The 57,671-nt window shown below is 39.7% G+C and carries 63 protein-coding genes and 2 pseudogenes (1 of these 65 running past the window's edge); 12 read left to right on the top strand and 53 right to left on the bottom strand.

From position 1 onward, the window contains the following. From sufB to LZD48_RS08790, 9 genes are all read right to left on the bottom strand, one after another. Positions 1-465, bottom strand: partial view of a Fe-S cluster assembly protein SufB gene (sufB, locus tag LZD48_RS08830; RefSeq protein ID WP_235762367.1) — the beginning only. The gene continues 933 nt to the left of window position 1, outside the view; only the first 465 of its 1,398 coding nucleotides appear in the window; the start codon lies at positions 463-465; its stop codon lies beyond the left edge, outside the window. A gap of 35 nt (positions 466-500) precedes the next feature. Further along, a complete protein-coding gene (gene sufU, locus LZD48_RS08825) occupies positions 501-935 on the bottom strand; it encodes a Fe-S cluster assembly sulfur transfer protein SufU (protein ID WP_235762366.1) in 435 nt (144 codons plus the stop codon). Beyond that, positions 925-2,145 (bottom strand): cysteine desulfurase, encoded by a 1,221-nt coding sequence (locus LZD48_RS08820; protein ID WP_235762365.1) that lies wholly within the window; start codon positions 2,143-2,145, stop codon positions 925-927. Before LZD48_RS08820 ends, sufU begins: the two co-directional genes overlap by 11 nt. Further along, entirely contained in the window at positions 2,145-3,458 is a 1,314-nt protein-coding gene (sufD, locus tag LZD48_RS08815; protein ID WP_235762364.1) for a Fe-S cluster assembly protein SufD, read from the bottom strand. Before sufD ends, LZD48_RS08820 begins: the two co-directional genes overlap by 1 nt. A gap of 17 nt (positions 3,459-3,475) precedes the next feature. Then, positions 3,476-4,261 carry a Fe-S cluster assembly ATPase SufC gene (sufC, locus tag LZD48_RS08810; RefSeq protein WP_235762363.1) on the bottom strand — a complete coding sequence of 262 codons (786 nt, stop codon included), beginning with the start codon at positions 4,259-4,261 and terminating at the stop codon, positions 3,476-3,478. Between the two features lie 231 nt (positions 4,262-4,492). After that, positions 4,493-5,830 carry an RNA-guided endonuclease InsQ/TnpB family protein gene (locus tag LZD48_RS08805; RefSeq protein ID WP_235762362.1) on the bottom strand — a complete coding sequence of 446 codons (1,338 nt, stop codon included), beginning with the start codon at positions 5,828-5,830 and terminating at the stop codon, positions 4,493-4,495. A 758-nt stretch (positions 5,831-6,588) separates the two neighbouring features. Beyond that, a complete protein-coding gene (locus LZD48_RS08800; RefSeq protein ID WP_235762361.1) occupies positions 6,589-6,990 on the bottom strand; it encodes a KGG domain-containing protein in 402 nt (133 codons plus the stop codon). Positions 6,991-7,141: 151 nt separating this feature from the next. Then, positions 7,142-7,291, bottom strand: coding sequence for a hypothetical protein (locus tag LZD48_RS08795; RefSeq protein ID WP_235762360.1), 150 nt, complete (start codon positions 7,289-7,291; stop codon positions 7,142-7,144). Between the two features lie 21 nt (positions 7,292-7,312). Beyond that, a complete protein-coding gene (locus LZD48_RS08790; protein ID WP_235762359.1) occupies positions 7,313-8,575 on the bottom strand; it encodes a hypothetical protein in 1,263 nt (420 codons plus the stop codon). A 149-nt stretch (positions 8,576-8,724) separates the two neighbouring features. Here LZD48_RS08790 and LZD48_RS08785 point away from each other — a divergent pair, with 149 nt between their 5' ends. Beyond that, the gene (locus LZD48_RS08785) at positions 8,725-9,420 is read left to right on the top strand and encodes a DUF421 domain-containing protein (RefSeq protein ID WP_235762358.1); all 696 of its coding nucleotides are present in this window, start codon (positions 8,725-8,727) and stop codon (positions 9,418-9,420) included. A gap of 46 nt (positions 9,421-9,466) precedes the next feature. Here LZD48_RS08785 and LZD48_RS08780 read toward each other — a convergent pair whose 3' ends face one another. From LZD48_RS08780 to LZD48_RS08745, 8 genes are all read right to left on the bottom strand, one after another. Further along, positions 9,467-9,604, bottom strand: a complete 138-nt coding sequence (locus LZD48_RS08780; RefSeq protein ID WP_235762492.1) for a YuzK family famiily protein — start codon at positions 9,602-9,604, stop codon at positions 9,467-9,469. A 255-nt stretch (positions 9,605-9,859) separates the two neighbouring features. Continuing rightward, entirely contained in the window at positions 9,860-10,171 is a 312-nt protein-coding gene (locus LZD48_RS08775; RefSeq protein WP_235762357.1) for a thioredoxin family protein, read from the bottom strand. Between the two features lie 15 nt (positions 10,172-10,186). Beyond that, positions 10,187-10,540 carry a toprim domain-containing protein gene (locus LZD48_RS08770; RefSeq protein ID WP_235762356.1) on the bottom strand — a complete coding sequence of 118 codons (354 nt, stop codon included), beginning with the start codon at positions 10,538-10,540 and terminating at the stop codon, positions 10,187-10,189. Between the two features lie 398 nt (positions 10,541-10,938). Further along, entirely contained in the window at positions 10,939-11,325 is a 387-nt protein-coding gene (gene gcvH / locus LZD48_RS08765; RefSeq protein WP_235762355.1) for a glycine cleavage system protein GcvH, read from the bottom strand. A gap of 93 nt (positions 11,326-11,418) precedes the next feature. Next, positions 11,419-11,775, bottom strand: a complete 357-nt coding sequence (locus tag LZD48_RS08760) for an arsenate reductase family protein (RefSeq protein WP_235762354.1) — start codon at positions 11,773-11,775, stop codon at positions 11,419-11,421. A gap of 135 nt (positions 11,776-11,910) precedes the next feature. Then, positions 11,911-13,695: an acyl-CoA dehydrogenase FadE gene (locus LZD48_RS08755; RefSeq protein WP_235762353.1), complete on the bottom strand. Its 1,785-nt coding sequence runs from the start codon at positions 13,693-13,695 to the stop codon at positions 11,911-11,913. Between the two features lie 39 nt (positions 13,696-13,734). Beyond that, positions 13,735-14,910 (bottom strand): acetyl-CoA C-acetyltransferase, encoded by a 1,176-nt coding sequence (locus LZD48_RS08750; protein WP_235762352.1) that lies wholly within the window; start codon positions 14,908-14,910, stop codon positions 13,735-13,737. A gap of 18 nt (positions 14,911-14,928) precedes the next feature. After that, a complete protein-coding gene (locus LZD48_RS08745; protein ID WP_235762351.1) occupies positions 14,929-17,316 on the bottom strand; it encodes a 3-hydroxyacyl-CoA dehydrogenase/enoyl-CoA hydratase family protein in 2,388 nt (795 codons plus the stop codon). Positions 17,317-17,966: 650 nt separating this feature from the next. Here LZD48_RS08745 and LZD48_RS08740 point away from each other — a divergent pair. The 5 genes from LZD48_RS08740 (at position 17,967) to LZD48_RS08720 (ending at position 22,055) form a co-directional block, all read left to right on the top strand. After that, complete coding sequence (locus tag LZD48_RS08740; protein ID WP_235762350.1) at positions 17,967-18,899, top strand: metal ABC transporter solute-binding protein, Zn/Mn family; 933 nt, start codon at positions 17,967-17,969, stop codon at positions 18,897-18,899. A 15-nt stretch (positions 18,900-18,914) separates the two neighbouring features. Beyond that, positions 18,915-19,670 carry a metal ABC transporter ATP-binding protein gene (locus LZD48_RS08735; RefSeq protein ID WP_235762349.1) on the top strand — a complete coding sequence of 252 codons (756 nt, stop codon included), beginning with the start codon at positions 18,915-18,917 and terminating at the stop codon, positions 19,668-19,670. 12 nt (positions 19,671-19,682) lie between these two features. Beyond that, on the top strand, positions 19,683-20,531 hold the full coding sequence (locus tag LZD48_RS08730; protein WP_235762348.1) for a metal ABC transporter permease: 849 nt from the start codon (positions 19,683-19,685) through the stop codon (positions 20,529-20,531). Further along, the gene (locus tag LZD48_RS08725; RefSeq protein WP_235762347.1) at positions 20,531-20,944 is read left to right on the top strand and encodes a Fur family transcriptional regulator; all 414 of its coding nucleotides are present in this window, start codon (positions 20,531-20,533) and stop codon (positions 20,942-20,944) included. The genes LZD48_RS08730 and LZD48_RS08725 overlap by 1 nt, the downstream gene beginning before the upstream one ends. 652 nt (positions 20,945-21,596) lie before the next feature. Beyond that, entirely contained in the window at positions 21,597-22,055 is a 459-nt protein-coding gene (locus LZD48_RS08720) for an SH3 domain-containing protein (protein WP_235762346.1), read from the top strand. A 47-nt stretch (positions 22,056-22,102) separates the two neighbouring features. Here the strand turns inward: LZD48_RS08720 and LZD48_RS08715 are convergent, their stop codons facing one another. From LZD48_RS08715 to LZD48_RS08660, 12 genes are all read right to left on the bottom strand, one after another. Beyond that, positions 22,103-22,909, bottom strand: a complete 807-nt coding sequence (locus LZD48_RS08715) for a VLRF1 family aeRF1-type release factor (protein ID WP_235762345.1) — start codon at positions 22,907-22,909, stop codon at positions 22,103-22,105. 132 nt (positions 22,910-23,041) lie between these two features. Then, positions 23,042-24,334 carry a hemolysin family protein gene (locus LZD48_RS08710; RefSeq protein WP_235762344.1) on the bottom strand — a complete coding sequence of 431 codons (1,293 nt, stop codon included), beginning with the start codon at positions 24,332-24,334 and terminating at the stop codon, positions 23,042-23,044. Positions 24,335-24,542: 208 nt separating this feature from the next. Continuing rightward, positions 24,543-25,838: a C40 family peptidase gene (locus LZD48_RS08705; RefSeq protein WP_235762343.1), complete on the bottom strand. Its 1,296-nt coding sequence runs from the start codon at positions 25,836-25,838 to the stop codon at positions 24,543-24,545. Between the two features lie 399 nt (positions 25,839-26,237). Further along, positions 26,238-26,867: a response regulator gene (locus LZD48_RS08700; RefSeq protein WP_235762342.1), complete on the bottom strand. Its 630-nt coding sequence runs from the start codon at positions 26,865-26,867 to the stop codon at positions 26,238-26,240. Continuing rightward, positions 26,864-27,940 carry a sensor histidine kinase gene (locus LZD48_RS08695; RefSeq protein WP_235762341.1) on the bottom strand — a complete coding sequence of 359 codons (1,077 nt, stop codon included), beginning with the start codon at positions 27,938-27,940 and terminating at the stop codon, positions 26,864-26,866. The genes LZD48_RS08700 and LZD48_RS08695 overlap by 4 nt, the downstream gene beginning before the upstream one ends. Next, a complete protein-coding gene (gene liaF / locus LZD48_RS08690) occupies positions 27,937-28,665 on the bottom strand; it encodes a cell wall-active antibiotics response protein LiaF (RefSeq protein ID WP_235762340.1) in 729 nt (242 codons plus the stop codon). The genes LZD48_RS08695 and liaF overlap by 4 nt, the downstream gene beginning before the upstream one ends. Positions 28,666-28,756: 91 nt before the next feature. Further along, complete coding sequence (locus LZD48_RS08685) at positions 28,757-29,395, bottom strand: PspA/IM30 family protein (protein ID WP_235762339.1); 639 nt, start codon at positions 29,393-29,395, stop codon at positions 28,757-28,759. Positions 29,396-29,420: 25 nt separating this feature from the next. Continuing rightward, positions 29,421-29,765, bottom strand: coding sequence for a lmo0954 family membrane protein (locus tag LZD48_RS08680; RefSeq protein WP_235762338.1), 345 nt, complete (start codon positions 29,763-29,765; stop codon positions 29,421-29,423). 235 nt (positions 29,766-30,000) lie between these two features. Continuing rightward, complete coding sequence (locus tag LZD48_RS08675) at positions 30,001-30,606, bottom strand: DedA family protein (protein WP_235762337.1); 606 nt, start codon at positions 30,604-30,606, stop codon at positions 30,001-30,003. Positions 30,607-30,702: 96 nt separating this feature from the next. After that, positions 30,703-31,689, bottom strand: coding sequence for an LLM class flavin-dependent oxidoreductase (locus tag LZD48_RS08670; protein WP_235762336.1), 987 nt, complete (start codon positions 31,687-31,689; stop codon positions 30,703-30,705). 96 nt (positions 31,690-31,785) lie between these two features. Continuing rightward, positions 31,786-32,841, bottom strand: coding sequence for a M42 family metallopeptidase (locus LZD48_RS08665; protein ID WP_235762335.1), 1,056 nt, complete (start codon positions 32,839-32,841; stop codon positions 31,786-31,788). Between the two features lie 49 nt (positions 32,842-32,890). Then, positions 32,891-33,463 carry a DUF1836 domain-containing protein gene (locus LZD48_RS08660; protein WP_235762334.1) on the bottom strand — a complete coding sequence of 191 codons (573 nt, stop codon included), beginning with the start codon at positions 33,461-33,463 and terminating at the stop codon, positions 32,891-32,893. 125 nt (positions 33,464-33,588) lie between these two features. Between LZD48_RS08660 and trhA the strand changes: the two genes are divergently transcribed. Next, positions 33,589-34,236, top strand: coding sequence for a PAQR family membrane homeostasis protein TrhA (gene trhA, locus LZD48_RS08655; protein ID WP_235762333.1), 648 nt, complete (start codon positions 33,589-33,591; stop codon positions 34,234-34,236). Positions 34,237-34,277: 41 nt separating this feature from the next. Here trhA and LZD48_RS08650 read toward each other — a convergent pair whose 3' ends face one another. The 7 genes from LZD48_RS08650 to LZD48_RS08620 form a co-directional block, all read right to left on the bottom strand. Beyond that, entirely contained in the window at positions 34,278-36,530 is a 2,253-nt protein-coding gene (locus LZD48_RS08650) for a carboxypeptidase-like regulatory domain-containing protein (RefSeq protein ID WP_235762332.1), read from the bottom strand. Next, the gene (locus LZD48_RS08645; RefSeq protein WP_235762331.1) at positions 36,520-36,834 is read right to left on the bottom strand and encodes a hypothetical protein; all 315 of its coding nucleotides are present in this window, start codon (positions 36,832-36,834) and stop codon (positions 36,520-36,522) included. Before LZD48_RS08645 ends, LZD48_RS08650 begins: the two co-directional genes overlap by 11 nt. Further along, positions 36,797-37,378 (bottom strand): RNA polymerase sigma factor, encoded by a 582-nt coding sequence (locus tag LZD48_RS08640; RefSeq protein WP_235762330.1) that lies wholly within the window; start codon positions 37,376-37,378, stop codon positions 36,797-36,799. The genes LZD48_RS08645 and LZD48_RS08640 overlap by 38 nt, the downstream gene beginning before the upstream one ends. Positions 37,379-37,529: 151 nt before the next feature. Next, complete coding sequence (gene spxA, locus LZD48_RS08635) at positions 37,530-37,925, bottom strand: transcriptional regulator SpxA (RefSeq protein ID WP_235762329.1); 396 nt, start codon at positions 37,923-37,925, stop codon at positions 37,530-37,532. Positions 37,926-38,117: 192 nt separating this feature from the next. Next, on the bottom strand, positions 38,118-39,395 hold the full coding sequence (gene aceA, locus LZD48_RS08630; protein ID WP_235762328.1) for an isocitrate lyase: 1,278 nt from the start codon (positions 39,393-39,395) through the stop codon (positions 38,118-38,120). Then, complete coding sequence (gene aceB / locus LZD48_RS08625) at positions 39,395-40,999, bottom strand: malate synthase A (RefSeq protein ID WP_235762327.1); 1,605 nt, start codon at positions 40,997-40,999, stop codon at positions 39,395-39,397. Before aceB ends, aceA begins: the two co-directional genes overlap by 1 nt. Before the next feature lie 377 nt (positions 41,000-41,376). Further along, a complete protein-coding gene (locus LZD48_RS08620; protein ID WP_235762326.1) occupies positions 41,377-41,913 on the bottom strand; it encodes a ribonuclease H-like YkuK family protein in 537 nt (178 codons plus the stop codon). A 196-nt stretch (positions 41,914-42,109) separates the two neighbouring features. Here LZD48_RS08620 and yidA point away from each other — a divergent pair, with 196 nt between their 5' ends. From yidA to LZD48_RS08605, 3 genes are all read left to right on the top strand, one after another. Then, entirely contained in the window at positions 42,110-42,925 is an 816-nt protein-coding gene (yidA, locus tag LZD48_RS08615) for a sugar-phosphatase (protein ID WP_235762325.1), read from the top strand. 260 nt (positions 42,926-43,185) lie between these two features. Beyond that, the gene (gene cypC, locus LZD48_RS08610) at positions 43,186-44,427 is read left to right on the top strand and encodes a CYP152 family fatty-acid peroxygenase CypC (protein WP_235762324.1); all 1,242 of its coding nucleotides are present in this window, start codon (positions 43,186-43,188) and stop codon (positions 44,425-44,427) included. 633 nt (positions 44,428-45,060) lie between these two features. Beyond that, positions 45,061-45,306, top strand: coding sequence for a hypothetical protein (locus LZD48_RS08605; RefSeq protein WP_235762323.1), 246 nt, complete (start codon positions 45,061-45,063; stop codon positions 45,304-45,306). On the opposite strand, the gene LZD48_RS08600 is transcribed toward LZD48_RS08605, so the two are convergent. Together LZD48_RS08600 and LZD48_RS08595 are read right to left on the bottom strand one after the other, a co-directional pair. After that, entirely contained in the window at positions 45,242-45,496 is a 255-nt protein-coding gene (locus tag LZD48_RS08600) for an LLM class flavin-dependent oxidoreductase (protein ID WP_235762486.1), read from the bottom strand. The two genes, LZD48_RS08605 and LZD48_RS08600, sit on opposite strands and share 65 nt — an antisense overlap. Further along, positions 45,460-45,765, bottom strand: coding sequence for an LLM class oxidoreductase (locus LZD48_RS08595; RefSeq protein WP_235762322.1), 306 nt, complete (start codon positions 45,763-45,765; stop codon positions 45,460-45,462). The genes LZD48_RS08600 and LZD48_RS08595 overlap by 37 nt, the downstream gene beginning before the upstream one ends. Before the next feature lie 201 nt (positions 45,766-45,966). On the opposite strand from LZD48_RS08595, the gene LZD48_RS08590 reads away from it, so the two are divergent. Next, on the top strand, positions 45,967-46,272 hold the full coding sequence (locus tag LZD48_RS08590) for an iron-sulfur cluster assembly accessory protein (RefSeq protein ID WP_235762321.1): 306 nt from the start codon (positions 45,967-45,969) through the stop codon (positions 46,270-46,272). A 96-nt stretch (positions 46,273-46,368) separates the two neighbouring features. Here LZD48_RS08590 and LZD48_RS08585 read toward each other — a convergent pair. The 14 genes and pseudogenes from LZD48_RS08585 to LZD48_RS08520 all read right to left on the bottom strand — a co-directional run. Beyond that, positions 46,369-46,614: pseudogene (locus tag LZD48_RS08585) on the bottom strand (glutaredoxin family protein); the annotation flags it as partial. Between the two features lie 202 nt (positions 46,615-46,816). Next, positions 46,817-47,053, bottom strand: coding sequence for a glutaredoxin family protein (locus tag LZD48_RS08580; protein ID WP_235762320.1), 237 nt, complete (start codon positions 47,051-47,053; stop codon positions 46,817-46,819). Between the two features lie 54 nt (positions 47,054-47,107). Next, positions 47,108-47,494, bottom strand: a complete 387-nt coding sequence (locus tag LZD48_RS08575; RefSeq protein ID WP_235762319.1) for a DUF302 domain-containing protein — start codon at positions 47,492-47,494, stop codon at positions 47,108-47,110. Between the two features lie 45 nt (positions 47,495-47,539). Then, positions 47,540-47,839, bottom strand: coding sequence for a rhodanese-like domain-containing protein (locus LZD48_RS08570; RefSeq protein WP_235762318.1), 300 nt, complete (start codon positions 47,837-47,839; stop codon positions 47,540-47,542). Between the two features lie 15 nt (positions 47,840-47,854). Further along, a complete protein-coding gene (locus tag LZD48_RS08565) occupies positions 47,855-48,214 on the bottom strand; it encodes a rhodanese-like domain-containing protein (RefSeq protein WP_235762317.1) in 360 nt (119 codons plus the stop codon). Between the two features lie 4 nt (positions 48,215-48,218). Continuing rightward, positions 48,219-48,515 (bottom strand): rhodanese-like domain-containing protein, encoded by a 297-nt coding sequence (locus LZD48_RS08560; RefSeq protein WP_235762316.1) that lies wholly within the window; start codon positions 48,513-48,515, stop codon positions 48,219-48,221. A 102-nt stretch (positions 48,516-48,617) separates the two neighbouring features. After that, on the bottom strand, positions 48,618-48,878 hold the full coding sequence (locus tag LZD48_RS08555) for a metal-sensitive transcriptional regulator (protein WP_235762315.1): 261 nt from the start codon (positions 48,876-48,878) through the stop codon (positions 48,618-48,620). A gap of 199 nt (positions 48,879-49,077) precedes the next feature. Continuing rightward, positions 49,078-49,857, bottom strand: a complete 780-nt coding sequence (locus LZD48_RS08550) for a sulfite exporter TauE/SafE family protein (protein ID WP_235762314.1) — start codon at positions 49,855-49,857, stop codon at positions 49,078-49,080. A gap of 397 nt (positions 49,858-50,254) precedes the next feature. Continuing rightward, positions 50,255-50,482 carry a sulfurtransferase TusA family protein gene (locus LZD48_RS08545; RefSeq protein ID WP_235762313.1) on the bottom strand — a complete coding sequence of 76 codons (228 nt, stop codon included), beginning with the start codon at positions 50,480-50,482 and terminating at the stop codon, positions 50,255-50,257. Between the two features lie 50 nt (positions 50,483-50,532). Continuing rightward, on the bottom strand, positions 50,533-51,660 hold the full coding sequence (locus LZD48_RS08540) for an MBL fold metallo-hydrolase (protein WP_235762312.1): 1,128 nt from the start codon (positions 51,658-51,660) through the stop codon (positions 50,533-50,535). 83 nt (positions 51,661-51,743) lie between these two features. Next, entirely contained in the window at positions 51,744-52,139 is a 396-nt protein-coding gene (locus LZD48_RS08535; RefSeq protein WP_235762311.1) for a DsrE/DsrF/DrsH-like family protein, read from the bottom strand. A 12-nt stretch (positions 52,140-52,151) separates the two neighbouring features. Further along, a complete protein-coding gene (locus tag LZD48_RS08530) occupies positions 52,152-52,655 on the bottom strand; it encodes a sulfurtransferase TusA family protein (protein WP_438822754.1) in 504 nt (167 codons plus the stop codon). Between the two features lie 314 nt (positions 52,656-52,969). Then, complete coding sequence (locus LZD48_RS08525; protein ID WP_235762309.1) at positions 52,970-53,215, bottom strand: hypothetical protein; 246 nt, start codon at positions 53,213-53,215, stop codon at positions 52,970-52,972. A gap of 302 nt (positions 53,216-53,517) precedes the next feature. Then, positions 53,518-55,086, bottom strand: a complete 1,569-nt coding sequence (locus tag LZD48_RS08520; RefSeq protein WP_235762308.1) for a BCCT family transporter — start codon at positions 55,084-55,086, stop codon at positions 53,518-53,520. Between the two features lie 312 nt (positions 55,087-55,398). On the opposite strand from LZD48_RS08520, the gene LZD48_RS08515 reads away from it, so the two are divergent. Continuing rightward, a complete protein-coding gene (locus tag LZD48_RS08515) occupies positions 55,399-55,647 on the top strand; it encodes an LAGLIDADG family homing endonuclease (RefSeq protein ID WP_235762307.1) in 249 nt (82 codons plus the stop codon). 518 nt (positions 55,648-56,165) lie between these two features. Here the strand turns inward: LZD48_RS08515 and LZD48_RS08510 are convergent. After that, positions 56,166-57,542: pseudogene (locus tag LZD48_RS08510) on the bottom strand (TniQ family protein); the annotation flags it as partial. Between the last annotated feature and the right edge of the window lie 129 nt (positions 57,543-57,671).

Genomic DNA, 57,671 nt, shown 5'->3' with positions numbered 1-57,671 from the left:
TTCTTCATGCTCCTGTAAAGCCGTATCTGTATCTGTGAAAATGATTCCTAATTCTTGAAGATCCTCTTTCAGACTCTGGTAAACTACTTCAGACTCATACTGAGCAGATACACCAGCAAGGTACTTCTGTTCTGCTTCAGGAATTCCAAGTCTGTCGAATGTCTGTTTAATTTCTGCTGGAACCTCATCCCACGTTCTACCTTGTTTTTCGGATGGTTTTACATAATAGATGATCTCATCAAAATCAAGTCCTGATAAGTCACCGCCCCATTGCGGCATTGGACGCGCATAGAAATGCTCCAACGCTTTCAAGCGGTAATCTAACATCCATTGCGGTTCTTCTTTCATTTTGGAGATTTCCTCAACGACTTTTCGGGTTAATCCTCTTTCAGTTCGGAAAACCGATACGTCTTTGTCACGGAAACCATATCTATAATCTCCTATTTCAGGCATATTCCTAGCCATAGTTGTAGCCTCCTTCAGATATTTCAAAACTCACCTTAATCTTGTTCGTGGACACCTTTTTCGAGTGCTTTCCAGGCCATCGTTGCACATTTAATCCGGGCTGGGAACTTGGATACGCCTTGAAGAGCTTGAATATCTCCTAAATCAAAGCCATCTGTATCAATTTCTTTACCAAGCATCATATCGGAGAAAAGATGAGACATTGCAAGTGCATCGTCAACCTTTTTCCCTTTGATTGCCTGGGTCATCATCGAAGCAGATGACATACTGATGGAGCAGCCTTCTCCTTCAAAACGGGCATCTTTTACAATGCCATCTTCCAGTTTCAACTGCAACTGAATCCGGTCGCCACAAGTAGGGTTGTTCATATCAACGGTAAGAGAATCACCTTCAATTAATCCTCGGTTCTTCGGATTTTTATAGTGATCCATGATTACTTGTCTGTAAAGCGTATCTAAATTATAAGACATCACCAAAATACTCCTTCGCTTTTAACAGTCCTAAGACGAGTCGGTCAACATCTTCTTCTGTGTTGTACAAATAGAAGCTAGCTCTTGCTGTTGCCGTAACGTCCAACCATTTCATCAGCGGCTGTGCGCAGTGGTGACCTGCACGAACTGCAATTCCTTCCGCATCAAGCACCGTTGCCGTATCGTGCGGATGGACCTCTCCTAAATTAAAGGTTACGAGGGCAGCACGCTCTTTTGGACCATAAATGGCAATCCCATCCACTTCACGCAGCTTGGCAATCGCATATGCCGCCAATTTCTTCTCGTGTTCTAAAATATTATCTAAGCCGACTTCGTTTAGAAAGTCAATCGCTGCTCCAAGACCAATCGCACCAGCAATGATCGGAGTACCAGCTTCGAATTTCCATGGAAGCTCTTTCCAGGTAGAATCATATAGGTTAACGAAATCAATCATTTCCCCGCCGAATTCTACTGGTTCCATGTTCTCCAGAAGTTCGCGTTTCCCATATAATACACCAATTCCCGTTGGTGCGCACATTTTATGCCCGGAAAATGCATAGAAATCCACATCGAGATCTTGTACATCCACTTCCATATGCGGGGCACCTTGCGCTCCGTCGACAACAATAACTGCATCATTTTCATGGGCAATTTTTGTAATCTCTTTAATCGGGTTAATTGTTCCGAGAACATTTGAAACATGAGTGATAGCGACAATTTTAGTGTTTGGGGTAACTGTTGTTCGAACAGCTTCCAGTGACACAGTGCCGTCTTCTTGTAACGGAATATATTTTAATGTTGCACCAGTAGCTTTAGCCGCCTGCTGCCAAGGAATGATGTTGCTATGATGCTCCATCTGCGTGATAACAATCTCATCGCCTTCCTTTAAATTGGCACGTGCATAACTCCAAGCCACTGTATTAATAGCTGTAGTTGTTCCACGGGTAAAAATGATTTCGGCAGTACTTTTAGCATGAATGAAAGCTCTAACCTTCTCACGTGCACCTTCATATAGGTCGGTCGCACGCGTTCCTAACGTATGCACGCCACGGTGAACATTCGAGTTCGTCTCCCGGTAGTACCTGTCCACAGCTTCTATCACAGAAACAGGCTTCTGTGAAGTAGCTGAGGAATCCAAGTACACAAGTGGGTGCCCATTCACCTCTTGATTCAGAATCGGAAACTGGTCTTTAATGGCTCTTACGTCCATTAGTTAATTTTCCTTTCAATCACTTGTCTTAATTGTTGTTTTACAGACTCAATTGGCAACTGTGAAACAACTGGATCAAGGAATCCATGAATCAATAGACGTTGCGCTTCCTCTTCTGAAAGCCCACGACTCTTCAAGTAGTATACTTGCAGTGGATCAACACGACCTACTGAAGCAGCATGCCCTGCTGTAACGTCATCCTCATCGATAAGCAGAATAGGGTTAGCGTCGCCTCGAGCTTTTTCACTCAGCATAAGTACACGGGATTCTTGTTCAGAGTTTGCTTTCGTTCCGCCATGTTCAATTTTACCAATCGCATTAAAGATTGCCGCTGAACCTTCTGTCATTACACCTCGCTGTAAAATGAAACCATCGGAAGCTTTTCCGTCATGATGCATAACAGATGTAAAGTTTTGCGTTTGTTTTCCACGCCCTACGGAAACAGCTTTCGCTTGAGAAGTGGAGTTATCACCGACTAAGCGAGTTACGTTTTCTGAAACTGTATTTCCATCGTTCATTTGCCCTAATGCCCAATCAATCGTCGCATCACGGCTTGCGATACCTCGACGGTTAACATACGTTGTTGTAGCTGCAGCAAAGTTATCAACTGCTCCGTATGCAACTTTAGCTCCGTCAAGTGCATATACCTCTGTTATAATATTCGCTACCGTTTCATGTTCTTCGTTATGGGAAATATAGTTTTCCACATATGTGATAGAACTGTTTTTATCCACGACAACGAGCACATGGTTCACAAGTGTAATTTCCGGATCTTCTTGCCAGAAAATGGACTGGATTGGTGTTTCAATTTCCAAGTTTTCAGGTACATAAAGGAAAACACCACCATTAACAAGTGCAGCATGAAGTGCAGTCAGCTTATGTTCGCTAACAGAAACACCGTCTTCTGTCATAAAATACTTCTGGACAAGATCCGCATGTTCATGGATTGCTGTATGGATGTCAGTAAAGACGACCCCTTTTTCTTTTAAATCATCACGTAATGTAGCGTAAGCAACAGAATGGTTACGCTGAATAATCAAGTTCTCTGGTGCCTTATCTTCGTCAAAGAAATCACGCAATTCTTCCGGAAGATCTTTGATGGAAGATACTGCTTCACCAGTTTTGAAATCATGATTGAACGCTGTAAAGTTCCAGTTTCTAATTTTTGTTTTATCAGGCTTTGGCATTTCCAAGCTTTCAGCCTGTTCTATTGCATCCAAGCGGAATTTTTGCATCCACTCTGGCTCATTCCTATCTTTTGAAAACTGTTCAACATAAGCCTTATCAAATGACAGTTTTGTTTCCACAGTCATGATACTCCTCCTAACGTTTATGCATTTTGTTCGATTGTTTCGTCTTCGATTCCTAACTCTTCTTTAATCCACTCGTAGCCTTCCGCTTCTAGACGCTTAGCTAACTCTGGACCACCAGATTTCACGACACGGCCTTGCATCATGACATGCACATAATCCGGTGTGATGTAGTTTAATAAACGTTGGTAGTGAGTAATGATTAATGTTCCAAAGTTCTCGTCACGCAGTTTGTTAATACCTTTAGAAACTACTTTTAACGCGTCGATGTCAAGTCCTGAGTCAATTTCGTCCAAAATACCGATTGCAGGTTTCAGTAACATTAACTGAAGGATTTCGTTACGCTTCTTCTCTCCACCGGAGAATCCTTCGTTCAAGTAACGCGTAGCCATGCTCTTATCAATTTCTAAGAAATCAAGTGTTTCATCAAGCTCTTTAATGAACTCCATTAATGGAATTTCATCGCCTTCTTCACGTTTTGCGTTAATTGCACTGCGCAGGAAGTCAGATGTTGTTACACCGCTGATTTCACTTGGATATTGCATTGCTAGGAAAAGACCTGCTTTTGCACGCTCATCTACTTCCATTTCTAATACGTCTTCACCGTCTAACGTAATGCTGCCTTCTGTTATTTCATAAAGGGGATGTCCCATAATTGCCGATGCTAATGTAGATTTACCAGTACCATTCGGTCCCATGATTGCATGAAATTCTCCACCTTTGATGGTAAGGTCTACACCTTTTAATATTTGTTTATCCTCAATGGAAACATGAAGATTTTTGATTTCTAAAACTGATCCTGACATAATCAATACCTCCAAATGCTTATTCTAGTTTTCCGAGATGAACTTGATATTCATTCTCAATCTATTCTCATTCCAATCTTAAAGCATTTCAAATTAATTATCAACCCATTCGGTCTATTTGCAATAAGATTGTGCATAAGCGCGTCAACAACCCATATCTAAAGCCACAGGCTTGTAAGGTCTTACAACCTTTGGAGTTTACAGCGGACAACAGGACTAGTGTCCTGCCCTTCAAACCAGGCTAGAGGTACTGTTTGGGCTCCAAGCAACCCGTTTGTATGCGTTAAACCCCAACGATCTGTGGTAAAATTTTTTTTTCGTATAACACTCTCCATAGTGTTTCAGGTTAAACGCCGAATTAACATCCCGGTCATGATGGGTGCCACAAGATGGGCAATTCCATTTTCGTATACTTACATTTCCTTTTAGTGCTGTATGCTTATGACCGCAAACTGAACATAGTTGGGTAGATGCAAATTTTTTCGGTGCTTTGATAAAGTATTTCCCCCGTTGCTCCAATTTGTATTTTAAATAGAGGCGAAAATTACCGAAACCATTATCTTGCTGATTTTTGGCATAATACTTGTTTTGTCCAATCGCACGAAGATCTAGGTTCTCTACTACAATCATGTCATAACGATTCGCAAGGGCATAGGCTTTCTTGTGAAGCCAGTCTTTTCGTTGGTTTGCGACTTTGGTTTCCAATCTCGAAACAACAAGCCGTTGTTTTTCCCAACGATTGGAACCTTTTACTCGGCGCGATAGCACTCGCCGTTCCTTTGCTAGACGCTCTTCCATTTCCAGGTAATAGTAAGGATAATTGGCTTTCTTACCCTCATTGTCAACGAAAAAATGTGATTGAGAATAATCCAGTCCCAGAATACGATTAGGCATCCCGACCCTTGTAATTTCCATTGGAATTTCAACACAAATAGACACGTCATATTGTCCTTTGGTGTTCATGGTAACCGTAACATGTTTAATTTTACTGTCCTGGGGCAATGGCCGATGGGTGTTCAGCTTTAACCCGACTACTTTCACAGGAGACTTTTGTGCAGACGGAAGATATAATATGTCGTCTTTGATGTAGATAGTTCCGTTTTGGTTGAACGTCGTATAGCTGGCTTTGCTGCCTTTACGGGATTTGAACTTCGGCATTCCTTTTAAATCATGGAATGTCGGTTCTATTCCGAGTGTTTTCTGCCGTTTTAAAGCGGATTTTTTGTATTGTCTCTTATGTGCAGTCTTGTTGAAGGCAGTTATTGCCTTGTTGAAGTGTTGTTTTGCTTCGTTGGCGGCGAATGCGTCTACAAGATATAGGTAAGCCATATTATCTTCATTTAAACATTGTTTTTTGAATTGAGAAACAGTCGGCATCCCCATCTTTTTTAAGGAAGGTAAGGCATCCTCTGGTTGATAGTTACTTTTTTCCAAATAATCATAGAGGTGGGCAACATGGAGGTTGTACATCTTTCTCTTTGCACCGAAGCATTGTCGGAAATACGTTTCCGCTTCTTGAGAAATGGAGGACGCGCGATACACATAACCACGGTTCACTAATTCCAGCATTGGTTTCACCACCTGTCATTGAAATTTAATGATTTTTCAATTTCAATCATAAAAACTTTTCTTCTGTACTTTGTATACCACACTAGGGTGGTATTGAAGGGAGTAAACATAACCCTCTACTGTGAATAACTTTTGGCAAATTTATCGCCTCATCTCATTTATACTACGAATTATATCAAATGTATAGAGACAAGTGACAGGTGTTAAATTACCGACGATTTTTGCTCCTCTTTAAATATCATATGTCGCTATTGTTTATTATTTTATAAATACGACCTTCACGCTGATGTACTGATGGAATAATTTCTATTCATCATAATCATCTTCACCAGTTCAGTTGCTCGGAGGACGGTGACTCCTGCGGGAAAAGCACGAATCTGGACCTGGGCAGGAAGCGGTTTTCTTCCGAGGCAGACAGAGTTCGCTCTCGTATGTGGCAACGTCTGCATTAGAACGTCTTGTGCGTCGAGGTTGAGGCCGCCCTGTCTGAAAGCATCCGGCAACCGGGCAACTGAACGACAATTAGAGAGGCATTCAGAAGTACGTGCAAAGCATTTACGCTGAATGAAAGTGATTTGTGACTGTTGTATAAAGGGTTAGGGTGATGCTTATTTTCTTTAGGATATGTCTGATTGTTTGAAGACTTTGCAGGTTGAGTTTTAGTAAAATATATATTAGTAGTTAGAGACATCTGAAAAGCACAACAATCCCGGCTGGGACTGCTGTGCTTTTTGACGAATGTGAAGTGTATGCTAATTTTATTTGTTGTTATTGTTCCTCCGCTGGCGGGCTCTTGCTTTTCCGCCTTTTTCACCGATCTCTTCATAGAAATCTTGGTCATGGTTACGTGCAGTGGCCTCGCCACCCTTTTGGCCGATTTCCTCATAAAATTCCTGATCGTGGCTTCGTGAAGTGGCTTCTCCACCTTTTTGACCGATTTCTTCATAGAATTCCCGGTCGTGGCTTCGCTTTGTGGCTTCTCCGCCTTTTTGACCAATCTCTTCATAGAATTCCTGATCATGGTTACGCGAAGTAGCTTCTCCACCCTTTTGACCAATTTCTTCATAGAATTCTTGATCGTGGTTTCTTGAAGTCACTTTACCACCTTTTTTCCCTGCTTGCTCACGAGACATCTTACCATTATTGTTGTTTTTAACCATTTGTAAAAACTCCTTTCATGATAGTAATTCTTGCTCGTACATTACTCTAGATTCCACGTTTTATTAAATCTAAACATTTAGAGCGACATTTAATAGAGTTGTGTTTCAACTGTAATATTAGTAACAATTAGTAAATGCCATCTTAAAACTTCTACTTATTCTTATTCAATTTATCGTAGACCTTTTCAACGGCAATCTCTTTTTCTTTTTTCTCTCTATCCTCCAACTCGAATTCCATCCGGTCTTCCGGTGGCAGCTGAAAATAACCATTCTTTTTTGATTTATTATCCTTAGGCAGCATGTCACTCTCCCCTTTCCAACGTTATAATCGAGCATTTATTTCCTGATTAACGTAATGCTTGCGCTTCATCCAAATGAAACCGTCTCCCTTTGTAATAATCGCAACGTCAATCGGTGGTCCCGCTGATTCGGTCGCTCTCGTTACACGGCGCTTGAATGTCGTCAAAGAGACGAGGGCTTCCGCCATATCTGCCAACTCTTCCTTTGGCAACGATCGGACGACACCAAGCAGAGGTTCGATATAATTCCTTTCCTGGTATTCAGTTATAGCACTTTCTATAGACTCATAAATTTCTCTACCCATTACTTCCAAGTCCCTAACTTGTTCTTTTGTAAATTCGATGGCTAAATGCTTTTGTATTTCTGCAGGATAGTTCCTTAGTACACCTGAAATGATATTAAACACGAGATCCTCCATATTCGGTTCGATGCCGCTGATGAAGGAGTCGACCATATCTCTTTGAGCAAATGCCGTAATTGTAGCCGTGCCATCATCTTTATCTGTCGTATAGCTGATTTTTTTATCTTTCAATTTTTTGAATTTCAGCTGGCCAAAAACAAACCCTTCCAGTCTGTAATTCAACAACCGCGGGAAAATTTCTTTATCTCCGTAACCGCCAATCACAAATCCAGTACTCCCTACACTGAAATAATCTTTCTGTACCGCTTCAAAAGACAGCTTGTAAAACTTCTCTGTTAGCTCTTCCGGTATTTCATATTTAATTAATTCATCTATTATTTCAATTACCACAGAACCAAACCGCTCTTTAAATATATTTTCATCCATCTCTATGAACTCATGCTCTTCCTTCTGATAGGACTGAATCTGCTGATCTGCAGCTTCTCCAAGCCAATGAGTGACCCGCTTAGAAGAGACACCTTCCTCCATATGCTCCTTCCTCGCCATTCGCTCTTCCACTTCTTTTACTAAGCGCTTCAAATTATCGGAAAAAATACGATATACAATAATTTCTTCTACACCTTTATCTCTAAACCGCTCATCTTTATTCAAAAATCGCAAGAAATCATCCAGATAATCCTTTATTTGCGGGAAAGTCTTCGTGCCGAGATTTTCACGGTAAGACTTGATGATAACTTCCCAAGGCACCTCCATAAAAGACGCAGCCCCGTATACCATGATCCCAATCGGATGTTCCTTCGATAATGAAAATAATTTATTGGCTGAATTATATACTTTCTGTACTCCTTCTCTACCACTTGTTATTGCACTGTCAGCAGCCATGGCAATTCCTTGCTTGTTCAATACTGCCACTTCAGCTGTCATGGCGAAACCTCCTTCAATCTTTATATGTATCTCATACCCGTCTCACACAGGTAAAAAACGAAAGTGCAGTGAATTCTACCAGCCTGATTATTTAGTTAAATAAAGGGTATTACAGAATTACTAGAATAAAATAGAGGTGAATATCCGGTATGGCAACATCAATGACAATAAAAATAATCTGTGGTTTGCTAGCATTACTGATTGTAGTTCGTTTATTAGGAAAGAAGGAACTCTCTCAAATTACTCCATTTGATTTTGTTTATATTCTTGTACTGGGAGGTTTACTCGAAGAATCCGTATATGACGATAAAGTCACGATTTGGCAAGTATTGTTCGCTATTGCGTTATGGGCAATACTTATCTTCACGATTGAAAAAATTGTCCAGAAATTCGATAAAATAAGACCAGCAGTAAAAGGAGAGCCCACTGTTATTGTTCATAACGGAGAACTCGATCTAAATGCGCTGAAAAAGAATAAGCTTGAATCAGAACAGCTGCGTACGATGCTGAGGCAACAGGGAATTTTCTCCATAAATGAAGTAAAATATGCAGTTCTTGAACCTAGTGGACAACTGAGTGTGCTAAAGCATGAATTAACTGCACCAGTCACAGCAGAAATGCTTTCCGTCCATCCAAAAGAAACAGCACTAAGTTATCTCGTGATTGATGAAGGCAAGATGGAGAAAAAAGCGCTGAAAAAAATTGGAAAAGACGCAACCTGGTTACAAACAGAACTTGCAAAATCAGGATACACGGATATCAGTAAAATCTATTACGCAGAATGGTCCAGCACGGATGGGTTTACAGTCCGCGGAACAATAGATGATACTGAAAATAAGGAATAAAAAGAACAGAACATGGACTCCTTACAACCATGTTCTGTTCTTTTTATCATCCTATCTGATTGTCAATTTCAGCGATCATTTGTTTTGATTTTTGATATTCCTGTTCGCGTTTTCGCTCTACTTTCATTCGGTTTGCTAAATTGGATTCATATTCGGCAACACTCATTTTATGATATTTGTTCATTGCCTTTTCCATTTCTTGCGTGTAATACTTACTATTAACCGAATTAATAATAAACCACTCCTTTGTTTTCTACATTAAAAGGTTAACACAATGATGCTACCCTTCTCAATCGCGATATAAACGTATAGACGGGAGTATTTAATGATAAATTAACAATACAGTAATATGAAAAAAGGAAGCATAAACATCTACGCTTATGCTCCCCTTTCCTCCTGTTTTCAAAATGTTTAATTCTTTAATCGTTTGCTAACGGTCTTACCCTGTGAATAGCCCCGGCTTATACTCGAACAGATAACGATAAATATTACCCGTCGAATAGAACGTATAGATTTTTTCTTTTATTACACCATTCTCTTTAATCAATAAACATGGTACACTTTCTATTTTATGTTTGTGTAAGAAGTCTTCTTCAAAATTAGCATTCATTTCATAAAATATTTCTTCGCCGTGAACAGACTCAATTTTTTCTAAAATAGACCGAGCAATATGACATGTACCACATAGCGGGGTATGAATATATAATAAGTAAGAATCTTCCTCCAATTGCTTTGATACTATCTTTTCCATAAACTCACCTAACTACTATAAAAATGTTGGTCTTACTGCGAAATGTTTTGCTACGAGTAAGGATGCAAGGATTTTATATGGGGTTGTTGCAACTTCACGATAATCCCTGCTTATATAAATATGGTCTGCATGGGGGAGTTCCCTTGCCAATTGTTTTCTTAATTTCAAACCTGATTTGTCTTCATCGACAAAGATATAGACATCATTCTCGTCTAAGTTATATGTTTCCAATAGCTCATCAAACCAATGGATACTTAAAGAGCCGTTTGTACAAATAATCGTGACCTCTTCGCTAAGAATTTCTTCTATTTTACGTTTATCTGTCAACCCCTCCACAATAATAACCTTTTCGGTTTCGTGTGCTATCATTCCTTGCCACTCCTTATCCGATCAAATCATCTGCTTTAAGTGAGTGTTCAAAAAGGAGGATAAAAAGGACCGAGGTCGGCTAAATAAGCAACGTCCTGTTGCAACGCCGACACTAGCACATCCTGTGCGTCGAAATTCGAGGCGGCGAAGCTCCCGGCACCGGAATGTTCGTTAGTAGGTACATGAGGAGCGGAAAAGCGAGCCAACGAGCTTCCACAGGAAGTGGTGAGTTCTACGTTGTCCACAGGACGTGGACGGTCTTAGTAGAACCTCTCATTCACGAAGTGTCATTTTCACCGGACTTTTTGAACATCCCTTAAAATAGTATATGAAAGAAGGGAGGCTGACTATACTGTTTATTGCATAGTTAGTCCCCTCCCTTTTTTTGTCAAGATGGATTAATCTTCTTCTATAATTGCTTTGTATTCTTCAGCTGTCAGCAGGTTCTCCCACTCACCTTCATCATCTAACTCAACGACGAGCATCCATGCTTCTTCATATGGAGATTCATTGACAAGTTCTGGACTGTCTTCCAATTCTTCATTAATCTCAACGATTGTCCCATTAACTGGTGCATATAATTCGGAAACTGTTTTGACCGATTCTACACTTCCGAATGAATCGTCGGCTTCGACTGTGTCACCCGCTTCCGGAAGTTCGACAAACACGATATCTCCGAGTTCATCTTGAGCGAAATCCGTAATTCCAATGCGTACTTTATTGCCGTCTTCTTTTTTTATCCATTCGTGCTCTTTCGTATAACGTAAGTCCTCTGGTAAATTCATCGGTTATCATCCTTTCCGTCTCATCTCACTCTAACTATACAATGGATAGAATAGAAAATCTACTGTACAACACATTTTCATCTGACTTCTGTACTATCCCCAAGTTGCTTCGTATTCATCTTCTTTGAAACCGACCGTGACTTTATCTCCGTTTGTCGCAATTGGCCGTTTAATTAGCATCCCGTCTGATGCGAGGTATTCTGCCATCTCTTCAACTGTGGCATCCTTGAGTTTCTCTTTCATATTCAGCTCACGATATTTTTTACCACTCGTATTAAAGAACTTCTTCGGTTCGAGACCGCTTTTCTCAATTAATTTTAAAATTTCTTCTTTAGATGGTGTATCCTCTACAATATGAACCGCTTCAAAGTCTATATTGTTCGCTTCCAGCCATTTCTTCGCATTTCGGCAGGTGCCGCATTTTGGATACCAGTAAATCGTTATACTCATGTTAAAAACCAGCTCCTTTATGTAATTACCACCATTTTAACATAGAAGGATTATTGACACATTTATTTGCTATGTTACCCGAGGGCTGGTAAAAAAATAATCCGAGGCAAGCGACTCGCCCCGGAAAAACTGAAATTATACGATATACTTTTCACTTTCGATAAGCGATTTGGCAATTGCCCGTTTTTTCGTAATCGTGTTTGTTGGTTCGTGACGAGTCAATTTACGTAAGGAGGAAAGCATCATTCGTAAATTATCACCTTCCTCAACTGCAATGAGAATTTCTTTTGCTGCTGCCTCGATCCGGCTGAATGCCTCTTGAACATATACTTGTGTATAAAGGAGTTTTAATTCATTTTTCTCTGCTCCTGTCTGTTGAAGCGCTTTTTCTGTACGGAGAACAGCGGACTCCATATTGAATACTTCACCTGCCATATCAGCAAGAGCAACAAGAATTTCTTGCTCATGCTCAAGCTTCTGCATATATTTCTGTGCTGCCAAACCGGCACCTAATAATACAATTTTCTTAGCATGACGTACTAAATGCTTTTCCTGATCGAGTGGTTCTGTACCAACTTCTTCAGGCATCATCATCATAAGTTCTTCCTGTAGTCCTTGGGCTTTCTGTAATAATGGCAGTTCCCCTTTCATCGCCTTCTTCAGGAGTGTCCCTGGAACAAGAAGTCGGTTGATTTCATTCGTACCTTCGAAAATCCGGTTGATTCGGGAGTCACGATAAATTCTTTCCACCTCATATTCCTGCATGAACCCATATCCGCCATGCAGTTGAACTGCTTCGTCAGCTGTCCGGTCGAGTAATTCTGTCGCCATATATTTCGTAATCGAGCACTCAATCTGATATTCAGCAATAGCCCGAGCGATTTCACGACCATCCTCCAATTCCTCTTCGGATAGGGAGCCCATCCTTTGCTCAAACAATCCAACCGTACGATAAACTGCACTTTCATTTGCATAAATTTCACTTGCCATTGTAGCTAACTTCGACTGCGTAAGCGAGAAGCTAGAGATTGGTACATTGAATTGTTTCCGTTCATTTACATATTTCGCTGCCAGTTCAAAAGCCCGTTTCGAACCACCGACGCCACCAATAGCCAGCTTATAACGACCAACGTTTAAAATGTTAAAGGCAATAATATGCCCTCTGCCTTTTTCACCTAGAACATTTTCTGCCGGTACTTCCGCATCTTCTAAAATCAGCGTCCGGGTCGATGAGCTTTTGATTCCCATCTTCTTCTCTTCTACACCGGTAGATACACCTGGATAACCGCGTTCAACAATGAATGCAGAGAAATGTTCGCCATCAATTTTTGCATAGACGATAAATACGTCTGCGAATGCGGAGTTCGTGATCCATTGCTTTTCCCCGTTCAAAATATAGTGGGTCCCTGCTTCGTTCAGTTTGGCAGTCGCTTTTGCCCCAAGAGCGTCTGAACCGGAACCCGGCTCTGTCAATGCATAGGCAGCAATTAGCTCTCCCGTCGCAAGCTTTGGCAAATACTTCTCCTTCTGTTCTTTATTCCCGAAAAACACAATTGGCAGCGAGCCGATACCAACATGAGCCCCATGGGTAATGGAAAATCCACCAGCAGGTGCCATTCTTTCCGTAATTAACGAGGAACTAATCTTATCCAGGCCAAGTCCGCCATAAGCTTCCGGAACATCTGCACCAAGTAGACCAAGATCTCCTGCTTTTTTTAGTAAATCCACGGAATGATCGAATTCATGGTTTTCTAACTTGTCGATAAGCGGGACTACTTCACTATTAACAAATTCCTCTGTTGTTTTTGCAATCATCTTATGCTCATCCGTCAAATCCTCAGGAGTGATTATATCCTCACCCGTTAATTCTTCAATAAGGAAGGCCCCACCTTTAAAGAGTCTATCTTTTGTTTCACTCATAATTGATCTTCTCCTTTTATTTAAAGTTAATTGTAGAGATTAAATAAGCTCAAACACTCCTGCAGCTCCCATTCCACCGCCAACACACATCGTCACAACTCCAAACTGAACATTTCTGCGGCGCATCTCATGGGCTAAAGTCAGGGTCAGTTTCGTTCCCGTCATTCCAAGCGGGTGTCCAAGAGCAATTGCTCCTCCATTTACATTTACAATGGAAGTATCTAGATCGAGTGCTTCAATCACCCGTAATGATTGGGAAGCAAATGCTTCATTAAGTTCAATTAATCCAATATCCGATAATTCAAGTCCCGCAATTTGAAGCGCTTTTGGGATTGCTTTTACAGGGCCTACTCCCATAATTTCCGGCTCCACTCCAGCTACAGCATAGGAACGGAATTTTAATAAAGGAGTTAACCCTTCTGCTTGGGCTTTCTCACGCTCCATTAATAAAACGCTACCTGCCCCATCACTCATTTGCGAGGAGTTTCCAGCTGTTACAGATCCCTTTATATGAAATGCTGGTCTCAGTTTAGCAAGGACTTCTGGATTTGTGTCTGCGCGTACCCCCTCATCCATTGCAAATTGTTTTGTCTGTTCTACGACCTTATGATTCTGGCCGATAACCCGTTCAGTGATTTCCACCGAAACAATTTCGTCCGTGAATTTACCTTCCTGTATTGCCTTTGCTGCCCGCTCGTGGCTTTGTGCTGCAAAAGCATCTTGGTCCGCCCGGGATATATTGAAACGATTCGCCACTTCTTCTGCCGTATGTCCCATCCCCATATAATAGCCAACTGCATCTTCTACGAGTTTCGGGTTTGGTTTAATGACGTGTCCTCCCATCGGAATCAAGCTCATCGATTCTGCTCCTCCCGCTATAATCGTATCTACCGCGCCGATCATAATCCGTTCAGCACCATAGGCAATTGCTTGCAGTCCAGAGGAACAATAGCGATTAATCGTTATTCCCGGAACTTCTTTCGGAAGACCGGCAAGCCCTGCAATGTTTCTTGCCATATTCATTCCTTGCTCTGCTTCCGGCATTGCACAGCCGATGATGACGTCATCAATATTTCCAGTATAATCTCCGGCCCTTTTCAATGTTTCTTTGATTGTCAGTGCAGCTAAATCATCCGGCCTGGTATCTCTTAAACTACCTTTATTCGCTTTACCGACCGGAGTTCTTGCTCCGGCAACAATAACTGCTTCCTTCACATTTTCTCCCCCTAATCTTTAGTTGCGTAATGGTTTGCCTTTCATCAGCATGTGTTGCATACGAGCTTGTGTTTTCGGTTCACCAATTAGACTTAAGAATGCTTCTCGCTCGAAATCGAGCATTGTCTGCTCATCAATAAGCGAACCTTCTTTAATTCTTCCGCCGGATAAGACATAGGCTAGCTTTTCGGCAATCTTTACATCATGTTCAGATGCATAACCGCTCATCTGGAGATTTTTTGCGCCGAGCAGCATTGCCGCATAGCCTGCATTTCCAACGACCGGAATTTTTTCTTTTGCAGGTGCCCGGTAACCTGCATGAGCCAATGCAAGCACTTTTTGTTTGGCATCGTAAATTAAATGATCTGGATTCGCACTGATTGCATCTTTTTGGTCTAGAAATCCTAGCTCTTGTGCTTCTTTTGCAGAAGTCGATACTTTTGCTGTTGCTACTTTTTCAAAGACATCATTCGCGACTTTCGATAAGTCAAAATCGATCCCCTTTGGCATATTGCGAAGTTGTTTTAGATAAAGTTCTTTCGTGCCGCCCCCACCAGGTATAAGACCGACACCAACTTCGACAAGTCCCATATATGTTTCCGGTGACGCTTGAATTGCTGCTGCAGGTAGCGACACTTCTGCCCCACCTCCAAGCGCCATATTAAATGGAGCGACGACTACTGGTTTATTTGCATATTTAATGTTTGTCGTCATATTTTGAAACATACGGATGACCATATCAAGTTCATAGAAATTATCATCCTGTGCTTCCATTAACATTAATGCGAGATTAGCACCAACACAGAAGTTTTTACCCTGGTTTCCGATAACAAGCCCTTCATAGTTAGCTTCGGCTTCCTCAATTGCTGTGTTCACCATTTGCATAATATCAAGGCCAATCGCATTATTTGGTGAATGGAATTCAAGTAACAGGACACCGTCATCTAAATCTATTAAACTTGCACCAGTATTTTTTTTGATTACATTTGATTCATTTTTAAAGAGTCTTAGATTCACTTCTTTCGAATTTGTCTTAAGCTTCTCAAGTTCATTGCCATTATAATAAGTTATTTCTCCATCTGCTTGTTTATAAAAAGATTCATATCCTTTTTCAATTAACTCTAGCACCCAGCTTGGCACTGTTTCCCCTTCACGTTGCATCCGCTCGGTTGCTTGTTTTAAACCAATTGCATCCCATGTCTCAAATGGTCCGATGTCCCAACCGAATCCCCATTTCATCGCTTGGTCAATAGCCGTAATATCATCGGCAATTTCACCGACCAGTTCGGCGGAATAAATAAGGACCGGCTTTAATAAAGACCAAACGAGCTTAGCTGCCGGATCATCAGGCATTGATAGAAGCGCTTTCATTTTGGCACGAGAGCCTTTTGCCTGCTTTGCCATTTCGATTGCTGGTGTTTGTAATTTCTTTCGTTCACCAAATTCAAGTGTATCCGGATTAATTTCATAAATGACTCCAGCTTTTTTCTCGTAAAATCCCTTTCCTGCTTTAGAACCGAGCCAACCATTCTCAACCATTTTCTGCATAAATGCCGGTGGATCAAATACTTCCTTTTCTTTTCCTTCCACTTTGTCATAGACGTTTCGTGCGACATGCAAGAATGTATCAAGGCCGACTACATCCAATGTACGGAACGTGGCACTCTTCGGTCTTCCGATAAGTGGACCAGTAACCGAATCAACTTCCCCAATACTAAATCCTTGTTCAAGCATTTCCCTTAGTGTGATAAGAAGCCCATATGTTCCAATTCGGTTTGCTATAAAGTTGGGCGTGTCCTTTGCTTCCACAACCCCTTTACCAAGAACATTTTCACCGAATACTTTCATGAACTCAAGTACATCTGGATCGGTATGTGAGGTTGGAATTACTTCCAACAATTTTAAATAACGCGGTGGATTAAAGAAATGGGTTCCTAGGAAATGTTTCTTCATATCCTCACTACAATCTTCAATCATCGCTTCTACAGATATTCCTGATGTGTTGGAACTAACAATACTGCCCTTCTTCCGGTGTTTATTCACATTTGCAAATACTTGCTTCTTGATTTCGAGATTCTCCGTTACTACTTCAATAATCCAATCTGCTTCCTCTAAGCGTTCCATATCATCTTCAAAGTTTCCAATTTCAATCAAATCAAGACTTGCCCTGGATGTAATGGGTGATGGCTTTTGCTTTAATAATGCCTGTTTACTTTTCTCGGTTATCCGATTTCGTACTCTTTTGTCTTCTAGCGACAACCCTTGTTTTTCCTCTTGCACCGTTAATTCAGATGGTACAATGTCGAGCATTTGTACAGGAATGCCGTTATTTGCTAAGTGGGCGGCAATCCCAGACCCCATTACACCAGAGCCTAAAACCGCAGCTCGCTTAATTGACTGTTTCATGTTTTATCCCCCAATCTCCTCTTTTGAATGAACGCTCATTCATTATTCTTCAAAAAAATAAAAGAGCTATCTCTTAACCTATTTTTAGTATAAAATACTTTCTGATATTTCGCAACAAGGTTGTTGCATTTATTTTCCCAAATCGGAATGATTATTATTTACAAACCGGAATGGTTACGATATGATAGTAAATGAATTCAATAAAACAGTCGCTCTCAACCAGCGTAAGTGTGCCAAACTCGGAAACTTTCTACTGGACTGCTACCAGGAAAGGCCATCTTGGAATCACTGTTTAATGTACCGGAAAAGTATAATCCTTATGGTGGCGGAATAATTTATCTTTAAAATAATCATCTCTCCCAGTTCAGTTGCCCGGTGGACGGTGACTCCTGCGGGAACAGCACGAGTCTGGAGACCCCGCAGGGCGGCAGCTCGAGGAGGGTCCAGCCGTGCCCAAGGATGCGCATCCGTCCACCGGGCAACTGAACGGCGACTAGAGAGCATTTCAAGTGAACGAGCCGGATCACTTACGCTGGTTGAGAGCGTACGAGTTTAATTTTTCAAAGATTATTTGGTTGTTCAGGAAACGAATGGTGATTTTATAGATAAGAAGTATATATGAAGGAAGTCAATGGATAGGAGGATGTTGATTGAAAGTTTTAAAACGTATTTTTAGCTTTTTATTATTATTATTCATTTTAGCAAGTTGTGGCACAAAAAATGATACAGATCATTCTAACGGCACCATCTATACAACAATTTATCCTTTACAGTTTATCGTGGAAGAAATTGCTGGGGATGCGGTCGAAGTTCATTCTGTTTATCCGCCAGGTGTGGATGAGCATACGTACGAACCTACCGCTAAAGATCTGACAGAGATTGCGGAAGGAGATGCATTCTTTTATATCGGTGCTGGGCTGGAAGCATTAGCAAGTACTGCTGCCGGCGCCTTGGAAGATGAAAGGGTAAACTTATTTGAAATTGGCAAACATGAATCATTATTCTTAGCTGATGAAAAAGAAAATCATGACGACCATGAAGATCATGACCATCATCACGGAGATAAAGATCCACATATTTGGCTTGATCCGATACGAATGACTCAAATTGCTGAGATCATTTATGATGAATTAAGTGAACTATATCCAGATGAGCAAGAACGCTTTAATGAAAATTTAACAGATCTTAAAGCAGAACTAGAAAAAGTGGACAAGGAGTTCACCGAATTACTTGATACGAAGACAAATAAAAAGATACTCGTCACCCACGCTGCATTCGGTTATTGGGAAGAACGATACGGGATTGAACAAGTTTCGATTCACGGCCTTTCCACTGAAAACGAACCTTCCCAGAAAGACTTAATTGCAATTGTAGATACAGCTAAAGAAAATAATATCAACCATATTATATTCGAACAAAATGTTACAACCCGCGTGTCTGAAGTGATACAAAATGAAGTTGGTGCAGAAGCATTGATGATTCATAATCTGGCGGTGCTAACAGATGAAGACATTACAGAAAATCGGAACTACTTCTCCATTATGAGGGATAATTTGGAAGTTCTCAATGAAGCAATGAACTAAAAAGGATGTGTTTCCATGAAAGAACCAATCATAACGATGCAGAATGTCAGTTTTGCCTATCAAAATAAACTAATCCTTGATGGAATTGATTTTGAATTACCAAAAGGCAAATTTATGGGGCTCGTTGGCCCGAATGGTGGCGGAAAAACAACACTTATTAAATTGATTCTCGGATTACTTAAACCCGATGAAGGCAATGTAACTTTATTTGGTGAATCGCTCGAGACTTTCCGGAAAAGAGATAAAATTGGTTTCGTCTCGCAGAAAGCGAATAGTTTCAATACAGGTTTTCCAGCCACCGTATTTGAAGTCGTTTCAACCGGTCTTACGGCAAAGCTTGGCTACTTTAAGTTTTTAAGCAAGAAAGATAAACAAACTATTTTACGGGCAATCGAGTTGGTCGATATGAGCGATTTCTCCTCTGAAAATATCGGCAACCTTTCCGGTGGTCAGCAGCAGCGAGTGTTTATCGCAAGAGCACTTGTTAGCGATCCTGAATTATTGATTCTGGATGAGCCAACAGTTGGAGTCGACCAAGAAAACGTAAAACGATTCTATGAATTACTGCACAAATTGAATAAGGAACAGCAAATAACGATTCTATTAGTTACCCACGATACCGGAATTATGACGGACTATGCGACAGATGTTGTCTGTTTAAATAAAACATTGCATTTCCACGGTAATCCAGAGGAATATTGCTCCCTTTCTGATAAAGATTTGTCATTATTTTACGGACATCCCGTCTCGACGATTGCCCATCATTCGTAATGGAGGAATATTATGCTAGCAGATTTTTTTAACTATGAATTTTTACGATATACATTTCTAACCGGACTATTAATCGGAATAATAGCCCCATTACTCGGAACCTTTATAGTCGTCCGCCGTCTTTCCTTAATTGCAGATGCTTTATCACATGTTACGCTTGCGGGGATTGCGTTTGGATTAATGATGGAAAAATTATTTCTTATCACCTTCTCTCCCCTATACAGTGGGATGTTCTTTTCTGTAGTCGGCTCCATCTTTATTGAAAAGCTGCGTACAGTCTATAAAACGTATCAAGAGTTGGCGATTCCGATTATCTTATCTGCAGGTGTCGGCTTAAGTGTGATTTTCATATCGATAGCAAATGGATTTAATACAGATTTATTCGGATATTTATTTGGTTCGGTTTCAGCTGTTAGTCAAAGTGACTTTTTACTGATTTTTATTATATTTATTATTGTTGTTGCGGTCGTCACCTTTTTCTATAAGGAACTGCTTACTCTTTCCTTTGATGAGGAACATGCAACAATATCAGGCATTCATACAAAACATATCCACTTGCTATTTATTGTATTAACTTCCCTTGTTATTGCGGCTTCCATGCGCATTGTCGGAGTATTACTCGTATCTGCCCTCATGACGCTTCCAGTTGCTGCTGCAATGCGAATTGCGAAAGGGTTTAAACAAATGTTGTTTTTATCTATTTTGTTTGGCGAAATATCTGTTATTATTGGTATTATAAGCGGATATTATTTAAGTATCCCGCCAGGTGGAACAATTGTCATGATTGCCGTCACCATTTTATTGCTTGCAATCGGGTTTAAACGGAGTCGGAAATCACAACAAGAAATGAGGGAAGCCTAATGAATTTAAAAAAAGCAATGGAAATGCTAAGGAAAAGCGGATATAAATCAACTGGGCGCAGGAAAGATATTTTAACCTTTTTTGAAGAAGCGGATGGGTATCGGACTGCAAAAGAGCTGCATCAGTTTATGGAAGAGAAATATGGAGGTATCAGTTTTGACACTGTGTACCGGAATTTACATCTATACGACGAGATGAAAATTTTGGAAAGTACGGAGTTAAATGGAGAAAAACACTTTCGGATGAAATGTGCGACTCACCACCATCATCATTTCATCTGCAGTAATTGCGGTAGGACAAAAGAAATTAATATTTGCCCGATGGATGAAGTAGAAAATAAACTAAAAGATTACATGATTGAAGATCATAAATTCGAAATCTACGGTCTCTGCCCCGGGTGCCAAGTCGCTTAAATAACTAACTCAACAAAAGTTTTTTGCATGAACTGCTGATTACTTTCATTCAGCGTAAGTGTTTTGCTTGTTCACTAATTTAGAGCACTAATCGCCGTTCAGTTACCCGGAGGACGGGTGCGCATCCTTGGGCACGGCCTCAGCCTCGACGCAAAGGACGTGCTAATGCAGACGTTGCCATAGGACGTGGCGTTCTTAGTCTGCCTCGGAAGAAAACCGCTTCCTGCTCAGGTCTGGACACGTGGTTTTCCCGTAGGAGTCACCGTCCTCCGGGCAACTGAACTGGTATAGATGATTATTTTAAATAGAAATTATTTCGTCACGATAAAGATTATACCTCTGGAATATTAAACAGTAATCCAAATTTGGCCTTTCCGGGGAGCAGGCCAGACACCTCGAGACTCCTGCCGAGGATAGGCTTGGTGAGACCCCGCAGGACGTTAGCCCGAGGAGGCTCAGCAGGTGCGAGAGGTGTCTGGACTGCGGACCCTCATGAGAAAGTTGCACCTACGCTGAATGAAAGCAATCCGTCACTTCTCTCGATTACAAAAGTATATACAGCTGTTCATGCTGCGAAGAGTAAGTAATAAAAGACTTTTTCGTTTAATTCGTGTATACTACTACTAGATATTATAATTTAGGAGTTTATGAGATGAAAAGAACGAAAGCTTTTATTGCAGTTATTCTTACAATCGTTGCACTTGCCTTCATCGTTTTCGTCGGCATCATGCAACAGAAATTTACAAATCCTGACTTTGCTTCTATGCCAACTCCGCAAACAGATACTGAGAGCGTCACATCAGATGAAGAGAGCGAATCGGATGATGAAACGGATGCAGTAGCTGGAGCTGTTGGTTCAGTTGTAACTGAAGACGAGTCCGATGAAGACAGCACAGAAGATGCCGAGGACGTGGAAGTATCGACCTCAACAAGAACCGTACAAGTCGAAACGTTAAACGCAAGAAGTGGACCTGGGATTGATTATGATTTGGTCGGTGTGCTTATAATGGACCAACAAGTTGAAGTGGAAGACCGTGGTGATGAATGGGTCAAAGTAACGACTGATGAATTCACCGGTTATGTAAATGCAAAATACTTATCTGAAGAATAAGTTCTAAAAAATAAGAAGAGGCGGGATAGATCCGCCTCTTCTTATTTTTATGCCAACACCTCATCCAGCACTTTTGTTTCTTCATGGTCAAGCATATTTTTTTGTAAAACAGCGTCGATTGGACGATGCATGAGTTTCTCGAGATCTTTCGTACTATCCCCTTCTCCAACCATGTAAAGCCGTTCCCATTGGTTATCTTTCGCTATTTTATCTAATTTCGGAGCAATCTTTTTATACCAGCGATGCTGATTGGCTGAAAATCTTGACTCCAAACTATCTTTTTGAACATTAGGACCACCGGCCCCTGCAGTAGACGGACGTCTTGGCCCCTGCTTTATTCTCCAATCTTCTGTAGCTACATCAAGTTCGAAATATGTCGTGTCCATAATTCGATTCGTCTCTGAATCAATCACTTTAATTTGATTCTGTTGTACAAGAATGATACCAAGCTTCGGATATCTTTCCTTCAATTCAATAAGCTGATTAATTTCCGGTGTTTCTTGCCAATAAAATTTATCCTCCAACCGCATTTGCACACACTTCGCAAACCAAATATCATCATCTGCTGTAGCATAAATAATAATACCACGCTGGAAATGTAGTTCATTTTCCTTTATAAAATCCATCGCTTTCTTTTTCACTTTTTTAAAGTTAGCTAGTTCTTCTTTATTGTCATCTTGTTGTAAGTATGTTTCAAAGTTCCTCATTCCGTTCTTCAAATGGATCTTCCATTCTCCACCTTGCTGATTCGGGTCTGATCTGTCCGTGTTCAAATACATCGTGAATACTTTATTCGATCCTTCTTTCCGCACATCCTTAAGCCAATTGATTGTTTCCGTAATCGTAAGACTCACTCAGGTCGCCTCCTAATAGAAAAGATAAATTCTTCTGCTAGTATTTATCCTTAACAGGAGGTAGTTAAACATATAACAGCTACAAAAGAGAACAAAAAAAGCGGGCAAAATGCCCACTTTCTATATGAACCCTTATGGTTTGATAATCTTTACTTTTTTAATCTGATAACCATCCATTTCCTCTATTACGAAACGATGGTCTTTATATTCAATAATAACACCTTCCTGTGCGTCAAGATTGGTTGTAAACATCCACCCACCGATCGTATCGACCTCATCATCATCCAGTTCGATGCCAAGAATTTGCTTCACATCTTCCAAATGAAGCTTTCCCGAAACGATGACGGTTTTATCATTTACTTCCTGCACGTCAGGTATCTCATCTTCATCAAATTCATCACGGATATCGCCGACAATCTCTTCTAAAATATCTTCAACCGTTATTAAACCTGCTGTTCCTCCATATTCATCATTCACGATAGCCATATGGATGCGTTCTTTCTGCATTTTGAGCAGGACTTGTTTGATTGGTGTTGCTTCCGATACGTGGAGAATCGGTCGGATAAACTGATTCGTTGTAACATTTTTATCCTGATGATACCCGCTAAGGATTTCTTTTAAGTTGACTAAGCCAATAATATTATCTTTGTCCTCATCTGCAACTGGGTATCTCGTATACTGTCCATCAAGGATGACATCTAAATTCGACTCTAAACTATCTTTTCTTAAGAAATATACCATTTCTGTCCGAGGTACCATGATTTCCCTTGCTACTCGCTCATCAAATTCAAAAATGTTGTTAACATACATCATTTCTGCTTGATTAATTTCACCACTTTTATAACTGTCAGCAAGAATTAAACGAAGCTCTTCTTCCGTATGTGTCTCCTCATGGCTGCTGATTGGCTTGAAGCCCATCGCGCGGATAATCAAGCGAGCTGTACCGTTTAAAAGCCAAATGAACGGGTAAAGTAAACGATAGAACCAAACGAGAGGCCTTGCAATAAATAAAGTAACCTGCTCCGCCTTTTGAATAGCAATCGTCTTTGGTGCAAGTTCTCCAATTACAACATGAAGAAAAGTTGCAATTAAAAAGGAAATCACAATTGCTATCGTTGTAACCATTCCAGTACTAATATTAAAATATGAAATGACTGGATGGAGCATTTTCTCAAATGTCGGTTCTGCCAGTCGTCCAATCCCTAATGCGGTGATTGTTATTCCAAGCTGACACGCTGATAAATATTCATCCAAGTGGGTAATTACTCTCTTCGCAGCAATTGCGGATTTTTTCCCCACTTCGATGTGTGGTTCAAGTTGTGTACTTCTTATTTTTACAATTGCAAATTCCGCCATTACAAAAAATGCGGTTAAAGCAATTAGTACAGCAACTGCAAGTAAGTTGATTATGGGCAATACGTCCAATTAGTGTTCCTATGCATAAGCAATAGGAACTTCACCTCCTAAGTACAAATAGATTTCATTTAATTTCGAGATTGTTAAGTATTATTGGCTCCATTTTATTATAATATATACAGCCATACCCGTCTATATGGATGATTTTATTTTTTAAAATTTAATAAAAACACGAAAAAATCCACCCTGTAGGATGGATTTTATGAATTGTTTATTATTATCTTACGCTGCGCACATGGCCGTTAAACTTGTCTGCCCAGTACCCGCTAGACATGTCTGCTACTGCAAGACCTGTAGAGTTCTGTGCACCGATAAACTTACCGCCACCAAGGTATATACCTACGTGACCGTTTGTTTTATAAGTATTGAAGAACACGATGTCTCCTGGTTGCATGTTACTTGCAGAAACTTTCGTACCAACTCCTGCTAGTCCTCCAGTGCTTGACGGTACGGAAATCCCGCCTTGGCCGAATGCCCAAGATACGAATCCAGAACAGTCAAACCCGCCTGGTCCTTTACCTCCCCATACATATGGAGTGCCGAGGTGAGCGAATCCAGCGTTCATTGCAGTCTGAATACCACCGGATGCTGCTGGTCGAGAAGAAGATGAATTGTTTGACTTCGACTCTTCTTTTGAAACTGTTGATAAGTTATTGTTAGTTGATTTATTGCTGGTAGAATTATTATTTTTTGAGCTGCCTGCATTTGTGTCATTACTTGCAACGCGCACTTCAGGTGCAGGTTGTGTTAATTCATCAATGTTTTGTCTTACATCTCTTTCAAGAGAAGCTAGCTCACTGTCTTTTACTTCAAGATCTTCTACTTTTGCAACGAGTGCAGCTTCTTTATCTTTAATTTTTGCTTTTTTATCTTTATTTTGCGCTTGTTGAGACTTGATTGTTTTCTCCATTCCTTCAAGCTCTACACGCATTTCTTTTAATTCATCAAGCTTTGCAATTACCTCTTCTTGTTTCTCTTCGACTTGAACTTTATCCGCGTCGATTTGTTCCATTAATTCGGCATCAGAATCGGTAATTTTGTTAATTGCACTTACACGGCTGATGAAATCCATGAAGTTTTGCGAGCCGAATAACACTTCCAGATAAGAAATGTTACCACCATTCTTTTGGTAAGCTACTGCACGTTCTTTTAAAATGTCGAAGCGTTTTTCAATCGCTTCTTCAAGTTCTTTGATTTCTGCTTCGAGCTCGTCCACTCGTTCTTCTGTTTCCGTAATGGATTTTTCATTTTTCACCATTGTTGCTTTGTTTTCGTCAAGCGCTTTATTCACGCGGTCAATTTCATCGTTCAATTTATCTAGGTCTATTAATAAATCAGCAATCTCCGCTTCTGCGTCAGATAGGTTAGCTTTAATCGTTTCTCTTTCATCTTGAATTTGCGTTTGTTTGTCCTTCAAGTCATCAATTGATTCTGCTGATGCATGATCAGTAAAAAACACACTGCTTAAACCGACCACTGTTACAGTAGCCATCGTCACTAAGGTCTTCTTCAATTTCTCGCTCCCCACTTCCTCACTACTATTGCATCTTTTTATGTATGTTCGTGAAAGCCGCCTGCAAATTCGTGTCATAAATTTATATTATGTATTATTTTCAATTCCAATGGTATTGTAACACCGAAAAATTGCAGTCGTGTTATCGTTATATTACAATTATGTTTCAATTAATGACAAAATATTTCCTAAAAAGCAAAAAACACGCAATACTCCTTGGGAATACTACATGTTTAGACTTATTTTTACTAGAACAGAAATGAATGAATTTCATAATTACCAAAGTCGGCTTTTCCATCACCATATGTAGTTGGGAACGAACTAACTCAACTACATATGGTGATGGTGAAGCATTAAATACGTATTATGAAATTCATTAAAATAAGTATTATTTAAAAATTAAACAAGATTGTGCTGGAATGCATAAATCACTGCCTGAGTTCGATCTTGTACTTCCAATTTCGCCAAAATATTACTGACGTGAACTTTCACGGTCTTCGTTGCAATAAATAATTCTTCAGCAATTTCTTGATTCGTTTTTCCGGCTGCAAGAAGAAGTAATACTTCTCTTTCTCGTTCTGTCAATTGCTCATGCAGTGCTTCTTCTTGTGGACTGCGCATCTTGTTCATTAATTTCCCTGTTACTTCTGGTTCCAGAATCGATTGGCCCGCGTGAGTCGAACGGATTGCGTCAGCTATTTTGTCCGCTTTTGAAGTTTTCAGCAAGTAGCTTTTTGCACCTGCTTCGAGAGCGGGGTATACTTTTTCATCATCGAGGAAGCTTGTAACGATGATAATCTTCGCTTCTGGCCACTCGGCAAGGATTTGCTTTGTTGCTTCAATTCCATCCATCCGCTTCATCACCAAGTCCATTAAAATGATATCAGGTTTCAGCTCCAGTGCTAGCTTGACAGCCGGTTCCCCGTCGTCCGCTTCTGCTACCACTTCAATATCCGGTTGCGCAGACAGGTAAGATGCTACACCAATTCGCACCATTTCGTGATCATCGGCAAATAATACTGTTATCATCGTTCTTCCTCACTTTCTTTCCTAACGGATACTCTTTCTTCTTGACTCGCCACTGCAGGCAGTGGAACTTTTACTTCAAGCTTCGTACCTTGATTTGGTAAACTGACAATTTTGAACGTACCACCAATTTCATATGCTCGTTCCCGCATATTATGGAGTCCATAAGAACCAGTATGCACCTGTTCCATATCGAAACCTATCCCATCATCTGAAATACGCAAAATTACCGTTTCATCTCGTTTAATCAGGAGTACATGAAAACTTGTAGCTCTCGCATGGCGCAGCGTATTCGACATTGCTTCTTGAATAATTCGAAAGAGCTGATCTTCAATTCCTTTATCAACGGCAAGTTCTTCTGCTGTCCATGTTATATCCATAGAAACTTTCTGCTGCATTTCGACAAGTAATTCTTCCACCCCTTGAACAAGGGTTTTCCCTTTTAATGCAACCGGGCGCAGATGTAGTAGAAGTGCCCGCATTTCAAGCTGAGATTGCTGCAGCATTTTCTCCACGAGTTGCAATTTCCTTTTCATTTCGTCGTTTTCAGGGAAGTTTTGCAAGTTTATTGCTGAGATCATCATTGACGCGGCAAAAAGCTGTTGACTGACAGAATCATGTAACTCCCGGGCAAGCCGGTTTCTTTCTTGGACAACGATCTCTTGTAAACTCTTTTCTCGTTCTTCTGCCCGCTCCGTTGCAATTTTTTGCGCATTTTCCGTCTGTTGGTCGATACGGGATTGAATGAGTTCTAAGCGTTTTTCAATTGCTTTCAATTCATGATATGGTTCTTTTTCCTCATCAAGTCGTTGGCCTTTACTTAACCGATCAAGCTTCCGTTCAATCCGATGCAGCCGTTGTCTCCAATACCAACCGGTCGATATCCCAAAAATCGTCCCTCCTACCAATACGAAACCGGCTAGCCAGATTAAAAATGAAACATTGCCAATCTCCGTTTCCCATAAAACTGTATAACTACCCAGCGAGAATACAGTGAATAAAAGCGTAATTATGGCCACTGTCAGTAAAATACTAAATAGGATTCCGGTAAGAATATGGCGGATAATCGTACTCATATGCGCTTCACCTCAATATCTCCAGAAAATAACGAGGTGACGACTTTAACTCTTGTTGTTGCCGTATCATAACCCGCTGTTTGATAAAAAATCGATTTATTAAACAGTTTTTCATGACTTTCGTGGAATATAAGAGCATTGCCGAAAACAGCACTATGATGGATGCTCACTTCCACTTCATAAGGTACATATATTTCAATATTTCCTAACCCGTGGCGAATCGAAATTATCGCCGTATCGTCAGGAATAACCGTGTTACTTAAATCGATCACCTTGTCACCAAACAGTCCGTGTATATTCACGTCCTTCCACTGATAAGCGGTTTCTTCTGTGAATTGATCATCAAATGCTGTGTGATTAAATAATGGTTCCACACGACTAAGCGGTTCCTTCAGTGCATCTGCATCCGGCAGTTTCGGATAGACCCGATCCGTTCTTTTCGTGGAATCATAGTATCTCATCGCAAAAATAACAATTGCTGCGATAATAAGGAATCTTACTGCCATCAGACTAAGTATCGAAAAGATTAAACCAATGAGACTAAGCCAAAAAACAATTTTTCCCCAGAGGGTGTCAAAGCTCTTCCAGCTGACGTAAACAAAAAATCCGCAAATAATGGCAGGTATAATTGTCCCTCCAAAGGAAAATACAAATTCAGCCACAAGAAGGAGGATACCAATAATCAGAATCCAGTTATATGATTTTGTCGGTATTTGCTTGAACATGAAAGTCCCCCTCCTTTAATTTCAATAGTTTAAGGCGCAGAGATCATCTACGCCTACTTAGTATATCATTTTCCTTGATCGTTATCGCATCTTATTGTGCATTTTCTTTTCCTTGTAATTCTTTTTCCAGTTTAGCAATCTTACTGTCGAATGTGCTCTTATAATAGGAACTATTCACCTTGTACTCCAAATTCTCGATGTATTGCTCGAGTTCAGCGAATTTCGCAAATGGTTTATCGGATACATCATCAATAACTTGGTTCATTTGTTGATTTGCTCTTGCAATATTTTCTCTTCCCATTAATTCCATCCGGCGCATATGCATATCTTTCAAGCGGTGTTTCATTTCTTCATATTTATTCTCAAGTGCAATAAGCTGTTCAATTGTTTCTTCCCTGCTTTGTTTTAAGCGGGCAGCTCGCTTTTCATATTCTTCATACTCTTTCACCGCAAATTCATATAAATCGGTTTCGCCGGCTTTCTCCGCAATTTCGGCTTGTTTCTTCCGTTTGTCTGCCAAGTCTTGAGCTTTTAAATATTCGCGGGAAAACTCATCCTTTAACTTATACTGACGTTCAATCATTTTTCGAACCTTTTCTTTTTCCTGCTCGCTTTGACGTAAATATTGATTTAAAGCAGCAACTGGGTTCTTTTCCTCTTTCTTATCCATTAAATGATGCAAGTCTGCAGAAATATTATCCATGATACGTGTAAAAATATTTGTTGTCATAACACATTCTCTCCTTTTATTAGATTTAGCGGTTTAAGTCTGCCCATTCACGTTCAAAATTCGTAAATGGATCGTCATCCTCCATGGTGTGGACAACCGGTTCTTCCTTCCAGCTTTTATAAATCAGATACAATACATAAACAGCTGCGACACCGATAATTGCGTAGATGTTCGACAAGCTGATGCTTAACACGAGCAATCCAACAACAATCCAGCCGATCTTAGCTGCTACCCTGTCACTTGTAACAAACTTTTTAAACACAATATACAACAACCAGAGACTCAACCCTAAAATAATCATTGGTCCAATATTGGCAAGCAACACGAAAAATGCAATTAAACCTCCAATAAAGAGTAAAAATTTCTTCATGTGACAGCCTCCTTTCTTGATCTTGATTCCATCTTACCGTGAAAACCAAAACCTGATAATCGGCCCCAGACATAAATTCAACTAAGCCCCCAGACGTATTTTGACTAAGACCAAGTGGAGCGTAGGGTCAGAGTGTTTGTCCCACTGCGTCCGAAACATGGGGTCAGTGTAAATGTCCCAGCTATACGAACCTAAAAAAGTGCATAAAAAAAGAACGGCATAGCGCCATTCCTTTTTATTTTCTTCTTTTCTTTATATATAAATATGCCACCAAGATGAGCCCAACTCCAAGAAGCAAATAAACAATTATCGAATACACGTCCATAAATACTAAAATGGATTCCCAGTTCTCACCTAGGAGGACACCAACTGATACAAGGATTGCATTCCAAATCAATGTTCCTAGCATCGTTAAGAGGAGAAATACAGAGAATTTCATATTTGACATCCCGGCCGGAATAGAGATAAGACTGCGAATGAGCGGTACCATCCGACAGAAAAACACCGTCCAATATCCAAATTTATCGAACCAAGCGTCTGCTTTATGGATATCTGCTTTTTCAATCCGAAGAATATGGCCGTAGCGTTCGACAATCCTCTCCAAGCGTTCCACGTCAATCAGGAGGCCGATGCTATATAATATCATCGCACCGATAACCGAACCTAATGTCGCTGCTATCATGACCCCAATTACCGTCAAGCTCGTATATGTAGTCATGAACCCTCCAAATGGAAGAACAATCTCAGAAGGGATGGGCGGAAATAAATTTTCTAACGTCATCATGAGAAATATGCCTAGATAGCCGAATTTCTCCATTATATATGTGACCCAGCTTTGCATGCCTACCTCCTGGTTTTTAAATGGATTTAGAGTACCCCTGCTTGTCCAAGCATTCTATATACTATAGAAATATGCAAACTATCTTGAACTTAGAAGTTATAATCCAAATTCGCGTGCAATCAATTCATATGATTTTTTACGGGCGGCAAAATCATGGGTGATTGTAAGAATCATAAACTCGTCCGTCCCATATTCTTCACGTAGTGACTCAAGCGATTTCCGGATTGTATCCGGCGTTCCGTTGATTTGACGGTAATCCGATTGATGTAAAGATTCGAGGTCTTCATCTGTAAATGTATATTCATTTACATCAAGGATGGAAGGTACTTTTCCATTCCCCTCTCCTTTAGCCTGCATCAATTTCCAAACTTGATTGCTTTTCGCAAGCCTTTCCGCCTCCTCTGTCGTCTCCGCACAAATAACATTCACCGTAACAATTGCTTGTGGCTCTCCTTCTTGAAAATTTTCAAAATAACCCCGCACAATTGATGCGCCATCTGCTTCACTCATAAAATCACCAAACACATAGGGCAAACCTTTCTCGAGCGCCAACACGGCACTTTTCTTACTCGTGCCAAGTAGCCATGGAACTGGTTGCTCTTTCGGAACGGGTCGGGCGGAAACCTTGGAAAAAAGATGTTCTTCAGGAAAATCACGGTTCAAGAAATGGAGTAATTCATCCAGTTTTTCTGGATAGTTTTTCACCTGCTCAAGAAAATTATCTACAAGCGCGATTGATGCTTCCGCTGACCCACCCGGCGCACGTCCAAGTCCAAGGTCAACTCTTCCCGGATATAGCGTGGCGAGCAAATTATACCTCTCCGCAATCTGGTATGGTTTATAGTTTGGTAAAAGAACTGCGCCGGAACCGATGCGAATGCGCTGCGTTTTTGAACCGATAATACCAAGGATGATATCTGGTGCAGGGCTTGCTAATCCTGTGAAGTCATGGTGCTCGGCAATCCAATAGCGGTGAAACCCTAACTTGTCCGCCGCAACAGCGAGATCGATGGTCGCTTCCAGTGCTTCTTTTGCAGTTTTGCCATTCGGAATAGGGACTTGATCAAGAATACTTAATTTCATCTTTTATACCTACTTTCCTTATTCGAACATGAAATGGGACAATGCCTCCGTCCCCAATGTCCCACTGGGACAAATGCTCTGACCCTCGTGTCCCGGTTATATGTCCACTTGTTTGGTTTGGATATAGTGGTAGAGTAATTGTTCGGTATTTTTCAGGGAGTCTTCATGGGTGCGTTCGTATGCGTGGGAGGCGTCGATCCCCGGGCCGATGAGGCCATGGATGATATCGTGTCCGCTCCGGATTGCTGCCGATGCATCAGATCCATAATAGGGATAAATATCGAGCTTATAGCCGATATGATTTTCTTCAGCTAATGCAGTTAAATTCTTGCGCAGCCCATAATGGTACGGGCCGCTGGCATCTTTCACACAGATAGAAACCGTGTACTCATCCGTTGATTGACCGTCTCCCATTGCCCCCATATCAACTGCTAAATATTCGACCGTCTCCGGTGGAATATTGGAATTTCCTCCATAACCGATTTCTTCATTATTGGAAATCAGAAAATGAGTTGTATAAGGAAGACTAAGTTTTTCATCTTTGATTCGTTTCATTAACTGAATAAGCATCGCAACACTTGCTTTATCGTCCAAGTGACGTGACTTAATGAAACCATTCTCCGTTATTTCAACCCGAGGATCAAATGAAACAAAATCTCCTACCTCAATGCCAAGCGCCCGCACGTCTTCTGCGTTTTCTACCTTGGCATCAATCCGCACTTCCATATTTTCTTGATTACGTTTAGCGTCCCGCGCATTTTTATAGACGTGTACAGATGTCTCATGATGTAAAATCGTCCCAGTGAAGATTGTCCCAGCAGACGTTTCAATTTCACAATACTCTCCATCAATCGAGTGATACGTAAAACCGCCAATTAAATCTAAACGGAGCCGACCGTCACGCTTAATTTCTTTCACCATCGCACCTAACGTGTCAACATGGGCAGTAAGCATACGATGCTCCTTTTCATTTTCGCCCGGAATTGTCGCTATTAATCCACCTTTTTTATTTCGCTTATGTTCAATCTGTAAGTCATTCAAAACATCTTCAATAAAGGAAATTACGTTATCAGTATTCCCAGATGGACTTGGAATCGAAACAAGTTGCTTAATTAAGTTTTTCGTCTCAGAAATGTTTGGATAAGTAGCCAATGTCATTCTCCTCACTCTTTTTCCTTCATTTTATCATAAGCGATTAAGCTTAGTCCTTTTTCAATTCCTTACCTACAATCTCATCAACTAATGCTTCAGCGGATCGGCGATAATAATTGCTCATATTAACAAAGGATAGAATGAGCAACACCTTATTCAAATAGCTGTCACTAAGCTGCTCGGCATCCACGTCTTCCACTATTTCCCTGCTATCCTCATGAAAACGTTCGAGATTATTTCTCGAAAGCTTTAAAAAGGATTCATATAATGATTCGAGATTAAAAGTCTCTTCCATCATTTGTTCATTCAATGATTCAAGTGTTGTCTTAATATCCCGGATTGCAAGAATCGTCTTCATCTCATAAATCAAATCAATGAGCATAACATGTTCCGGGGAGTATTTTTTATTTTTTATCGGGAAAAATAATTTCCCCTTGGAATAATTATTAATCATTGTTTTCGTTAAAATCTTTTCATCTGTTGTCCGTTTCGTTTTTTCATACTTTTTTTCAAATAATTGGATGACCTGGTCCATATACAAATCCAGGTTAGGTATATCATGGCTGGATAGTCTTGTATCCAGCTGTAACTGTCGCAGCAAGTTTTCTAAATTGTTTTCCATATCTAAATTCCTCCACATTTTCAGCATCAGCGGTTGACTGAACACTATAAACTATGTTATAAAATTATTATAACACTAACACATAGTTTTAAAAACTACTTGTAATATCGAAAGGGGTTTTCCAGTTGAATCAGTACATTAGAGAACCGATTAACAGCCTGACACATTGGGCAGGTGCAGTTCTTGCTATATTTGGACTAGTAGCAATGATTATAAAGGCCGTCACTGAAGGGTATTCTATAATCGGCTTGACAGCTGTCATTATCTTTGGAGTCAGCATGATTTTACTTTATTCGGCATCTGCAACGTATCACATGGTCATTGCAAAAGATAAGGTGATAGCTTGGCTGCAGCGGATTGATCATTCGATGATTTTCGTCTTAATTGCTGGAACCTACACCCCTTTATGTATCATTGCATTGAATAACACATTAGGCTGGACTCTATTTGCTGTCACCAATGGCCTGGCGATTCTTGGTGTCATCTTCAAACTGACATGGTTCACTTCACCAAGATGGCTTTCCACCATGATTTATCTTTTAATGGGCTGGCTCGTTATCTTTTTCACTGGAGAATTAGCACCGGCACTTGGTACAGGTGGAATGGTCTATCTCATCCTTGGCGGTATCGCCTATACAATCGGCGGAATCATTTATGGTTTCAAACCAGAATTTCTCCGCTTTAAAAATTGGGGCTTCCACGAGATTTTCCATATTTTCATCCTATTCGGCAGCTTGTTCCATTTCATTTGTATTTATTGGTATGTTATATAGTAAAAAAAAGCGTGAGGCGGGATAACTGCCTCACGCTTTATTTAATTCACTTCTTCTAAAGCATGGATAAATTTAGTAAGAGGAGCTTGTTCTGTTTGTTCCTTCCATTCCTCAAGCTTTGCACCCTGCTCTTTAAAAAAGAATCTCAGACCTTCATGCAAAATATCGATAACCCGAGTATGCTCATTCACCGCTTTTTTTATATCAGAAATTAGAACACTCCAATCCACTACACCGACATTACCAGTCGTATATTCCATATAAGGATATTGCCTCGCTAAATCGTATACTTCATCTAAATCAGTACCAAGATAAATTTCCAGTGCCAAAAGATTTCCGATATTATGGTGGCCGCTTCCTTCCTGCAGTGCTTCCATGTGGAGATCCGCAGCTGCCTCGTATTCCCCTTGAAATAAAAGGGCATTAGCATGGATACTTTTTGTATGCGGGTCGATCGTTTCTTTTAAAGACCGCTTATACTTCTGATACCATTTCTCAAATTGCTCCCAATCGCTTTCCTCGTAATAGAAACGTAATATCTGGTCGATATAAATTGGATCTGCCGTAAGCCCTGCTAGTTGTTCATAATAAGGTTGCTGTAGTTTCTGCGTGGTACTGAAGCTCCCGTCCGCTTCAATCCCGATCAACCGCGCAACCATCCGAAGACTATGCAAGTCCTCTGGATTGGATGTTAAAACGCTGTGGTAACCGTCAAGTGCCTGTTCCAATTCACCCGCAAGCAGCAATTCATCTTCCGCTGTTAGCTCACGTTGTTTTAAATACATGGTCGGCAGATTTCCGATTGTTTCTTCCGCTAACCGGTATCCATTACTCTGTGTGATTAGATTTCCATTTTTATCAAAAGCTTTCACATTCCAGGAATAATGTCCCTCTGGATTTTCAAAGCCCAGCATCGTTGCCGGGTTGAAATAATCATTTTTCGTTTCCGCGATATCCAAAAGAACGTTTAAATAGATATTATAAAGACTCTCTACAGGTAATGAAAGTTGGTTTCCTTCCACTTTTCTATCCCAGCTCATTCCATAAGAAACTTCACTTTCTTCTATATGAAAATCAAGCATGTAATAAGCCGCCCCTTCAACCGCTTCCCAGCTAAAATCAATCGTTTCCTCTTCCAATATTGCTTCGTTTGCAGGAGCGTTCACTTCCAGCAGCGGGGCAAGCGTGATATCGTATTGGACATTTTCTGTACCATCAATTCGCACCCAGTCATTCATCTCAACCGGCCAAAAATAGCCATCAATCTGCTCCACTTGGAAACCGGCAAACACTTGATAATCTCCCGGTATGACTCCCGCGAATTCATAATTTCCAGCAGCATCTGTCGTTGTCTGATACCATTCATCGGGACGAATTGAGCTATTAACATCGGCTGCATCCCTAAGAAATACACCAGCTTCCTTAATCGGGGTCCCGTCCTGTCTGCTCATATTTCCTGAAACCTTCCGAACCTCTGCCACACCATGTGCAGGAATCCCACTTAGCAAGTGGTTTTCCAATTTCTTCATCTCTTCATAAACACCGGTCTGTTCTACCGGATCCTCCTGTCCTTCTCTTTCCCATGCAGCTATATATTCTTCCAAACCTTGTTGAACCGTTTCTAAAGCTTCTTCCAACTGCCCATTCCCCAATAAAAGGAGTGCTTCATATTGCTCCTTTTGCGCCTTGGCATACGCGTGATCCGGAACTTCAAAATGCTCTAATAGAGTTTTCGCTTCAGCTAGATTCCCAGCTTGCAGGTGGAGTTTTATAAACGAAAACTTTAGCTCGGGGATTATATAGGAGTGCTCCGACTTTTCCAAACGTTCGACTGCGCGATGATAGATTTCTTGAAGTCTAGCGTCATCTTCTTCCCGTACTGCTTCATAAGCAAGTTCGACCACTGCTGTTTCCAAATACCCGTTAAGAGGCCCATTTTCTAGATAGTCCTCAATATATGGTTGCTTTTCTTCCCAGCTGATGAGCGGCCAATCGCGATCCGCAGCCACGCTTGTCGTCATGGAGGGTCCGACATAGATTGCATAGTCATCCATCCATTCCCCAGTTAAGAAATACTCTTCAATCAGATGATATTTTTGACTCGGCAGAATCTTGTCTTCCAATAGTTCGAGAATTTTATCTTTTCCAAGCCCACTTCCATTCGCATGTTTATACTTTACTAGTCCGAGTTCGAGTTGCGGCATCAGATAAATACTGGCGAGGGGAAGAAGGATAAAAACACCTGTAATAATCATAATCAAATGTTTTACTTTTAACGTTATGTTATTCCTCATTCGCAAGCCTTCTCTCTATTTCTGCTTTCCAATACGTACTACCGCCGATTTCAATTGTTTCATGCGGGTATTCTTCCTGGTTATTGAACTCGGAAATGGTGAAAAATCCATACCCGAACAAAAGGATGACGATGGCTGAACTCACCGGAAGAATTGGGATGCTGATCTCTTTATTCCATAGTAGAAGAAGCTTATCTTTCCACGTTGGCCGGTAAACTTTTTTCAACACATCTGCTTGTTTTGTAAACCGAATATTTTCAAGTTCCTCATCTAATCGATTCTTCATCTGATTTTTTTCCTCCATTATGTGCATCCTCCTCCTCTAGTAAATAGTTCCTTAACAATTTTTTTGCTCGCTTCAATCGTGACTTGATGGTATTTTCCTTTATATTGGTCAAGGCAGTAATTTCTGCAAGCTTCAATTCGTTAAAATAAAATAATGTGATAACTTCCCTATATTTATAATCCAATGAATGAATGGCAGCCGTCAGATTCTTGTTCTGCTCAATTGCCAATATATCCGTTTCCGGACTATCCGCCATATCCGCTTGTTTGATGTATTCGACTGTTTTTATATCTGGGAAAATATGCTTAAAACTCCATTTGCGCATTTGCTGGCGGCAACGATTAATCGTTATTGTTGTCAGCCAGCTCTTCAGATACTCTTCCTTTTCCAGCTGATTTATTTTTTCAAATGCAGAAATAAAGGCATCCTGCACTGCCTCCTCTGCACGCTGATAATCGTTGATTAATAGATAAGCCATTCGGAGCAAATAGTCCCCATATTGATTCATGAGTTCGAGTAAAGCAGCTTCCTCTTTTCTTTTTAACCTGTCGACTAGGTTCAACTTGCTCCCTCCCCCTTATTACTAAGATGCAGGCAGATGATGAAAAGTTGCATGTATTAAAAATTCTTTCAGATTGATTGTATAAAACAAATCAAAAAAGTGCTATCCCTCGGTTGTTCGAGAAATAGCACTTCATTTATATTGAATATGTTTAGTTAATCATCTTTTGCATTTCCTGCAAGTTGAATTCTCTTACCGAACGTGGTAAGAAACTACGGATTTCGTCCCCGTTATATCCGACCTGGAGACGTTTATCATCAAACATGATTGGGCGTTTTAAGATTCCTGGATTTTCTTCAATTAATGTCAATAAATCCTGTAATGTTAATTTTTCCAAATCAGGTTTTAATTGTTGGAAAGCTTTTGAACGGGTAGAAATAATTTCCTCCGTACCATTATCCGTCAAGCGTAAAATTTCTTTGATTTCATCCCTTGTTACCGGGTCAGACATAATATTTCTTTCAATAAAAGGAATATTATTCTCCTGAAACCATTTTCTTGCTTTTCTACAGGAAGTACAGCTAGGTGTGACGTAAAGTGTGACCATTCATTTACCCCCATATATTATTTAATTAATCATCTATTTCAACAAATTCAAATATGTTTAATTAAATATATTATAACCTAAAAACCCGGTTACGTCAAGCTGTAACAGGAAGGTAAATGAAGTCGGAACAGCAGGGTCAGAGGAAATGTCCCACTGGGACGGTTCCTCTGACCCTGCTGTCCCGCTCTCCAATCAACTTGTAAATTGTTCTGCTTCTGTTGATCCTGCAAGTGCGGTTGTTGAAGAGTCTCCTCTTGAAATGACTTGTGCTACTTCATCAAAGTAACCTGTTCCAACTTCACGCTGATGTCTTGTTGCGCTGTAACCATGGATTTCGCTAGCAAATTCTGCTTGCTGCAATTCAGAATAAGCCGCCATACCTTCATCTTTGTATTTTCTTGCCAGTTCAAACATGCTGTGATTCAATGCATGGAAACCTGCTAGTGTCACAAACTGGAACTTATAACCCATCTTCCCAAGTTCCCGCTGGAAATTAGCAATTTCCTCATCTGACAATTTCCGTTTCCAGTTAAATGACGGTGAACAATTATAAGCTAGCAGTTTATCCGGATATTGTTCATGGATTGCTTCAGCGAAACGACGTGCTTCTTCCATATCCGGCTCTGACGTTTCACACCAGATTAGGTCTGCATAAGGTGCGTAAGCCAAGCCCCGTGCAATTGCTTGATCCAGTCCCGCTTTTGTCCGGAAAAATCCTTCCGATGTCCTTTCACCTGTAATAAATGGTGCGTCTGTTGGATCAACATCACTCGTAATCATATCAGCGGCATTCGCATCGGTACGAGCAATAATGAGCGTTGGTGTTCCCATAACATCTGCAGCAAATCGGGCAGCAATCAAGTTTTTAACTGCCGTTTGTGTAGGAAGTAACACTTTCCCGCCCAAGTGTCCACACTTTTTCTCGGAAGATAATTGATCCTCAAAGTGCACTCCTGAAGCACCTGACTCAATCATTCCTTTCATCAACTCAAACACGTTTAACTGCCCGCCGAATCCGGCCTCAGCATCCGCCACAATCGGGGCAAACCAATCTATCTCAGAGTCCCCTTCCGAGTAATGGATTTGGTCGGCACGCTGTAATGCCTGGTTAATTCGCTTCACAACATGCGGCACACTATTTGCTGGGTACAAGCTCTGATCCGGATACATTTCACCTGACAGGTTCGCATCTGCTGCTACTTGCCAACCACTTAAATATATTGCCTTCAGACCTGCTTTTACTTGCTGCACCGCTTGGTTTCCAGTTAATGCGCCTAATGCATTAATATAATCTTCCTCGTTGATTAAGTTCCATAATTTTTCTGCCCCACGAGTCGCCAAGGTATGCTCCATATCGATGGAACCTCTCAACCGGATGACATCCTCGGCTGAATATTCCCTTCTAATCCCTAACCACCGTTCCTTATTTTCCCATTCCCTTTGTAATTGCTCTGCCCGCTCTTGGTACATTATTGATTCCCCCTCGTTAATTGTTTGTATGCTGGTAGTGTTAAGAATTCTGCAAATTTATCTTCTTTCACTAACGAATCAAAAATCTCTGCAGCTTCTGTAAAATGCCCTTGTTCGTAAACCGTTTCCCCTACCTGTTTCTTAATCTTCTCCAGTTCTTCCTGAAGAATCTCGTCAACCAACTCAAATGTCACCTTTTTACCATCGGAAAGTACCCCTTTTGGATACCGAATCCATTGCCAAATTTGAGCTCTCGATATTTCTGCGGTTGCTGCGTCTTCCATTAAATGATTAATTGGTACAGCACCTCTTCCCGATAGCCATGCAGCCGTATACTGAATTCCAACATTGACATTCGTCCGAAGCCCTTCTTCCGTAATCTCTCCATCAGGCAACTGGACAAGATCTTCTGCTGTTACTTCAACATCTTCCCGCTTACGATGCAACTGGTTCGGAGTCGGCATAATCTCATCGAAGACTTCTCTTACAAGTTCAACCATTCCCGGATGAGCAACCCATGTTCCATCATGCCCGTCACGTGCTTCCCGCTCTTTATCCTTACGCACCTTGTCAAAAGCAATTTTATTTTTCGCTTCATTATTTCTCACCGGGATATGGGCAGCCATGCCACCGATCGCCATCGCATTTCGTTTATGACAAGTTTTGATGGCAAGCTGGGAATACGAACGCATGAATGGAACTTCCATTGTTACAGTCGCCCGGTCCGGAAGAATCCGGTCTTGATCTTGATGAAACTTTTTAATATAGCTAAAAATGTAATCCCAACGGCCACAGTTTAGTCCTGCAGCATGCTCGCGTAATTCGTATAAAATCTCATCCATTTCAAATGCAGCTGTAATTGTCTCAATCAGGACCGTTGCCTTAATCGTACCTTGTGGAATACCAAGTTCATTTTGCGCAAAAACAAAAACCTCATTCCAAAGCCGCGCTTCCAGGTGATTCTCGACTTTCGGTAAATAAAAGTACGGACCTGTTCCTCTTGCTATCAGTTCTGCTGCATTGTGATACAAATACAGTCCAAAATCTACTAAACTGGCAGACATTAATTTTCCGTTGCACTGTAAATGCTTTTCTTCTAAATGCCATCCCCGCGGTCTGACGATTAAGACAGCAGTTTCTTCATCCAGTTCATACCGCTTGCCATTTGCTGCTTCAAAATCAATCGACCTGCGTATAGCATCTTTTAAGTTTATTTGCCCGTTCATCATGTTATCCCAAGTTGGAGATGTTGCATCTTCAAAATCTGCCATGAATGCCTTTGCTCCTGAGTTGAGTGCATTGATGATCATCTTCCTATCAACCGGACCTGTAATTTCAACCCGGCGATCTTGTAAATCTTTCGGCAAACGTCCGACTGTCCAGTCACCTTCACGGATATGCTTCGTTTCTATCAAGAACTGCAGTTGTCTTCCTTCATTCAGTTTTTCTTGAATTTGTTGTCTGATTTCGAGTAAGTTCCTTCGCCGTTCATCGAAGTGCTCATGCAGTTTCCCTAAAAACGCTAAGGCTTGAGGTGTTAGGATTTCTGGAAAGGAGTGGTCGTGTTCAATTTGTACAGAAACAGAACTTTGATTCGTAAGCATGAATTCACTCTCCCAATAAACTGTTATAATATAGTTTTAAATAATTATATTGTTATACAACAATATAGCTAAAAAAATTTAATCTTCCTTTTTTGACAAACAATAATCACATTCCATCGTATAGCTTCTTGAATCAACTTCCTGCCCGCATTCTGGACACGATACTTGTTCATGTCTATTCATTTTCGCCCCTCCTTTTATATAACAATTTTATTTATTAACCTTTTGTTATAATACAGTCTATTCGATTTTAAATTATAATGCAACACCTTTTTTAAAAAAGATTGAAAATAGTTTATTGAAGAATCTGTTCTTCATCAACAAAGCCTTATGTACAAAGCTTTAAAGCTCTTAATATATTTTGTTTTTTCTAAAACTTATTTTGTATACCGATTCGCGTAAGAACTTGCCACAAATGCCTCCGGTTTAATCTTTGCTTCAATTCCAAGTGCTTCCATACGTGCAAGCATTTCATTTACAAAGATTCTTGTCTTATTTTTATTACCTGAGCCAATATCAATATGCCCTTCAATCGTTAATGAAGCACCTCGATAAATGTTCGGCAAAATAAGCTCAATTAGCTCATCCTTCCGTTCCTCTGTAAACATCCCGACAATTTCTTCCGTCAATGTTGTCTCATAAGAAATCCGTTCATGAAGATGATCCATTCTTCTTGGAACAATCACTTTTCGAATACAAGCCCATGCTCCTTTCGTTTCACACTGTATGACAATCCCTGTAATAAAACGCGTATAAGTTGGATGGACCTGGGAATCTGTTCCAAACATCAATTTATAATTGCCATATCGATCCTTCTCCATGAAACTTTTAATATACCGAAACACTTCTTGAAATGACATATTTTTCCTGCTTAAGTTCTCAAAGGTAAAGTTGTACAAGTGAAAATTTTCCAAAACGGTAACCTCCTCTTGTTTCTAAAATATGTTTATTTACATCCGTTGATTCAATTATAGTCACATTGCGATTTAATTATTATTAAATTCAGGTAAATTTTCGCCTATCCTCACTTAATATAAGCAAGTGCAAGAAATGATATTCAGCCGGATTTATCGTATAATGAAAGCAGTACAAAAAGAATGGAGCGTATAGATGTATAAACTAATTGCAATTGATATGGATGGTACGTTATTAAACGATCATCACCAGGTTTCTAAAGAAACAAAAGATACCTTAATGAAGGCAAAAGAACATGGAGCAAAAATTGTGCTATGTTCCGGCAGACCAATTGTCGGGATGCGTCAGTATATTGCCGATTTAAATTTGAATGAAGCGGATGATTATGCGATTGCATATAACGGTGCTTATATCGAAAATACAAACACCGGAGAAGTTGTTTCCGAATTCTCTCTGGAATATAAGCATCTTGTAGAACTTCATGATTTAAGTGTTGAGTTGAACGTACCAATGCACTATTTCGATCATGAAGAACTTTATACCCCTAATAAAGCAATCAGCAAATACACGGTACTCGAATCCTTTCTGAATGATATCTCGTTAAATTACTGCCCGGTTGATGAATTTCCGAAAGAGCAATCGATACCAAATATCATGTTTATCGATGAACCGGTGAAACTGAGTGAGGCTCTTAAACAGTTACCAAAAGAACTCGCGGATACGTATGCAATGGTAAAAAGCGCACCGCATTTCGCAGAATTCACCCATCTAAAAGCAACAAAAGGAAATGCTGTAAAACGATTGGCTGAAAGGCTCGGCATTAAGCAAGAGGAAATCATGGCAATCGGGGATAACGGCAATGACAGATCCATGATTGAATATGCCGGATGCGGGGTCGCAATGGAAAACGCCATCCCAGAATTAAAAGAAGTTGCCGATTACCAAACCTTAACAAACAACGAAGACGGAGTAGCCCACGCCATCGAAAAACTCCTCCTCGCAAAAGCATAAACGGGACACGGGGTCAGAGCAGTTGTCCCAGTTCTGTACATCTCTACCCTAACCATGTAAAAAGCGAACCAGACTTCTGGTCCGCTTTTTTATTTCCCTCCGTTACCTGATAAACCTTCGTCCTTTCACAATATGGATATGGGTCATTTATTCACCTATATTTTTAGAAATTACAGAGATTAAGTTTAGCCGGAAGCCTGAATGGATAGTATCAATAATAGGACTAATGTTTATTTTTTTCATATTTAGGAGTGGTTTATATGACTCATGAAATGCCTCGCGACACAGGAATGGATAACACCTTTAAGATACTGAAAGACGGATACATGTATATCATGAATCAGCAGGAACGTTTTAATTCTGATGTGTTTGAAACCCGTCTGCTTGGTCAGCGGACTATCTGTTTAACAGGCGAGGAAGCAGCGGAAATTTTCTATGATGAGAATAAATTTCAACGAGAAGGAGCTGCTCCAAACCGGATCAAAGAAACATTGTTCGGTAAGGGCGGTGTGCAAGGGCTTGATGGAGAAGCACACAAACATCGGAAAGCCATGTTTATGTCAATCATGTCCCGCGAAAACCTGCAACACTTCAATCAGCTGTTTAAACAGCAATTACGTCTTGCGCTAAATAAATGGGAGCGGAAGGACGAGATAATCTTCTATAAAGAAATCCGAGAGGTATTAACACGCGCGTCCTGTCTCTGGGCTGGAGTACTTGTTGAAGAAGATATGGATAAATTGACAGATGAAGTCGCGACGTTGTTTGAATCAGCTGCAAGTGTCGGTCCCCCACATTGGGCTGGGAGAATGAACCGAAATAAATTGGAAAGACGGATAAAAGGATTAGTGGAAGATGTGCGTAACGGTAAGATCGATCCACCTGAACCTAGCGCTTTATACAATTTTTCTTGGCATCAAGATCTCGACGGAAACTATCTAGAACCTGAAATAGTGGCAGTCGAAGTGCTTAATATTATCCGCCCAATTGTTGCAAATGCCGTCTATATTAATTTTCTTGTCCTAGCTTTGCACAAACATCCGGACGAGTTGAAAAAAATCAAAACTGCTGATGACGAATATACCAAAATGTTTATTCAAGAAGTCAGGAGAGTCTATCCTTTCTTCCCGTTCCTCGTAGCGGTTGTAAAAGATGATTTCATTTGGCGAGATTTTACATTTAAAGAAGGTACGTTAACATTATTGGATCTCTACGGCACGAACCATCATCCGAAAAGCTGGGATAATCCCGACACATTCAATCCCGAACGATTTAGAGATTGGAGCGGCAGTCCTTTCTCCTTCATCCCTCAGGGTGGTGGCGATCATTATCTCGGTCATCGCTGTGCAGGTGAATGGGTGACATTGGAGATTATGAAGACAAGTCTGGATTTTTTAGTTAACCAGATGGATTACAACATTCCGGAGCAAGATTTAAATTTAAGCATGAATGAAATTCCAAATGCACCTGAAATTGAGCTTATTCAGATTAGAAAAAAATAATTTCCTTGCTATATGGATGGCATTCACTTATTAGATATTTAGATTCGCTTTTGTCTGATAGAACCTTTCTATGAGACAAGGTTTCTTGACTAAGAGCCAACCTTGTCTATTAGAACCCTTCTATCAGACAGTTTTCATAACTAAGAGCCAATCTTGTCTATTAGAACCTTTCTATGAGGCAATTTCACAGATTCAGAGACTGATTGTGTCCCATAGAGCACCATTACCAAATCATAATTGCGATGACAAACTTTGAAAAACATTTCATTCAGCATACCTTTTACTCATAAGTAATACTCCGGTCCCCCCTCTTCTTCCAGCAAAATTCTGTCCTAAATGCCCCTATTCCAATAACTTCTCTTTATCTTATCTTGTGAAATATAAACATACAATCATACAACCTGCTATTAGTAATTGGAATAAACTCTGCTACACTAGGGAATGAGATCCACTACATAAATAAAGCAATATATACTTTAATGAATTTCATAATACGTATTTAATGCTTCACCATCACCATATGTAGTTGAGTTGGTTCGTTCCCAACTACATATGGTGATGGCAAAGCCGACTTTGGTAATTATGAAATTCATTCACTTAAGAAAACAAAACAGAAAAAAGAGGAGAAAAGCAATGAAAGAACAATTCTCACACTATAAAAAGCTATTCCTGCATTACTATATTGCAACTGCGATTGCAGCACTGCTCTTCCGCTTAGCAGCAAGACACGAACAGGAATTGTATTATCTTCCGAGTTCCCACATATTCACCTGGAATTTTCTGGAGGGAGGTTTCGGTACAACATCACCTTTCGTTAATTTACTCTTTCCGTTTGGATTTTCGGGAATGTTTCCCTCCATAATTGCTTCATCACCGTGACGGATTCTCTAAATAAAGCCGCTCGTTCCTCACGCTCTACTTTAAATGCTGGAAATTCAATAGGACGGTCTCCAGTAGCGATGCCAAATAAGAATCGTTGATGTGATAATTCATCTAGGGAAGCGGCTAATTTTGCAACGTGAAGCGGATGTCTTAATGCTGTAACCGTACTCGCCGTTCCAAGCGCGATGTCTTTCGTGCAGCAATATAAGATAAATAAACATGAGGCTCATAGAGACCACCGACATCGCCAAAATCCGGATCATATAATGGAGAATCTCGCACAAATAATGCAGCAAAACCTAGATTCTCCACCATTTTCACGATCTCCATCTGACCGGCTAAATCCATTTCAGGTAAGCTTCCCGTATAAGATTCTAAAGGAAGTATTAATCCTATTGTTAATTTATTTTCACTGAATGCTCGTGCAAAACCACGATGCGATTGAAACTTATTCATATATATTCTCCTTTAAATCGTTAGACAACTACCTCTTCCTTTCATCGTACTTTTAATTCTAATATAGAATTAATTAACTTTATACCAAAAATACTTGAAGTATTTATTTTTTATTATGCCATGCTAATGCTAAAATAATGACACCCAATCAAATTTTATGAGATAATAAACCATACCATTTTAATGATTGGAGATTTTTCTATGAGATGCAAAATTAATCGGAATGCAGCGAAAGAATTACATAAAATTCTTGCGCAAGACGATGCTGAAGGTAAAATGATTCGTGTATACATTACAGAGATGCACGGCAATCATGCCCATTATGGCATCAGCCTTGATACACCAAAAGAACATGATGAAATCGTGAAGACCGACAAAGATATTGATATTTTACTGGATACCCGTGAAGATTTTCTTGACGGTGTTTTCATTCAATACTTCTATGTCGGTGATCACCCAGGATTTACGATTACAAATCCGAAAAAAGGTGGACATGTCCATCATTAAGAGTATAGGCGCATTAATGATTCATGCGCCTATGACTTTTATTTTTATACATTACCCCAGTAGGGTATGGATATCTTTTAAAAAATAAACTTAGGATTACCCAATCTTTTTCAACATATTCATAATTTCATCCTTGTTATTTTCAAACCCAATAAAACATTTGACTAGCTTTCTTTTATCAAATAATCCTTTCTTATAAAAAGCAAACATCGGAACGATTCGGGTGCCAGATATTCCCTTTAAATCTTCTTCTAAGCTCATATCTTTGCTAACATCTTTATCAGCATAATGGATGTTGTTAGAAGATAAATATTTCTTTACTTCCTGGCAATCGGAACAGGTTGTCTATCAATCAGCCAGAAGCTTAAAGGAACTAAAATCTAAAATTAATCATTACATGGTTTACTATAACAATTACCGTTATTAAAAAAGAAGACCCCTATTCAATATAGAGATCATCTCTTAGTTGCATAACTCTCTTTTTAAAGTGTCCTTGACATGGGTACCAGTTTACTTACTCACCCTTCCTTTTTCATTTCATGTTTTATTGTTTAATCGTTTCAAGAATTCTCTCTGGATCAAAGCCAAGAACCCATTTACCATTAATTTCTGTTTGAGGAACCCCCATTTGTCCAGTTTGTTCCACAACCTTTTGCATCATAGCAGGATCGTTCTCCACGTTTACTTCCTTGAAAGCAATATCTTTTTCATTTAAGAAATCCTTCACCATTTTGCAATAGGGACACTGCGTTGTTGTATATACTGTAATATTATTTTCCATTTTAAAACCTCCATTTGGTTAATTTTTTTGTCCATTTTCTTCTCTTTACTTTCACTACTTGCTCTTATCCATACAAGCGATTAATCTATTCTCAATATCAGCGGCAATTTCCTTTAAAGTGTCATCCTCAACCATTTGGATTAAAGCGCTTGGCTTTGGCATACCTATTTTCGTCATTCCTTGATTATCTTCGTAAACAACGATCTTGCAAGGTAGAAAATATCCAACGAGTTGATTTGCTGATAAAATATTTTGCGCTTCTTTAGGATTGCACACCTCTAAGACTGTAAATGGTTTTTCTAAGTTATAACCTTTATTTTCTAATGTTTCTTTCACATTAAACTGCCACTGTACACCAAACTTTTCATCCTGCAAATTGGCTTCAAGTGATTGTATAGCTTCTTCGATTGATTTTACCGTTTCTACAGTATAATGAAACACGCTAACCATCTCCTTGTTATAACTTCAGTTTATACAACTGATATTTTACTCCTTTTCACCGCGCCAGTTATTCATACCGCCCATCATGTCCAAGGTCTTATAGCCTAATGCTTCTAAAATTCCGCAAGCTGCTTTACTGCGATTGCCGGATTGACATGTAACGATATAGGTTTTATCCTTATCTAACTCATTTGTACGTAAAGCAAGGTGACCTAACGGAATATGCTTCGCGCCAGAAATTTTACCAGTTGCTACTTCACTCCCCTGACGCACATCAATAACGAATATTTCTTCACCGTACTGAAGGCGTCTAGCTACCTCTTCAGGAGTTACTTGTTTCGCCACAATACTCTTCCTTTCTTATACCCAGGCACCCATTCCGCCCTTAACATTGGATATTTTTTGAAAACCTTGTTTCTTAAGGATTTTTGCGGCTTTTGCACTTCTCATTCCGCTTTGACAGATGACGACTACCTCTTTTTCCTTATCTAGCGACCCTGCTTTACTAGCTAGATTAGAAAGCGGAATATTTTTAAATGGTTTTCGGTGATTCGCTTTATATTCACCAGGTGTACGAACATCAATAAATTGCACATTGTTATCCTTGAATTTATTCTTAGCTTCCTGAACACTTATATTCATAATACCTTTTACCGGCATGAAACGATTGACGAAAAACAAAACAATGATAATTATTAGAACCCATTGAATCATACTCATTTTATTATTCTGTTTCTCCTTTCCAATCAAGCATGCCGCCTGCCATATTTGTTACATTGTAGCCGTTTTGGATAAGGAAGTCACAGGCTCTGCCGCTTCTGCCGCCGGAACGGCATACCATATAGTAATGTTCATTTTTATTCAATTCATCTAGACGCTCTGGAATTTGGCCGAGTGGAATATGTTTTGCTCCTGGGATAATGCCCATTGCTACTTCTTCATCTTCCCGAACATCGATAATATTTAACTTTTCTTCTGCTATTCGCTTTGTTTCTAATTCTTTTGCTGTAATTTCTTTCATTTAAAATTTCCTCCTACACTTTTTAACACGTGGCCCATACGGCCATGTTTATTATTGAATAATAAAAGCTCACCAATTCTTCTTTGTTCATAGTTACTGAACTTATCTGCTCTTTACCAGTAAATCTACAGCTTCTTTCACTACTCGTTCTGTGCCTTCACCATTTGCTATATTTTCTCGTACACATTGTTCTAAATTCATACTTGCAATTAAACCAATTGTACGGTCTACTGCGCTTCGTGAAGCAGATAACTGAGTAATGACATCTTTACAGTCTTTGTTTTCTTCGATCATGTTTAAAACGCCTTTAACCTGTCCTTCAATACGTTTTATCCGATTCACAACTGCTTTGTCATATTCCATTTATTATCACTCCCTATTTCAGCACAGAAAATTACCTATTCTATTTTAAAACCTAAGTCCTTTTTTCTGTTTATTGAATGAATTTCATAATTACCAAAGTCGGCTTTTCCATCACTATATGTAGTGTAGTTGGAAACGAACCAATTCAACTACATACGGTGATAGTGAAGCATTAAATACGTAGAATGAAATTCATTATTTAGATTAAAATATCAAACCAAATCTTTATAGCAGTTCCGGCGATCATAACCGCTAATATAACTTGTAAAATTCGCGTATTCATTTTTTTACCGGCTTTTGCTCCGAGTGGAGCGGCGAGCAGACTTGCGACAATCATAATTAATGCTGGCCAATAATCTACTTGACCGGTAACGAGTTTACCTGCACTTCCTCCTATAGAAGATATGAAGGTGACAGCTAAACTTGTTGCTATTGTCATTCGTGTCGGAATGTGTAACACGGTCAGCAATATAGGTACGAGCAAGAAACCACCCGCAGCACCAACGATGCCCGAAGCTACTCCAACTATTAAAGCCCATATTGCTGCCAGTGGTTTATTGAAAGTCACCTCATCAAGCGGCATATCGTCTACTTGCTTTTTCGGTATAAACATCATCACAGCAGCAATGACTGCCAAAACACCGTAGACGATATTTACTGCTTGCCCTGATAAAAAGACAGAACCATAACTACCGATGAGACTACCGATTAAGATGGCTCCCCCCATATAGATAATGAGCTGCTTGTTCAGGTAACCCCCTTTACGGTATGCCCATACCCCTGCGATTGATGCGAACAGTACTTGTACAGCACTTATCCCCGAAACCTCATGCGCGGTAAAAGCAACTAAACCAAATAATGGCGGTATATATAATAGCATCGGATATTTAATGATGGAACCGCCGACACCTAACATGCCGGATAAAAATGACCCAATAAATCCAATCGCGAATACAACGATGATAAATGTTAAATCCATCGATTAACCTTCTTTCTAAAAGATCAAAGGCGTAAGCGCCCGTTTAGCAACGTACAAACTGTGCCTCCCAGGATGGGAGGTAGTTCGATGTTGCCCCAGGAAGGGGCGAACTTAATCGAACCTCCTTTTACCGGAAGGGAGATAAAGGAAACTCAGGCGACGATAGTGAGTTGATGTTGACTATCACCACAAGGGTATAAGTGCGACTAAGCCTCTGGCTGAAGCCAATCGGCAAGTCTTCTTTATCGATTGGAGGAGTGTGAAATTTGATAGTTGCTGGGCGCTGGAGCCGGACGTGGCTATTGATAAAAATTCTAGTTAACCACGACATTTTCAATTAGTATTTTTTAGAAAACTAGAAAAGCGAGTAGGGGTTCTACTCGCTATTTGATTTTCTTTATACTTTTTGGATATAGAAATAGAGAATATCATCTTCTGTTTTCTGTTCTAATAAAGTATGCCCTCCAGATTTTGCCCAAGCTGTAATATCGCTTAGCGCACCTTTATCTGTTACAAGTACTTCAAGTATTTCACCGGAATTAATCGTATCTATCGCTTTTTTCGTCCGCACAACAGGCATTGGACATGCAAGACCTTTCGCATCTAATGTTTTTGTAATGTTCATTTTATCTTTCTCCTTTATTATTTAGTTTCGAGCTAATATCTCCGTGATGCTTATCTGACCGCACAACGGTTTGGACCAATCTCCATTTCAGTTTGTTCATTATGGTCGGGGGCGACTTTCCCCATATTCACTTGACGAATCCGTTCGTGTGAATTCGGCTGTGGTGGCAAGTTATCTGTTACAGTACGACGAAATTCTTCTTCGTCTTTAATATTTAAACCATGGTTTTCTTTAAATAGATCTCCTAAGCGTCTTGCTACGGTACCATCTTCATTTAATTCATCGATAATCATGAAGTGTGCAGGTAAGACTACTAGGTCTTCTGCTAACTTACGGTAACGGGAATATAATGTTTCGCGCAAGTCACCTACCCAGTCTTCCGCGACTCCTGCTAAGTCTGGACGGCCAATAGAGTCAATGAATAAGATATCACCTGTTAATAAGAATTTATCATCAATCACAAATGATGTAGAACCGATCGTGTGACCTGGTGAGTATAGTGCATTTACATCAATTTGGGATGCCCCGATTTTCACATTTAGATCATCTGTAAGAGCTGTGTATTCAAATACTACTTCTGTAGCGTCTTCTGGTGGCAGATAATAAGTTGCCCCTGTAGCAGCTGCAATATGACGGCCACCTGAGATATGGTCCGCGTGCAAGTGTGTATCAAACACATGCTTGATTTCTACACCTTTTTCTTTGGCAAAGTCGATGAATACATCCGTAAAACGGACTGCATCGATAATTGCTGCTTCTCCTTCAGAGATTACCATATAGGATAAGCAACCTTTACCAAGACGGACAAACTGATATAGTTCACCGCCGTTATTTAAATCAGCAACTTTTACTGGCTCTAAATAACTGCTCCAAGATTTCATTCCACCTTTAAGATAGGCTGCTTCACGGCCCGCTTCCGCTAACATTTCGGCAACCATGACCGAAGATCCTTCCTTCGCACAAACAACGAGGACTTCTTTGTCAGTTGGAAGTTGTGGGAGAATCTCTTCCACACCATCTAATAGTTCAAAGTATGGAACATTTAAATAATCGAATTTATGTCCCTCAATTTTCCAATCTTGGAACGCATCTTCATTGCGTACATCCAAAATAAAAAGCTCTTCATTATCAATAACTTTTCTAGCAACTTTTGCTGCTGACCATTTTTGTGCTGTCACTTTTACAGTTACCCCCCTAGGTATATTTACATTTATTTTTTTGCAGTGGGGCAATCCCCACTGCGTGAAATTTATTCATCCAATTAGAACGTTAATGTTGGTGCAGCTTCTTTAGCGAATTCGATGAATGTTACAGCTCCACCAACTTCTATTCCATCTACGAAATCTTCTTTTGTAAGTCCCATTACGTCCATTGTCATTTGACAAGCAATAAATTTAACACCTAACTCCTGAGCCATTTCCACTAGCTCTGGGATTGTCGGAGTGTTTGCTTTTTTAAATCCTTCAGCAAAATGCTCCTTGCCAGCTGGCATTTCTAACTGATGCATTCCTTGCTTGTGAATTAAGTTTAATCCTTCAAAAGTGAAAAAGATTTGTACCTCTTTTTCTGAAGCTGCTGCTGCTGTTGCGATATTGAATACTTTGTATGCATCAAACAATCCACCGTTTGCTGCAATAATAGCTACTTTTTCTGACATTATATATTCCTCCTAAAAATCTTTTGTTGTTTTCCCGTTCCACTCATTCATACCCGAAAGAACGTTATACACGTTTTTAAAACCATTATCAGCTAAAAGCTGTGCCGCTAAGTCAGAGCGGTTTCCGGTCCGGCAAATCACATAAATTTCTTCATCTTTATCCAATTCTTGCATACGGGATTCTAGTTCTCCCATCGGGATAGATTTAGCACCTTCTATATGACCAAAGGCATATTCCGCTGCTTCACGCACATCTAGAATCAACCCGTCACGAGATTCTAATTCCTCAAGTGAAATATTCTGTCCGAATGCTTTTTCCACTTTTGGCTCATTCGAACCTTTGCGGATGTAATGATAAAGTACATCAGCTTCTTCCACTGTTCCTAAATATTGATGCCCAACTGAACTTGCCCAAGCAGTTAAATCTGCTTTTGATCCTTTGTCCGTTGCTTGAACTTCTAAAACTAGTCCTTCTTCCAGATCTTTAATTGCGTTTTTAGTTTTTACAACCGGCATTGGACAAGCAAGCCCTTTTGCATCTAGATGATGATTTGCTTTAATCACATCATTACCCCCCTTGGTATTATTTATTTTAAAAAAATATTAGACACCTACTATACCTGCATGGGTATAATTATTAGAATTAAAATAGTCGTTCTTTATGACGACATTTATAAGGTATCCTTCATTCATTTCCCACTAGAGGAAAATCAGTACATAACCTATGTTATACCCCCTTGGGTAAAATGTCAACCGTTGAACTTACATTTTTTTGCTTCACTGTTTGATCCCTAGTTTATGCGTTTATCTTGCTGAGCATTCTTTTTAAATCACAGCATTAATAAAATTATTGTAACAATCCCGATTACTACACTGAACGTTAAGGCAACATTCATTGCGGAATCATAATTACCGCCAAAACGACTCGCTCCTATTTGGAATAATAGGATACCGACTGCGGTACCTGTAACTTGTCCAAAGTTCCGCATCGTTGCAATGAGGCTTCTAACAATTCCAGACAGACTGACAATCCCTATCGTAAACTGAGAATTTTTGAAAAAGCTTAGATTGACCATTGGATCCTGCGCTTTTCGTTCTGCAGTGAAAAAAGCAATCCATGAAATTGCTGAAATGACGATTAGCAGAATACCGGTTAAACTGGTTTCGATGGCATGACTTGATATGGGACGAATCGTCGTAACCTAAATATCCATACAATCGCCGTGCTAAAACAATATCTTGCAAAAAAAGGGACGGTTTCTCCTCGGCTTCGCGCTACAGTGAAATTGATTTAATTTGTAAATTGCCGCTAAAACTCAATTAGCATTCAAGTTAAAAAGACACAGGGACTTTGCTTTTAATCCCCGTGTCTTACTTTTTACTTATTTTTTTCATCTTTTACTCTGTTCATATATTCCCTCATTCGTTTTTTGTCAGGGGTAATACTTAACCCAAGGTACTTCCTCTCTTCATTCGCATCTTTATATAGGGAGATCGCCATCAATATAACGACGACACTAAATGGCAATGCAGAGATGATTGCTGCAGATTGTAATGCATTCAATCCCGTTTCTCCACCTGCTAATAACAGGATAAAGGAGATTGCCGACAACGCAAGTCCCCATATAACTTTTATCATCCCTGTAGGATTTAACCTGCCAAAGGCTGTCTGCACACTTATAACAAATATTGCAGAGTCAGCAGAAGTTATAAAGAACGATGCAACAAGTATAACCGTAAGAATTGATAATATAAGGCTGAAAGGCAATTCATTTAAAATACCAAACAGCTGGGTTTCCGGTGGCATGTTAAAGATTTGCGGAGCACTTTGCGCTACCTCCATACCCGTTAGGCCGAACCCACTGAACCAAAAGATACTTACCAAAGTCGGGACGAGCAGCACTGCAAAGATAAATTCCCGGATTGATCTGCCGCGGGAAATCCTTGCAATGAATAAACCTACAAATGGACTCCAGCTCAACCACCAGCCCCAGTAATAGATGGTCCATGAGTGCATCCATTCCCGTTTTTGCTCGTTTAACGGGGCGACATCCAAACTATTGAACAACAATGAGTCCAGATAAGCGCCAGTCGTACTGGTCATCATATTTAGTATAAATAACGTCGGCCCGAGTATTAAGACAGCAAGGAACAAGAGACCAGCCAGAACCATGTTTAAATTACTTAAGTATTGGATCCCTTTACTTAATCCGCTCCATGCACTATAAATGAACAATACAGTAACGATTGCAATGATGATGCCTTGGACTAGCTGATTGTACGGTATCCCGAAAAGATAGTTCAATCCCCCATTGATTTGCATCGCCCCTATTCCTAGGGAAACAGCTACACCAATAACCGTTGCAAATACGGACAATACATCAACAACCGTCCCGATTGGACCATCTACCCGATCCCCTAAAATAGGCCGCAATGTTTTCGATATTAAACCAACCTCGCCTTTTCTGAATTGTGAATAAGCTAAGGCAAGTGCAACAATGCCATAAATCGCCCAAGGGTGGAATCCATAATGCAGAACAGTCGACCTCATTGCCTCAGCTAACGCTTCTGTTGTTTCAGGGTCTGCTGTAGGTGGGGAGAGAAAATGGGATAATGGCTCAGATGATCCGTAAAAAACGAGTCCAATCCCCATCCCTGCGCTAAACAGCATGGTAATCCATGATACCGTATGAAATTCAGGTTTATCCTGTGGCCGACCGAGCTTAAGTTTACCAATCGGGCTTATACCTAAAAATATACAAAAGAATAAGATCAATGTAAATACAGTCATATAATACCAGCCAAAAGTGTCCGAAATCCACGCACCGATAGCACCGGAGGTATTACCAAATTGCTCAGAGAATACAGCACCCAACAGTACTAATATCCCGATTACAATCGAAGCATAAGTAAACACACTCGAAAATTGTCTTTGTTTCCCGCTCATATAAACATTTCATCCTCTTCGCAAGCTAAGGACAAGGGGTCAGAGCACTTGTCCCACTTTTTTTAACTACAGATATTTTCCCTGCTTATTGTTCATAATGCCCTTAATAAAAGAGCCATAAACATTCTTTCGTAAATGGCTCGTTTAAATGGATTCGTACGATAATCTAAAGCAAATATTTTTGACATTAGACAGACTATATCGTGCCCATATTCAAAGCTAACATAAATATAAATCCTTTACAATAATCATTATTTTAGTTACATTAAAGAGAACATAGGTTTCTATCACATTTATCAAGGGGTTAATTAAATGGAGAAATGGGAAGCTGCTTATCTAGCGGGAATAATCGATAGTGAAGATAGTATAACTCTTACAAGATTACATAACAATGAAAATCGAAAACCCTGTATTTCCGTATCCTCTACTGATAAAGAGCTCCTAGTTTATCTACAAAAAGTGATTGATGGAGGTGCAATTAATAATAAGAAAAATTACAAACCGGACAAACATAAAAATTCATATACGCTATACTTCAAAAAAAGACAGACGTCTATTTAATACTAAAAGAGACATATCCATTTCTAAGAGTAGAACAAAAGAAAAATAGAGCATACTTGATTCTTAGTAAATATGATTCCGTGACACCGAGAAATAGCAAATACAATCACGAACTTCTTAAAAAAAAATTATTATTTAAACAAGACTTTTTTAGTCTATAGAATCAGACAACTTATTTTAAACATGTGACGTAAAACATATGACTTCATAAAATAAACCATAAAGCTTCCAAACTAAGAGCCACAAGGATTTGACACCTTTTTAAGGATTTATCTTATTTTATAAAAACATATCTAAAAGAAAATTGAGAATAAACCCTAGTTATTTTATACTTTAGGAAACTTTATGGTTAATGTTTATACTTTAGGAAGTTTTATGGTTTTTCTAATTCCGTCATTTTATAAAGTTGATTTTACTGTTCATCAATTCACTTCTTCATCACCAGAGAGCAAAATAACAATATAACTTGCTTTAATAACCTCAACTAAGATTAGATGTTACTTCCAAGAAACATTACATTATAATTTATATCCCAAAGATTTTAATATTTGTTTTCTATATGATTCAAAATGACTTTCTAAAAAAATATTAGGTTTAGAAATTACTTTTTTAATCTTATATATACTTGGATAGATATCTTTACGATGCAAATCTAGAATAATTCCTTTTATTTCATCTTCATAACCTTTGATTCTTTTAATCTTTTCTTCTGCTATATACAGTTTGTACCTTTTAATAATCATTTGGCATAACTTAGGATGATATTTTTGTGCCGTTCTGACAGAAATCCCATAGTCGTCTAAATTTTTCTTTAAACTCTTAGGGATTTCTTGGTCTAGAATTTCTTTTAAAGTATTTTCAATATCCTTTTTTCTTTGTGTAAAGGAATTTTTCCTATATAAGGCTGAATTATCCATAATTAATTGGGTTAAATATGGATAATTTTGTTGAGCTACCGTTCTACTAAATCCTCCTTCCTTACATACTTTCTTTAAACTTTTAGGAACTGAATTTGTATAAGCAGCCTCCCTTAAATAATTCTCAATTTCTTTTACACTCTTTCTACTAACCTGTCTTTCTCTAACAAAATCATCGACTTCCACTTTCAAATATAAATCTTCATTTGAAATTATTTCATAAATTGTGCATCCTAGTTTCTGTGCTAAATGCAATAATTTTTCTGGATCAGGGCTTCTTTCCTTATTTAGCCAATAGTACAATCCTGAGTAATTTACTCCTAAGAAAATTGAAAATTGCCGAATACTATCAAATTCTAATTGCTCTCTTAGTTTATTTAAAAAATCACCTATATAATCTCTATTTGGAAACGAATATAATGCTGGTGCAACTTCTAATAACTCTTTATAATTTTCCAAAATGAAGTTTTGACCCTTTAAAGATATTTTGTTATCATAAGAACCACTTTCTCCCAGCCACTGAAAGCAATGCTGACAATATCCAACCACTAAATTGCTATGAATATAAGCCAACTTCTCTCCACAGGAAGGACAATATTCCTTTAATGTTATCTGATGTATATCGCATATTTTAATGTCCGAAATGCTCCAAATTAGTGGCTCATATACAATCCCTAAATCTTTTTGAAAACTTTCCAAACATAAAGGACACCATCTTCTTTTATGATAAACTACATTCTTATTAAATATACCACTCCAATTAATCATTGTTGTATATTGAATATCCTCCCTACCTGTTAATAGTTCGATATTCTGAATAAGCTCTAGGCTCAATACAGAAAAGCCATTCATCAGATATTCTCTGTAAGTATTGCCTCGTTTGGACATCTTATTTTTTATATCTACATTTTCCATAACAGGTGAAAAAACTCCCCTAAGCAACACTGTTTCTTGGACATTATGTTTTTCTGCCAATCTAGTGTAACTGCTAAACTAGACTCAACAGTTTTCCACAAATAAGAGTAAACAGTTTTCACCAATTAAGACTAAACGGTTTACTAATTCCATATCCCTTTCGGTATACTTAAATCGGAGTATGTCGAAGGG

Source organism: Oceanobacillus alkalisoli (assembly GCF_021556485.1).
Classification (GTDB): Bacteria; Bacillota; Bacilli; order Bacillales; family Amphibacillaceae; genus Oceanobacillus; species Oceanobacillus alkalisoli.
Note: the sequence above shows the minus strand (reverse complement) of the source record. Positions and strands in the feature narration are given on the sequence as shown.

Coding starts and splice junctions, on each gene's coding strand:
- LZD48_RS08725 (WP_235762347.1), top strand. CDS start 20,531: ATGAATTTAAAAAAAGCAATGGAAATGCTAAGGAAAAGCGGATATAAA.
- LZD48_RS08790 (WP_235762359.1), bottom strand. CDS start 8,575: ATGACAGCTGAAGTGGCAGTATTGAACAAGCAAGGAATTGCCATGGCT.
- sufD (WP_235762364.1), bottom strand. CDS start 3,458: ATGACTGTGGAAACAAAACTGTCATTTGATAAGGCTTATGTTGAACAG.
- LZD48_RS08700 (WP_235762342.1), bottom strand. CDS start 26,867: ATGATAACAGTATTATTTGCCGATGATCACGAAATGGTGCGAATTGGT.
- LZD48_RS08775 (WP_235762357.1), bottom strand. CDS start 10,171: ATGGAAAAGATAGTATCAAAGCAATTGGAGGAAGATTCTTACTTATTA.
- sufC (WP_235762363.1), bottom strand. CDS start 4,261: ATGTCAGGATCAGTTTTAGAAATCAAAAATCTTCATGTTTCCATTGAG.
- LZD48_RS08545 (WP_235762313.1), bottom strand. CDS start 50,482: ATGAACATTACAAAAACATTAGATGCGAAAGGTCTTGCATGTCCAATG.
- LZD48_RS08555 (WP_235762315.1), bottom strand. CDS start 48,878: ATGGAATATGACAAAGCAGTTGTGAATCGGATAAAACGTATTGAAGGA.
- LZD48_RS08595 (WP_235762322.1), bottom strand. CDS start 45,765: ATGAATAAGTTTCAATCGCATCGTGGTTTTGCACGAGCATTCAGTGAA.
- LZD48_RS08530 (WP_438822754.1), bottom strand. CDS start 52,655: ATGCCGGTTGTAAAAACTAAAAACGCAATTAAAGATCTGGAAGAAGGA.
- LZD48_RS08650 (WP_235762332.1), bottom strand. CDS start 36,530: ATGAGGAATAACATAACGTTAAAAGTAAAACATTTGATTATGATTATT.
- yidA (WP_235762325.1), top strand. CDS start 42,110: ATGTATAAACTAATTGCAATTGATATGGATGGTACGTTATTAAACGAT.
- LZD48_RS08560 (WP_235762316.1), bottom strand. CDS start 48,515: ATGAAAGAAATTACAGCAAAAGAATTAGAAACAAAGCGAATAGCAGAA.
- LZD48_RS08670 (WP_235762336.1), bottom strand. CDS start 31,689: ATGAAATTAAGTATTCTTGATCAAGTCCCTATTCCGAATGGCAAAACT.
- cypC (WP_235762324.1), top strand. CDS start 43,186: ATGACTCATGAAATGCCTCGCGACACAGGAATGGATAACACCTTTAAG.
- LZD48_RS08820 (WP_235762365.1), bottom strand. CDS start 2,145: ATGGACGTAAGAGCCATTAAAGACCAGTTTCCGATTCTGAATCAAGAG.
- LZD48_RS08660 (WP_235762334.1), bottom strand. CDS start 33,463: ATGGAAAACAATTTAGAAAACTTGCTGCGACAGTTACAGCTGGATACA.
- LZD48_RS08780 (WP_235762492.1), bottom strand. CDS start 9,604: ATGAACAAATATCATAAAATGAGTGTTGCCGAATATGAATCCAATTTA.
- LZD48_RS08755 (WP_235762353.1), bottom strand. CDS start 13,695: ATGAGTGAAACAAAAGATAGACTCTTTAAAGGTGGGGCCTTCCTTATT.
- LZD48_RS08605 (WP_235762323.1), top strand. CDS start 45,061: ATGAAAGAACAATTCTCACACTATAAAAAGCTATTCCTGCATTACTAT.
- LZD48_RS08770 (WP_235762356.1), bottom strand. CDS start 10,540: ATGATAGCACACGAAACCGAAAAGGTTATTATTGTGGAGGGGTTGACA.
- gcvH (WP_235762355.1), bottom strand. CDS start 11,325: ATGAATTTACCAGAGGACTTACGTTATACGAAAGAGCACGAATGGATA.
- LZD48_RS08645 (WP_235762331.1), bottom strand. CDS start 36,834: ATGGAGGAAAAAAATCAGATGAAGAATCGATTAGATGAGGAACTTGAA.
- LZD48_RS08730 (WP_235762348.1), top strand. CDS start 19,683: ATGCTAGCAGATTTTTTTAACTATGAATTTTTACGATATACATTTCTA.
- LZD48_RS08550 (WP_235762314.1), bottom strand. CDS start 49,857: ATGGATTTAACATTTATCATCGTTGTATTCGCGATTGGATTTATTGGG.
- LZD48_RS08535 (WP_235762311.1), bottom strand. CDS start 52,139: ATGTCAGAAAAAGTAGCTATTATTGCAGCAAACGGTGGATTGTTTGAT.
- LZD48_RS08525 (WP_235762309.1), bottom strand. CDS start 53,215: ATGGTCAATCTAAGCTTTTTCAAAAATTCTCAGTTTACGATAGGGATT.
- LZD48_RS08515 (WP_235762307.1), top strand. CDS start 55,399: ATGGAGAAATGGGAAGCTGCTTATCTAGCGGGAATAATCGATAGTGAA.
- LZD48_RS08805 (WP_235762362.1), bottom strand. CDS start 5,830: ATGCTGGAATTAGTGAACCGTGGTTATGTGTATCGCGCGTCCTCCATT.
- LZD48_RS08565 (WP_235762317.1), bottom strand. CDS start 48,214: ATGAGTATGATTCAATGGGTTCTAATAATTATCATTGTTTTGTTTTTC.
- aceA (WP_235762328.1), bottom strand. CDS start 39,395: ATGTACCAAGAGCGGGCAGAGCAATTACAAAGGGAATGGGAAAATAAG.
- LZD48_RS08590 (WP_235762321.1), top strand. CDS start 45,967: ATGAGATGCAAAATTAATCGGAATGCAGCGAAAGAATTACATAAAATT.
- LZD48_RS08680 (WP_235762338.1), bottom strand. CDS start 29,765: ATGAAGAAATTTTTACTCTTTATTGGAGGTTTAATTGCATTTTTCGTG.
- liaF (WP_235762340.1), bottom strand. CDS start 28,665: ATGTTCAAGCAAATACCGACAAAATCATATAACTGGATTCTGATTATT.
- LZD48_RS08695 (WP_235762341.1), bottom strand. CDS start 27,940: ATGAGTACGATTATCCGCCATATTCTTACCGGAATCCTATTTAGTATT.
- LZD48_RS08785 (WP_235762358.1), top strand. CDS start 8,725: ATGGCAACATCAATGACAATAAAAATAATCTGTGGTTTGCTAGCATTA.
- LZD48_RS08685 (WP_235762339.1), bottom strand. CDS start 29,395: ATGACAACAAATATTTTTACACGTATCATGGATAATATTTCTGCAGAC.
- LZD48_RS08720 (WP_235762346.1), top strand. CDS start 21,597: ATGAAAAGAACGAAAGCTTTTATTGCAGTTATTCTTACAATCGTTGCA.
- LZD48_RS08675 (WP_235762337.1), bottom strand. CDS start 30,606: ATGCAAAGCTGGGTCACATATATAATGGAGAAATTCGGCTATCTAGGC.
- LZD48_RS08735 (WP_235762349.1), top strand. CDS start 18,915: ATGAAAGAACCAATCATAACGATGCAGAATGTCAGTTTTGCCTATCAA.
- LZD48_RS08520 (WP_235762308.1), bottom strand. CDS start 55,086: ATGAGCGGGAAACAAAGACAATTTTCGAGTGTGTTTACTTATGCTTCG.
- LZD48_RS08760 (WP_235762354.1), bottom strand. CDS start 11,775: ATGAGTATAACGATTTACTGGTATCCAAAATGCGGCACCTGCCGAAAT.
- LZD48_RS08745 (WP_235762351.1), bottom strand. CDS start 17,316: ATGAAACAGTCAATTAAGCGAGCTGCGGTTTTAGGCTCTGGTGTAATG.
- spxA (WP_235762329.1), bottom strand. CDS start 37,925: ATGGTCACACTTTACGTCACACCTAGCTGTACTTCCTGTAGAAAAGCA.
- sufU (WP_235762366.1), bottom strand. CDS start 935: ATGTCTTATAATTTAGATACGCTTTACAGACAAGTAATCATGGATCAC.
- LZD48_RS08580 (WP_235762320.1), bottom strand. CDS start 47,053: ATGGAAAATAATATTACAGTATATACAACAACGCAGTGTCCCTATTGC.
- aceB (WP_235762327.1), bottom strand. CDS start 40,999: ATGCTTACGAATCAAAGTTCTGTTTCTGTACAAATTGAACACGACCAC.
- LZD48_RS08795 (WP_235762360.1), bottom strand. CDS start 7,291: ATGCTGCCTAAGGATAATAAATCAAAAAAGAATGGTTATTTTCAGCTG.
- LZD48_RS08800 (WP_235762361.1), bottom strand. CDS start 6,990: ATGGTTAAAAACAACAATAATGGTAAGATGTCTCGTGAGCAAGCAGGG.